Source organism: Nostoc sp. CALU 1950 (genome assembly GCF_051172895.1).
GTDB classification, from domain to species: Bacteria; Cyanobacteriota; Cyanobacteriia; order Cyanobacteriales; family Nostocaceae; genus Nostoc; species Nostoc edaphicum_A.
In genome coordinates, this window is the sequence record NZ_JBDNJQ010000057.1 from 1 (window position 1) to 44795 (window position 44795).

Annotated in this window: 38 protein-coding genes, 1 tRNA gene and 1 riboswitch; of the genes, 24 read left to right on the forward strand and 15 right to left on the reverse strand. The window is 40.2% G+C overall.

Going from position 1 to position 44795, the window contains the following annotated elements; genetic code table 11:
• Positions 1-263 precede the first annotated feature (263 nt).
• The 3 genes from ABF638_RS16900 to ABF638_RS16910 form a co-directional block, all read right to left on the reverse strand.
• Positions 264-2015 carry an ABC transporter ATP-binding protein gene (locus ABF638_RS16900; protein ID WP_435024009.1) on the reverse strand — a complete coding sequence of 584 codons (1752 nt, stop codon included), beginning with the start codon at positions 2013-2015 and terminating at the stop codon, positions 264-266.
• 176 nt (positions 2016-2191) lie between these two features.
• On the reverse strand, positions 2192-2845 hold the full coding sequence (locus tag ABF638_RS16905) for a hypothetical protein (protein ID WP_435024011.1): 654 nt from the start codon (positions 2843-2845) through the stop codon (positions 2192-2194).
• Positions 2846-2848: 3 nt separating this feature from the next.
• Complete coding sequence (locus ABF638_RS16910; protein ID WP_435024013.1) at positions 2849-3112, reverse strand: hypothetical protein; 264 nt, start codon at positions 3110-3112, stop codon at positions 2849-2851.
• Between the two features lie 164 nt (positions 3113-3276).
• Between ABF638_RS16910 and galE the strand changes: the two genes are divergently transcribed.
• Complete coding sequence (gene galE / locus ABF638_RS16915; RefSeq protein ID WP_435024015.1) at positions 3277-4275, forward strand: UDP-glucose 4-epimerase GalE; 999 nt, start codon at positions 3277-3279, stop codon at positions 4273-4275.
• A gap of 133 nt (positions 4276-4408) precedes the next feature.
• Here the strand turns inward: galE and ABF638_RS16920 are convergent, their stop codons facing one another.
• Positions 4409-5107 carry a hypothetical protein gene (locus ABF638_RS16920; RefSeq protein ID WP_435024016.1) on the reverse strand — a complete coding sequence of 233 codons (699 nt, stop codon included), beginning with the start codon at positions 5105-5107 and terminating at the stop codon, positions 4409-4411.
• Positions 5082-6353: an urease accessory protein UreH domain-containing protein gene (locus ABF638_RS16925; RefSeq protein WP_435024018.1), complete on the reverse strand. Its 1272-nt coding sequence runs from the start codon at positions 6351-6353 to the stop codon at positions 5082-5084. Before ABF638_RS16925 ends, ABF638_RS16920 begins: the two co-directional genes overlap by 26 nt.
• 1072 nt (positions 6354-7425) lie before the next feature.
• Between ABF638_RS16925 and ABF638_RS16930 the strand changes: the two genes are divergently transcribed.
• Positions 7426-8379 carry an SGNH/GDSL hydrolase family protein gene (locus ABF638_RS16930; RefSeq protein ID WP_435024019.1) on the forward strand — a complete coding sequence of 318 codons (954 nt, stop codon included), beginning with the start codon at positions 7426-7428 and terminating at the stop codon, positions 8377-8379.
• 203 nt (positions 8380-8582) lie between these two features.
• The gene (locus ABF638_RS16935) at positions 8583-9638 is read left to right on the forward strand and encodes a M28 family peptidase (protein ID WP_435024020.1); all 1056 of its coding nucleotides are present in this window, start codon (positions 8583-8585) and stop codon (positions 9636-9638) included.
• A gap of 112 nt (positions 9639-9750) precedes the next feature.
• On the opposite strand, the gene ABF638_RS16940 is transcribed toward ABF638_RS16935, so the two are convergent.
• Complete coding sequence (locus tag ABF638_RS16940; RefSeq protein WP_435024021.1) at positions 9751-10206, reverse strand: hypothetical protein; 456 nt, start codon at positions 10204-10206, stop codon at positions 9751-9753.
• Between the two features lie 981 nt (positions 10207-11187).
• On the opposite strand from ABF638_RS16940, the gene ABF638_RS16945 reads away from it, so the two are divergent.
• The 3 genes from ABF638_RS16945 (at position 11188) to ABF638_RS16955 (ending at position 14693) form a co-directional block, all read left to right on the forward strand.
• Complete coding sequence (locus ABF638_RS16945; protein WP_435024023.1) at positions 11188-12849, forward strand: alpha/beta hydrolase; 1662 nt, start codon at positions 11188-11190, stop codon at positions 12847-12849.
• A 687-nt stretch (positions 12850-13536) separates the two neighbouring features.
• Positions 13537-14223, forward strand: a complete 687-nt coding sequence (locus tag ABF638_RS16950) for a DUF6875 domain-containing protein (protein ID WP_435024025.1) — start codon at positions 13537-13539, stop codon at positions 14221-14223.
• Between the two features lie 5 nt (positions 14224-14228).
• Positions 14229-14693, forward strand: coding sequence for a CYTH domain-containing protein (locus ABF638_RS16955; protein ID WP_435024027.1), 465 nt, complete (start codon positions 14229-14231; stop codon positions 14691-14693).
• A gap of 325 nt (positions 14694-15018) precedes the next feature.
• Here the strand turns inward: ABF638_RS16955 and ABF638_RS16960 are convergent, their stop codons facing one another.
• Together ABF638_RS16960 and ABF638_RS16965 are read right to left on the reverse strand one after the other, a co-directional pair.
• Positions 15019-15522, reverse strand: coding sequence for a 2TM domain-containing protein (locus ABF638_RS16960; RefSeq protein ID WP_435024028.1), 504 nt, complete (start codon positions 15520-15522; stop codon positions 15019-15021).
• A 154-nt stretch (positions 15523-15676) separates the two neighbouring features.
• The gene (locus ABF638_RS16965) at positions 15677-16486 is read right to left on the reverse strand and encodes a creatininase family protein (protein WP_435024029.1); all 810 of its coding nucleotides are present in this window, start codon (positions 16484-16486) and stop codon (positions 15677-15679) included.
• Between the two features lie 209 nt (positions 16487-16695).
• Here ABF638_RS16965 and ABF638_RS16970 point away from each other — a divergent pair, with 209 nt between their 5' ends.
• Both ABF638_RS16970 and ABF638_RS16975 read left to right on the forward strand, forming a co-directional pair.
• Positions 16696-17412 (forward strand): ROK family protein, encoded by a 717-nt coding sequence (locus ABF638_RS16970; protein WP_069069648.1) that lies wholly within the window; start codon positions 16696-16698, stop codon positions 17410-17412.
• Positions 17413-18206: 794 nt separating this feature from the next.
• Entirely contained in the window at positions 18207-18761 is a 555-nt protein-coding gene (locus tag ABF638_RS16975; protein ID WP_435024031.1) for a peptidoglycan-binding domain-containing protein, read from the forward strand.
• Between the two features lie 53 nt (positions 18762-18814).
• Here the strand turns inward: ABF638_RS16975 and ABF638_RS16980 are convergent, their stop codons facing one another.
• Positions 18815-21235, reverse strand: a complete 2421-nt coding sequence (locus ABF638_RS16980) for a sucrose synthase (RefSeq protein ID WP_435024062.1) — start codon at positions 21233-21235, stop codon at positions 18815-18817.
• A 1396-nt stretch (positions 21236-22631) separates the two neighbouring features.
• Positions 22632-22704: transfer RNA gene (locus ABF638_RS16985), tRNA-His, on the reverse strand.
• 124 nt (positions 22705-22828) lie between these two features.
• Between ABF638_RS16985 and ABF638_RS16990 the strand changes: the two genes are divergently transcribed.
• The 8 genes from ABF638_RS16990 to ABF638_RS17025 all read left to right on the forward strand — a co-directional run bounded on the left by ABF638_RS16990 (position 22829) and on the right by ABF638_RS17025 (position 29464).
• Entirely contained in the window at positions 22829-23212 is a 384-nt protein-coding gene (locus ABF638_RS16990) for a DUF4359 domain-containing protein (RefSeq protein WP_435024033.1), read from the forward strand.
• 138 nt (positions 23213-23350) lie between these two features.
• Complete coding sequence (locus ABF638_RS16995; RefSeq protein ID WP_435024034.1) at positions 23351-24100, forward strand: sirohydrochlorin chelatase; 750 nt, start codon at positions 23351-23353, stop codon at positions 24098-24100.
• Positions 24097-24876: a uroporphyrinogen-III C-methyltransferase gene (gene cobA / locus ABF638_RS17000; protein ID WP_435024036.1), complete on the forward strand. Its 780-nt coding sequence runs from the start codon at positions 24097-24099 to the stop codon at positions 24874-24876. Before ABF638_RS16995 ends, cobA begins: the two co-directional genes overlap by 4 nt.
• 298 nt (positions 24877-25174) lie before the next feature.
• Positions 25175-25332: riboswitch (cobalamin riboswitch) on the forward strand.
• Between the two features lie 22 nt (positions 25333-25354).
• Positions 25355-25771, forward strand: a complete 417-nt coding sequence (locus ABF638_RS17005) for a DUF1636 domain-containing protein (RefSeq protein WP_435024037.1) — start codon at positions 25355-25357, stop codon at positions 25769-25771.
• A 3-nt stretch (positions 25772-25774) separates the two neighbouring features.
• The gene (locus ABF638_RS17010) at positions 25775-26512 is read left to right on the forward strand and encodes a cobalt-precorrin-6A reductase (protein ID WP_435024064.1); all 738 of its coding nucleotides are present in this window, start codon (positions 25775-25777) and stop codon (positions 26510-26512) included.
• A 94-nt stretch (positions 26513-26606) separates the two neighbouring features.
• Positions 26607-27095, forward strand: coding sequence for a PEP-CTERM sorting domain-containing protein (locus tag ABF638_RS17015; protein WP_435024039.1), 489 nt, complete (start codon positions 26607-26609; stop codon positions 27093-27095).
• Positions 27096-27480: 385 nt separating this feature from the next.
• Positions 27481-28359 carry an inositol monophosphatase family protein gene (locus ABF638_RS17020; RefSeq protein WP_435024041.1) on the forward strand — a complete coding sequence of 293 codons (879 nt, stop codon included), beginning with the start codon at positions 27481-27483 and terminating at the stop codon, positions 28357-28359.
• Positions 28360-28396: 37 nt separating this feature from the next.
• Positions 28397-29464 carry a 2-dehydropantoate 2-reductase gene (locus ABF638_RS17025; RefSeq protein WP_435024042.1) on the forward strand — a complete coding sequence of 356 codons (1068 nt, stop codon included), beginning with the start codon at positions 28397-28399 and terminating at the stop codon, positions 29462-29464.
• A 312-nt stretch (positions 29465-29776) separates the two neighbouring features.
• On the opposite strand, the gene ABF638_RS17030 is transcribed toward ABF638_RS17025, so the two are convergent.
• Positions 29777-31858 carry a cation:proton antiporter domain-containing protein gene (locus ABF638_RS17030; protein ID WP_435024044.1) on the reverse strand — a complete coding sequence of 694 codons (2082 nt, stop codon included), beginning with the start codon at positions 31856-31858 and terminating at the stop codon, positions 29777-29779.
• Positions 31859-32732: 874 nt separating this feature from the next.
• On the opposite strand from ABF638_RS17030, the gene bchM reads away from it, so the two are divergent.
• The gene (bchM, locus tag ABF638_RS17035) at positions 32733-33419 is read left to right on the forward strand and encodes a magnesium protoporphyrin IX methyltransferase (RefSeq protein WP_435024045.1); all 687 of its coding nucleotides are present in this window, start codon (positions 32733-32735) and stop codon (positions 33417-33419) included.
• Between the two features lie 171 nt (positions 33420-33590).
• Here the strand turns inward: bchM and ABF638_RS17040 are convergent, their stop codons facing one another.
• Positions 33591-33857 (reverse strand): hypothetical protein, encoded by a 267-nt coding sequence (locus ABF638_RS17040; RefSeq protein ID WP_435024046.1) that lies wholly within the window; start codon positions 33855-33857, stop codon positions 33591-33593.
• Between the two features lie 251 nt (positions 33858-34108).
• On the opposite strand from ABF638_RS17040, the gene ABF638_RS17045 reads away from it, so the two are divergent.
• The 4 genes from ABF638_RS17045 (at position 34109) to ABF638_RS17060 (ending at position 38393) form a co-directional block, all read left to right on the forward strand.
• Entirely contained in the window at positions 34109-34588 is a 480-nt protein-coding gene (locus ABF638_RS17045; RefSeq protein WP_435024047.1) for a hypothetical protein, read from the forward strand.
• A gap of 107 nt (positions 34589-34695) precedes the next feature.
• Positions 34696-35076 (forward strand): DUF423 domain-containing protein, encoded by a 381-nt coding sequence (locus ABF638_RS17050; protein ID WP_435024049.1) that lies wholly within the window; start codon positions 34696-34698, stop codon positions 35074-35076.
• 547 nt (positions 35077-35623) lie between these two features.
• The gene (gene phnD / locus ABF638_RS17055; RefSeq protein WP_435024050.1) at positions 35624-36514 is read left to right on the forward strand and encodes a phosphate/phosphite/phosphonate ABC transporter substrate-binding protein; all 891 of its coding nucleotides are present in this window, start codon (positions 35624-35626) and stop codon (positions 36512-36514) included.
• Positions 36474-38393: an ATP-binding protein gene (locus ABF638_RS17060; protein ID WP_435024051.1), complete on the forward strand. Its 1920-nt coding sequence runs from the start codon at positions 36474-36476 to the stop codon at positions 38391-38393. The genes phnD and ABF638_RS17060 overlap by 41 nt, the downstream gene beginning before the upstream one ends.
• 82 nt (positions 38394-38475) lie before the next feature.
• Here the strand turns inward: ABF638_RS17060 and ABF638_RS17065 are convergent, their stop codons facing one another.
• Both ABF638_RS17065 and ABF638_RS17070 read right to left on the reverse strand, forming a co-directional pair.
• Positions 38476-39237, reverse strand: a complete 762-nt coding sequence (locus ABF638_RS17065; protein WP_435024053.1) for a nucleotidyltransferase domain-containing protein — start codon at positions 39235-39237, stop codon at positions 38476-38478.
• A 39-nt stretch (positions 39238-39276) separates the two neighbouring features.
• Positions 39277-39630, reverse strand: a complete 354-nt coding sequence (locus tag ABF638_RS17070) for a DUF6717 family protein (RefSeq protein WP_435024054.1) — start codon at positions 39628-39630, stop codon at positions 39277-39279.
• 265 nt (positions 39631-39895) lie between these two features.
• On the opposite strand from ABF638_RS17070, the gene egtC reads away from it, so the two are divergent.
• From egtC to egtD, 3 genes are all read left to right on the forward strand, one after another.
• The gene (gene egtC / locus ABF638_RS17075) at positions 39896-40684 is read left to right on the forward strand and encodes an ergothioneine biosynthesis protein EgtC (protein WP_435024055.1); all 789 of its coding nucleotides are present in this window, start codon (positions 39896-39898) and stop codon (positions 40682-40684) included.
• A complete protein-coding gene (gene egtB, locus ABF638_RS17080) occupies positions 40659-41984 on the forward strand; it encodes an ergothioneine biosynthesis protein EgtB (protein ID WP_435024056.1) in 1326 nt (441 codons plus the stop codon). The genes egtC and egtB overlap by 26 nt, the downstream gene beginning before the upstream one ends.
• 306 nt (positions 41985-42290) lie before the next feature.
• Complete coding sequence (egtD, locus tag ABF638_RS17085) at positions 42291-43325, forward strand: L-histidine N(alpha)-methyltransferase (protein ID WP_435024058.1); 1035 nt, start codon at positions 42291-42293, stop codon at positions 43323-43325.
• 559 nt (positions 43326-43884) lie between these two features.
• On the opposite strand, the gene ABF638_RS17090 is transcribed toward egtD, so the two are convergent.
• Positions 43885-44199, reverse strand: coding sequence for a hypothetical protein (locus ABF638_RS17090; RefSeq protein ID WP_435024060.1), 315 nt, complete (start codon positions 44197-44199; stop codon positions 43885-43887).
• Positions 44200-44795: the final 596 nt, after the last annotated feature.

The following is a 44795-nucleotide window of genomic DNA, read 5'->3' on the forward strand; positions in this document are numbered from 1 at the left end:
CGCCGTCTCTACAAAAGACCGATTATTGTAGAGACGGCGATTCATCGCGTCTTTGTGATAAATTATCGAATCTTTGTGATCTAAAGTTTTCATCAAAAAGCCTTAACCAAACCGTATTGAGATATAGGACTCATATTTGATTTTTGAACAAAACTCAGTATACCTTTATTCCTTCTTCCCAGTCCCCAGTCCCCAGTCCCCAGTCCCCAATCCCCAGTCCCTTACCTCTACGAGTGATTCAGAAATCAAATCAGATTGCTATATCACCGCAGTAATTCCTCAACTTGATGTTGGCTCCACAAAGTTCTGTATAAACCCTGTTGTTGTAAAAGTTCTAAATGATTTCCGATCTGAACAATTTTTCCTTTTTCCATCACAAAAATTCGATCAGCCGCCGCCGCCGCGGATAATTGATGGGTAATAAAAATTACTGTTTTGCGCTCTGTACCACTGGAGAGATTGTTGAGGATTTGTGTGGCTGTTTGATTATCCACACTAGAGAGAGCATCATCCAAAATTAACACTGGGGCATTGACCAGCATAGCCCTAGCTAAAGCAGTCCGTTGCCGCTGACCGCCAGAAAGAGTAATACCGCGTTCACCAACAATAGTTTCGTATTGCTGGGGAAAATTGTTAATTTCTGATTCAATTTGAGCAAGTTTAGCAACATATTCTATCTGCTCTTGTTCGCTAACTGGATCGCCATAACGGATATTATTTTTGATTGTGGTGCTAAATAGAAAGCTATCTTGAGGAACGTAGGCGATCGCAGATCGTAAATCTGTCAAAGCTATCTTAGTAATATCCAGCCCATCTAAAAACAACTGTCCTGATTCAATATCCAGCAAGCGCGGCAAAGCATTGGCCAAAGTCGATTTCCCCGAACCAATTGCCCCAACAATCGCTACAGTTTCTCCAGGAGCAATGGTAAAGTTAATATTTGCTAAAGCTGGAGTAGTGGAACCAGGGTAATTGTAGGTAAGATTTTTAGCTGTTAGTTCCCCTTTAAGTTCAGCCATCGGTAGATGTATCGCATCGGCTGCATCTTTAACTTTCGGTGTGACAGAGAGAATAGATTCAAGGCGATCAATACTAACTTCACCCCGTTGGTAGGCAGTAATTGTGAATCCTAAAAGGGCTGTGGGGAAAACCAGACGCTCTACATAAATTAACAGTGCTAAAAAGTCGCCAACCTGAAGTGTTCCAGAAGACATCCGCGCCGCCCCTAGCCAGATAATCACCAGTGAACTGACATTAGCTAGCCCGCCAATTAACGGAAACAGTGTATTTCGGATTTTTGCTAGTTCTAAGTTAGCAGTCAATAGCTGCTGATTTTTCTTAGCAAAAGCTCGACGCTCATTAGCTTCTTGGGCATAGATTTTAATTAAGGCAATGCCACTGATATCCTCCTGAATGAGTTCGCTAATGTCAGAGAGTTGCTCTTGGACTGCTGCTTGTTGTTTGCGTAAGCGATCGCTAAACAGACTCACCAGCAAGAGCATAAAAGGGTACACTGCCAGGGAGGCTAGTGTGAGATCCACACTAATGGCCAGCATTACAGGCAGTGTCAGGGCGTAGGCAAACACAGTATTTGCCAAACTCAAAACTGCAAAACCCAATAAACGCTTGATATTGTCCACATCACTGGTAGCCCGATTAATCAAATCGCCAGCAGTATTACTGGCAAAATAAGCCGGCTCCAGCTTGAGTAAGTGTTCAAAAATCCGTTGTTTCAGGTCAAATTCTACCTGACGCCCCACCCCAAATAGCCAAATGCGGGATGCCATCCGCATTAGCCACATTGCCGAACTAAGTAAGACAATGATCACTACGTAATGTAGTATTTGGTTCCAACTGAAGGTTGTCGAGAGTTTATCGACACCAGCACGAATCAACCAAGGGATATAAACGCCCAGTGCATTAACAGACAACAAAGCCAGAATGCCCAAGGACATTTCCTGCCAATGGGGTCGTAGGTAAGCACTGAGTTTAGCGAGTCGTCGAGATTTTGCCATTCAAGCAATTTTGCAACTTTATCATCATAGATTAACTGCTAGTCCCAGCAGGCAGCTATGCAGAGGGAATGGGGAATGGGGAATGGGGAAGGGTAAAAACCTATTTGGGGACAGTGGGCTAACTAATTCAACCCTTTGCCCTTTACCCTTTACCCTTTACCCCTTTTTTTACTTTATTACCGCTGAACACGCAAGAACCTGTAAACTTCAGCGAGATAACTTTCCCAAGTTCTTGTTGTCAATAGCAACGTTTCTGAATTTGGTACAAAGTCTTCAAGCCGTAACCCGCGTGTGCGAATATCTTGAGGATTTCCTTGTAATAGGTATGGAGGCACTCTCAAATTATAAGAAAGAATGCTATCCCCAGTCACATCAGAGATATTCGCGGCGATGTTTTGTTGCCCTAATGCTACCAGTGTCCCAGATATTGGTGCGGCACTTGCTACATAGGTTTCGCCTGTCATTGCTAGAGGTGCTCTATAAAGGAAATAGGCGACTGCTGGTGTGCTTGCCAACAGCAAAATCGTCAGTGACCAACCTATCAAGTATCCTCCTGGTTTGTCTATTCCACCTCCTTTGATTTTCTGAGCTGCAAGAATCATCAGTAAAACAGAAGCTCCTAGAGGCTTGAGTGGAAAAGATATCATCCTCCACAACGACGCCACAGCTGGTTCGTTGGGGTTAAGAAATGACAGGGCTACGATTACCAAGATAACGACTAAGATTAATCGTCCTACAAAAGTTCCAGAGGGATAAAATCTCTGGAACAGAGAATATACGATAGTGCCAATCAGCAGCCACAGTAGTACCCGGCTTAGCAATAGAAACATAGATTAACTCTCAAATTTTCTGGTGCGGTGAGCCAGTGTGGTGGTGAGGCAGTTCACTTTTTTGATTGGGTTTCCCAAGCCACTGCCTTTTACGGGAGGTAACCCCCGCAACGGAGTGGCTTCCCAGAAGGAACTGCCGTGCATAATTTCCCTGTATAAAACAACTGGCGACTTCCTAGCTTTAGCGACGCTATAAACGTCACCCGTAAGGGCCAACCGAGAGGTTCCGGGAAATGGATTTATTTGATTGTCAAATTGTAATCGCACTGTTTGACTTAAAATACTTCAAACCTCACACCCAAAGACTACTACCGTCGTAGTGATTTTAGTGCAATTTTTTGACACTGCGCCTATTATTTATAATTTTCCAGAAGAGTAATGTAGCACCGGTAAACTAAATTAATTGAGTAATCCACTCAAAAGGAAAAACTATGTCGCCTGGAAAGCCTACCATTTTGGTAACAGGGGGAGCTGGATATATTGGTTCCCATACAGTGCTTGCCTTGAAGCAAGCGGGTTATAACGTTGTCATACTTGATAATCTGGTCTATGGGCATCGTGAACTTGTAGAAAAGGTTTTAGAGGTAGAACTGATTGTTGGGGATACAGGCGATCGCGCTTTGCTAGATGACATATTTAAAACTCACGATATTTCTGCTGTGATGCACTTTTCTGCTTACGCTTACGTAGGAGAATCGGTGACTGACCCAGCCAAATATTACCGGAATAATGTCCTTGGTACTTTTAGCCTGTTAGAAGCGATGCTGGCGGCATCTGTGAAGAAATTTGTCTTTTCTTCTACCTGTGCCACCTATGGGGTACCAGAATTCGTGCCCATTCCAGAAACCCATCCCCAAAATCCGATTAATCCTTATGGCGCTACAAAGCTAATGGTAGAGCGGATTCTCTCTGATTTTGATGTTGCTTACGGTTTCCAATCAGTGCGTTTTCGCTATTTTAATGCTGCTGGTGCTAATCCCAATGGCTTACTCGGCGAGGATCACAACCCAGAAACCCATTTGATTCCCTTGGTGCTAATGACAGCTTTAGGCAAAAGAGAATCCATCTCAATTTTCGGCACCGATTACCCCACACCCGATGGTACTTGTATTCGCGATTATATTCATGTCAACGATTTAGCAGATGCCCATATTTTGGGATTGGAATATTTATTAAAAGGTGGCGATAGCGAAGTTTTTAATTTGGGTAACGGCAGCGGTTTCTCCGTCAGAGAAGTCATTGCCGCAGCCGAAGAAGTGACAGGAATTTCCATACCAGTAGAAGAACGCGATCGCCGTCCTGGCGATCCCCCAATTCTCATCGGTACCAGCGAGAAAGCCAGAACAATCTTAGGCTGGAAACCTCAGTATCCATCCATCCAAGATATTGTCACTCATGCGTGGCAGTGGCATCAAAAGCGACACAAATAGGAGGGGAATGGGGAATGGGGAATGGGGAATGGGGAATGGGGAATGGGGAATGGGGAATAGGAAAGAATAATAATTATTTGCTTCCCCTGCTCCCCCTGCTTCCCCTGCTCCCCCTGCTCCCTCATCTCCCTACTTACTCCCCACTCCGCCTCATATTTTGCAGTACGACAACTAAGATGCCGATAAATCCGAGAATTGGAAGTGCGATCGCCCAAGTTGGTAATTTTTGAGATTCACCCTCTACCAAATCACCATTGACATCTCGTAGGTTTCGTGAATTCTGTGTAGAGCCACCTGCTACAGTAACTTCAAATTTGAAGTTAAAGGGTTTGAATCTTGCCCCGGAGGCTGGTTTTCCATTTAGTTGCAACTCATAAATCCCTGGCTTGGGAAAGACAACTTCTGCTCCTGGGATACCTTTATAGCGTTCAGCTGTCACAGGTTCTAACTGTGGTTCTAGGAGTGGTGGCTCTCCGGTAGCATAAGGTTGGGCATAAACAGCCAACTGACAATTACACTGTGAGAGGGGAATCACCCTTCCACCTCTGCGAGTAAGTGCAAACCAAGCTTGAGAGGGTTCTCCAGCACGGGGATTATCATTTGGTTCAATGTGGAGAGTACCGCCGACATCTCCGGATACTTCCACTTTATGAGCAGATGCAGGGTGCAGATTAGTTATTGATATAACTAAGCAACTCAGGAATAATAAATACTTTATTGTTCCTTGACTCTGCCAAGAAATGTTTTTGAGCGGGTAACGCCTCTGTTTTTGACTCGTTGGCGTGGAGCCAGAAAATAAGGATGATTTACCGCGATTTGGTTGGGGGAACATAAAACTTTTCTACGGCTAACTTTGACCAAAAAAAGCGCGAACGCACCATCAATACACTGAGGGTAATAATTCCCATCAGTACTGCTGCTAATTTATTTCCCCAAGTTGATTGCAAGGAACCCAGGTAATGGGAACCAATCAACACAGCATGAATGGCACTCAAGAGCAAGGCTGGCACACCCAATAGATGAATCTGTCGCCAACGCTTGCCCAAAGATTTTTGCAAAGATTCCCAACTCGTTAAAGCGGCGGGGGACATTAATAACAATGCTACAGCACCCGCAGCCATACCCCACTGAAATTCTGGCGGCAGAAAAGAAAAGGCGGCAAAATTCCATTGCAATGAGTGTTCTATCATGTGGACGGTGTGAACCACAGAAAGCACAAAAGATCCCACCCCCAAGCCCCGGCGATAACGCAGTGGTGAAGCCCACAAGCCACTAATAGGACGCGCAATTAACGCCAAGATTAAGCAAATTAAAGCGGCGTGTCCGGTGTAATCTACCATTGTGTCACCAGTCCGCAACAAGGTGATGACGCCAATGGTGAGCGTCACCCAACCGCCTAATCGAAACAATTGACTGCGCCTGTCTTTACTTACCAATGATGTGGAGACACCTACCCCCAGCATCGTGGGTAGGGTTCCCAAGCCAAAAGCCAGCATAGTAGCTGTACCCATCCATAAATTGCCAGTTTCAGCAGCTTTAATTTGGGCTGCATACAGGAAACCACAGGGCATTAAACCCCAAGTCATCCCCAAAAGCATTGGTGTCCACCATTTGGTTTTTAAGGAAAGCTTAACCATTCCGGTGCTGAGGCGATCGTGTAAACTACCTTGCAATAGGGGATGTAATACGGGAATGCGCGGCAGTAAATCGGGTTTTACTTGTCCTAAGCCAAACCAAATCAGCATTACACCAGTTAGAATTGCCATCCAGCGCCGGAAGTCACTGCCAACACCCGCTAGCTGTCCACCTTGCAACAATACTGAACCCAACGCCCCAATGCCAGCACCGACTAGAGCGTAGCTCAACATTCGCCCCAGGTTTAGCAGAATGTGAAATTTTAATTGCTGTTGCCAAGTGTCAGACTTTTCTAAGGTTGATGTCCGTCCCAAAGAGACTGTTTGCGCTATTTTTGGCTGATGAGACAGGGAAAACGCCACTGTTAAAGGGCCACACATCCCAAAGCAATGTCCAAAACTCCCCAGGAACCCCAGGATTGAAATCAGCAGTAAATCTACCATAAAAAAAGTCCTGAGTTCTGAGTCATGAGTCTTGAGTCTAAAAATAAAGATTTTGAAGAATTAAGAAGAACTTTTTTTCTCTTCTTCTTTGCTCAGTACGGGCTAAACGCCCTGCTACCGCTAACAGTACTCAGCACTCCTCTAGTGCGGCACTGTAACTGAAGTTGCGATCGCTGTCAAAAGACAAAGCGTCAAACTCGATGTTTACTTATGAGGAAAGAAGAAAGCAAATATACCTGGCGATTAGAAATCGTGATAAGTACTTTTCCCTTAGAGCCTATTTATAAAGTAAATATTAAGTAGAGTATATTACGGCTGTGTAGGTATTGGATGGTTTGAGAAAATCTATATTTGTTGCATTTTTATTGACTTGAAAGTTTGAAACTGATATTAAATAATCATTGCTAGTTCGTTCTAATAAAAGGAATTTGTATTGAGGCTTTGAATTAACAATAAACTTATCAACCTAGCAGGAAAATCTTGATTTTACTAAAGTAAACAAAAAACTCATGTAGTAAGATTTAACTAAAACTTTAAACAATTATTTTTTAGTGCATATCATAGTCAAAATCAATGACTTACTTAACTAAAATTAGCAATTTTATTAAAGTTAAATAAATATTAGGCGAATATCTTTAAAAAGATAAAAGCTTTATTTATTAACTTTTGCCTTTTCAAATCAATAGTTAACAACTAAGCCTGAAATAATTTTAATACTTACAGAAAATTGCAAGTAAATGAGGTACACAATGCATGAGTTTAATCAGATATAAACCTTGTCTACTTTGAGAACCGTAGTTTTGTAGGTTGGGTGCAGCGATAGCGTAATCCAACATAAAATTTGGTGGTAATGTTGGGTTGCGTTTCACTCCACCCAACCTACATAAATATATCTTTTAAAAAACTCTAGGTTTCAACATAGATGAGGTTTAAACAATTTTTAACTCTACCTTATGCCTCAAAATACGTAGTTTTGTACTTCCTTTATGCAAAAAAAAACTACTGCAAGAAATCTTTGATTTGCACTTGCCCAGTCATTTGTAAAACTGCTCAAATACATTAAAAACCTATTATGCAAAACACAATTTTAACGGCAGCAATTTTCTTATTTTCATTCATGTTTACACTGAAGGTAGAAGCTGCTGATTTTGAACAGATTTATGTGTTTGGTGACAGTTATTCTGATAATGGGAATTTTTACAAGATCACAAAAAGTGAATTGGGTATAGGTATTCCCCCCCAACCTTACAAAGATGGGCGTTTTTCTAATGGGCCAGTCTGGGTGGAATATCTTGCACAAGATATGGGCTTAAATCCCTCTAACATTACTAACCTTGCTGTTGGTGGTGCTGAATCTGGGTTATATAACGTTACTATACCTCCTATACCTGGTTTATATTTAACAGGAGTCTTATCTCAGATTAAGAAATTTACAGCAGTTAATAAGTCGGTTAACCCAAATGCGCTTTATATCGTGTGGGGCGGTACGAATGATTTCCTTTACTCTCAAAGTGCTGTAAATCCTAGCCAACCAGTTACAAATATATCAACAGCGGTGCGTGCTCTTGCCAATGTTGGGGCTAAAAATATCCTAGTGGCTAATTTATTCAATTTGGGAGACTTACCGGGTACAAGAAATAGTTCAACCTCCACACAACTTAATGATTCGATCACTGAATATAATATCGAGTTGATTAAAAGCCTCGATTCTTTAAGCCAAGAACTAAATAATGTAAACATCATTTTTTTAGATGTTAATTATTTATTTAAACAACTTTTAGCTAATTCTAGACAATATGAGTTTACAAATGTACTCGACTCTTGCATAGGAAACTCAGTTTTAATAACTATACCAGCTTCTACTCCATCATTTGAATGTAAAGCCAACCCAGACAGGTTCTTATTCTGGGACAGCATCCATCCTACAACTGCTGGTCATAAAATTATCGCGGAATATGCAGCTTCAGTGTTAAAGTCTCAACCTATCTTGAAGTCTTTTAAGAAATTAGGAAAATCTAGAAAATAGAACTATTCCTTGAAGGAGGCAGAAGCAGTAAATCAGGATTTATTCGGACTGGCTGGAAGTAAAGGAACAATTTCAGCGCACACAGAACAACAAAAAACTACTGAGACTTCATGAGAAAATTTTGATGTTGATCTAGACGATGATTAATTCATTCTGACTGGGGATTTGCGCTACCTTAAGTCAGGAAGCCAAGGATAAATTACATGAAAAAATGGATTTGGCTGATGCTGTTGGTGCTGATGGCAGTTGCTGTGGTGGGTAGCAGAGGGAGCACATTTTTTGAACAGCGTCCCTCACCAGCAATTGTTGAGCGCACTCCAGTGGAAACATCCCAACCACAGCCAGAGTTACAGGAAGTTGACAATACCCTACAAGTGTCTGCTGACAAGCTGTTAAACCATATCCAAAAGTTAAATTTTCAGCGCTACACAACACAAGAGCGATCGCTTACTCGCACTTATATCACAACTGAACTCACAAAATTAGGCTGGAAACCTAAATTAGAAAAGTTCTCTGACGGTGTGAATATTTTTGCTGAACGCCCAGGAACTAACAAAGCCGCTAAAGCAATTCTTGTGGGAGCGCATTACGACACTGTTGCTTCATCGCCCGGTGCCGATGATAATGCCAGCGGTATAGCCGTATTGCTGGAAGTAGCTCGGTTACTCGGTTCTCGTCCCACGCCACGGACGTTACAGCTAGCTTTTTTTGACCAGGAGGAAATAGGACTTTTGGGTAGTCAGGCTTTTGTGAGCAAGACAGCACGCTTGCAAAATTTAGGCGGAGCGATCGTCATGGATATGGTAGGTTATGCATGTTACACTCCTGGGTGTCAAAAATACCCTGCTGGATTGCCTGTTACCCCACCTAGCGACAAGGGCGACTTTTTGGCAGTAGTCGGTGATACAGAACATTTGCCTTTACTGAATGCCTTTCAAAACTCGCAGAACGTCCCCTCAATCGCCCTGAATAAAGAAGAATCAAATCTGCCAGCAGTCTTGACACTGCCGATTCCTTTTAAAGGTTTACTGACACCCGATACCCTACGCAGCGACCATGCACCATTTTGGTATCAAGGTGTGGGTGCTGTGCTGGTCACAGATACCGCAAATTTACGCACTCCCCACTATCATCAACCTAGCGATGTTCCAGCGACTATCGAGCGATCGTTCTTCACAGGAGCAGCACAGATTGTAGTCAATGCGACTACTGCCTTGTTAGAGAAGACCGAAGTTTTGGAAACTCAACCACCAAACTGATTCATAAATTATGAATTATCTTGACTAGTACAGCACGGCGGAAATAAACCACCCATTCCCAATCAACAAAACCCTTACGCTGTCTTCATTTTTAATTTTTAATTTTTAATTTTTAATTCCGCCTTGCGGTACTAGTGTTTGGTTCAGGGAAAGTTAACGTCCAGTTATCTTTATTGTTGATCTGGAAGTACAAACCTCGGAGAATAAGCCGCAGAGCTGTTCGAGTTCTAATAAATTTCCTCACCAGATAAGTGCCTGGTTCAGCCAAGATATCATTAAAGTTTTTTCTATAACCAAATTGTTTTGAACAGTAACTGCCAGCACCTTGGACTGTTAACACAAAAAATGGAGATTGTTTGTATTCATCAGGAATCATAAAGATGCCATATACATGGTGACGACCACGCCACGGCTGAACAATAACTTTAGTAGCGCGTACTTGGAATTTTGTAGTTTTTGATGTGAGAAAAGTCTCGAAATTGCAATCAGAGTTATTCACAGGCCACCACAGTGTAATAATACTCAGGGAGAGCAGCAAGATTAAAATATAGCGGAGTCTGTGACGCATAAATCTAAGAAAAAGTTTTGAGGCGGCTGGTAGAATTTGATGAGTAATGATAATGCAGCTACAGCGGTAAGACTATCCACCTGCAACACCTCTGCAACACGTTCTACAAGTCATTTTCATTGTTAATTAGTCATTAGTACTAATGACCAATTACTAATTACTAAGAGGATGTTTGAAAAGTCCTCTTATCGGGATATAAAATTTTAGATCCCCCTAAATTCCCCTTAAAAAGGGGGACTTTAAGAAGTTTCCCCCCTTTTTTAACTACGGTGTACACACAAATCCTAAAAACCTAGCTTGATAAGACTTTCCTCGTTCCCAGTCTCCGACTGGGAATGCATTCATTGAGTCAGAGACTCAATGCCAGATTGGAGGCAGAGCCTCCACTAGGAGCATTCCCATGTAGAACATGGGAACGAGATCAAAACGAGGTAAACGAGATAAACGAGAGAAGAATGGAAAATCAAGCTTTTTTCGACTTGTGTGTACACCGTAGCCCTTTTTTAAGGGGGGCTAGGGGGGATCGAAAAGTGCCTTAAATCACAGCAAAACACTTTTAAAATAACCTCTAAATCGGCAGGTGGCTATTCCTTCCATTCCTGTTGTTGGGATGGGATTAACACTGATTTTTTGACCCCATATATAAATCTAGTTACTCTGAATAAATAATTTTTGATTGTCGCTGTTACAGTATTAAACCTAGCTGAGAAACAATCGAGCTTTTGTGGCTGTTAACACTGATTTATGCTCAATTTTTTAGCTGTGATAAATTCTACAATTTGTTGCTTTTGTTATGCTTTTGATGTGGCTCTGTTTGGATCAGCAGTTACTTTGAGGAGATCAGAGCGTAGGCGTAGCCCGTCGTAGACATCGCAATCAAGTTCAGGAAAAAATCTACTTTTATTTTTAGGCAATTAATGGGGTAGTCAAATACACAAATATCCGTTATATTCCCGTAAGTAACACTTGGTATAAATATTTATGGGAATAAGTTGGAGAAGTCTTAAGACAGTTGCGGGTTTCTTTGGTGCGATTATACTTACATCGTTCGGGACAAATGCTTCGGCCATTGCGGCTGACACAGTTGTGGTGCGTTTGGGTTTATTTACAGAATCCATCTCTCTTGCTGAGTTACAAAAGGCTGCAAAAACTGGAAAATTACCTGGAAGTTTGCAGCCTTACGCTAAAGGATTATCTGAAGAACAACGCCGCTTTTTCTTAGGGGCGCTAGGTATGAATATACCGATGAATGTTGTCACCATTAATCGGTTAGTTAATACCCAGATTGGCACAACTATTCTCAATGACTTTGCTACAGCTTTAGCCCGAAAAGACAAAGCTGGGGTACAAGCACTGAGAGCAGGATTAGTATTAGGCTCTACTGCACCGCAGGGTCTTTCTATACTGAGTTTTATCGCCGCTTATCCCAGTAAACGCCTAGAAATTGATTTGCCACAGGCTTTTGTGGTTGCAGGGAGTTTGAATACAGCTTTTTGGCGTACTCAACAATTTATGCTAGCGATCGCTCCCCAACTCGACCCCATAACACCACAGCCTAGAACACCACAGGTTGCTTTCCCTTTTGATCCGAGTCAAGCAGGAAGCGCTCAAGTAAAAATACTCAACTTAAGCCTAAATGACCAAAAGCGCGATCGCAAAATCCCAGTTGATGTTTACTGGTCAACTGCTGCAACTCCCGACAAACCTGTAATTGTCTTTTCTCACGGCTTCGGTTCAGTCCGCACGGACTTGCGTTACCTAGCAGAACATTTTGCATCCCACGGTTATGTAGTAGCAGCTTTAGAACATCCCGGTAGTAATGAGGCAAATACTAACTTGGCATTACAAGGTAAAACCAGAATTGTAAAGCCTCAAGAGTTTTTGGATCGTCCTCAAGATATTAGTTTTGTTCTCGACGAATTAGAAAAGCTCAACCAAACGGCTAATAATCCCCTTGTTGGGAAACTTGCAACTACGAACGCGATGGTTGTTGGCTATTCTTTTGGTGGTGGTACAGCTTTAACAATTGCTGGAGCCGAGTTACAACTGGAACATCTCAAACAACGCTGCAAAAAGAACTTGACTAGCTTAAGTCTGGCAGAAGGTATGCAGTGCATCGCTGAAGAATTGCCAGAAAATAGCTATCAACTACGGGATACTAGAATCAAACAGGCGATCGCTCTTAATCCAACAACTTCTCTGATTTTTGGCAAAACTGGGTTAACTAAGGTGCAAGTTCCTACCCTAGTATTAGCAGGTTCCGCAGATAAAACTACCCCAGCTTTAACTGAACAAATTGTGGGATTTGACAAAATTCCATCCCCCAAATGGCTAGCTGGTATACTTGGGGGTACTCATCTAAGTGTAAAAGATCCCAGTACCACTTTGGATCAGGCAGGACAACCGAATACACCGATTAGTGGCGGTGAAGTGGTGGGTGAACAAGCCGCTGATGTACGTAAGTACGTTAAAGCTATAGCTTTGGCCTTTGCTGCACAGATGACTCCAGAAGCTAAAAACTACGCTGTGTTTCTGACATCAGATTATGCCCAGTTTGCTTCAACTCCCGCATTCCCATTTCGCTTAATTACCCAGATTCCTCCTGATGCTATGGCAGTGGTGAAAGAATTTGTTGATAAATAAGGGCCTTCCAATTCAAAAAATATCCAATTTTTTTGTAAGGGAACCAGTGCGTTGCCAAGGGTTGTCTGAGGGTCGTTTTCCCCCAATAGCACAGCCTCTCATGGAGTAGAGGCTGTGCCAACAAGTCTGCATACCACTACGAAGAAGGAAGCTTTAACAGTAGGGATACGGGGAACACTAGAAGCAGCAGATCATCCAGCCTCCCCATCCCCTTGTCCTTTCAATAAAATTGGACTTAATTTTTGAGATTTTACTTAAATAAAATTATACAAACTTGATATTAACTTTATAGTTGCTGCTAAGTCAATTTTAAAATTTTACAGTAAAAATAAGTATTTATATATAAACTTTATAATTGTTTTGTTAAAAATAATAGAAGCTTAAGAGTGTAAAAAAAATCGGAGTATCTGCTGGATAATACATATGTATTCTGACTACAATGCCAAAAATTAATGAACACAAGTAGTTTCTTGGTACAAAAATATGTTTGTGTATTGATTGGCGTAAATTTGTTTAAATTCACAAAAATGGTAGAAAATTTTTATCTGCAACAAGCCACAAATAAACCAAAAATAAAAAAATCAAGGCTTTTTTGTTGATTTAGATAATAATTAGTTCCCGATACATAATATTATAAAACTGATTTTGGATTCAGAATTAAACAATTAGTCCATTTCACTCAAGCTCATGCAACTCTATACAACTCGTGAAATCGAACAACTCCAGCAACATGAAGACCTTCCTTACTTAATTGAAATTATGGAGTGGGTGAAAAATTTTTTAGGAAGGCCTCATCCTAACTTAGGAAGAACTGGTGCAGTTTGCCCTTTTGTACCTTTATCTCTCAAGTCAAATACTATTCGTCTGGCAGTTATTCGCACAAAAGATTTGTATTCAGAACAATTAGAAGATGTTGTTGGACGCTACCGAGATATCTTTCTTGAAATGGATATTAAAGAGCAGGAATTAGCAATCAATAAAGCTTTTTTACTTATCTTTCCTGACGTTCATATAGAAGACGCTACTAAACTAATAGATAGTGTCCAACAAAAACTTAAACCTTTGTTTGTTGAATCAGGACTGATGATAGGAGAATTTCATAAACGTAATGACAGTCCTGGTTTGCACAACCCAAACTTTCGTCCACTTCGTAGCCCTATTCCCTTGTTGGCTATCCGGTTTATGGTTGAAGCTGACCTTCCATTTCTTCAGAGTCCGACTGATCCACGCTTACGTATTCGGTATCTGGAAGCTTATTTAAAGCGTTTTGGTAATAAATTTATAGATGAAACAAAGTTTAAAAATGCTCATCAAGCATTGGCTTTAGCGAAAGAACAACTTCAAAAAGAAAATTTACTGAGTTATTGCACATAAATAAAATGGCCAAAGAAATAGAGCGGAAATATTTAGTGAGAGGAAATAGCTGGAGAGGATTAGCTGAGGGTATTGTTTATCGTCAAGGATACATTGCCACACAAGACAAAGGGACTGTACGTATACGTATAGTAGGAGAAAAAAGTTATTTGACAATTAAAGGCCCTAATATTAAATATTCCAGATTAGAGTTTGAGTATCCTATTCCTCTTGAAGATGCTCAAGAAATGCTTGAGACATTGTGTGAACGTCCCTTTATAGAAAAAATCAGATATAAAATAGAGTTGGGCGGTTTAATTTGGGAAATAGATGAGTTTGATGGTGTTAATAAAGGACTAATTTTAGCAGAAGTTGAACTCAGTGATGAAAACCAACAATTTGAACTACCAACCTGGATTGGAGAAGAAGTTTCTGATGACTTCAGATATTTCAACAGTAATCTAGTAAAACACCCTTTTTCACAATGGTAATGGCCGAAATATTGGTGATAAGCACACCCTTATGGGGAAGCAAGCTACACGCACCCTCTCCCACATATAGCCAGCCATTTTCAATCCGGTGAGGTAAAGGTGTGCAAATAGACCTAACCCCCTAACCGCCTTCGGGAAGGCGGTTAGGGGGTTAGGTCAAAATTGTACTTCACGCTTGTCGAGAAACGCTATAGCGTCATTACGAATTACGATTCACAAAATTAAAAAGGGGGATTTTGGGGATCTAAAATTTTTGATACCGACAAGAGGACTTTTCAAACATCCTTTACGAGACACTACACAGACGCTTACGCCAGAAAATCTCCTAAGCTTGCAATGCTTTAAACCACTTATTCAAAACGGTGCTGATGGTTTTCTTAATTTGATGGTTACGACTCCACTTTTGGAATGCCATTTCATACTCTTCACCTTTAATTTGAAAGGTATTCCAGACATCCAGTCCTACAGGTAATCCGCAGAATAGTAAAATATACAGCGACCAAGAAATTCCGCCACCAGCAATTAAATCAACCAGTATCAAAAAGCCATTGAAAATTGCATAATTGCCTACACGCTTCTGAAATCTTCTGATACGGTAAGCGTCAAAAGCTTTTCGTTGTTGGACTTGTCCCTGTTGGACTACCCAATCACGCTCTGCTAATTTTAAAGATTCAGGTGAAATTTCTAACTCAGCAGCAATTTCTAATATCTGTTCATAAGAAAATTCTGTGTCTTTGTCATCAGCTTGACGAGCGATCGCTAAGTGCAGAATTTGCTGAACATCTTCTTGGCTATAAGAGCGGAGGCTCTTGGGTTCAAATGTCGTCATAATTCTTTCTCTTAATATTACTTTCAATAGAAATTTGCTACCCGATAGATTTTCAGCAGCGACGCTAGTACTATTTCCATTATTCTTACATTAGCAAATCTAGATGCTGTCCTGCATTGAATGTATTGGATTTTTAACTTTGAGTAAAAAGCGTCTATCTCTCGTCTATTTTTGGTTGTCGATAGGCATAAATATCTTGAATAACTTGTACCCAACCGTTAGAGACAGATTCGAGGATGCGATCGCCTTTTTCTTTTGTTGCGGTAGTCGCATCGCCAATTACTCCGCTTTTACTGATATCTCGCGTCACCCAAGCCACAGGTAACTTACCCTCCAAACTCAGTAAACTACTTTCTGACTGTTCTGGTGGATATTCTGCAACAGCTTTCTCTAGCTTCACTTGTTCTGGCAAAATCGATAACATAATGCTAGTTTCAGCGTCTCCAGCGTGCATTCCTCGCGCTGCCTCTTTCGGAGTCAATAAATCTTTAGTTATATGAGGCACGCGCCAAGTAAACAAGGGGAATACCAAAAAGTCATCATATTTAACGTGCAAATCTCGCGCCGCCATTTGCATAACTTGGGGTTGTCCGCCGTGGGAGTTCATTAACACCAGTTTTCTAAAGCCAGCCCGGTAAATACTTTCTCCCACTTCCATAATGATTGCCGTGAGAGTTGCCGTACTTAGGGTAATCGTACCGGGAAAGTGCCAGTGTTCGTTAGATTTGCCATAATAAAGGTTTGGTAAAGCATAAGCGGGAATACTGGCATCCAGCTTTTCCATTGCTTTTCCCAGCACCCCCACACCGATCGCAGCATCTACAATCAAAGGCAAATGAGGGCCATGTTGCTCAATTGCCCCTACTGGCTGGATGATTACCACGTTTTCCTTATCTGGCATTGCCTGAATATCAGTCCAGGTAAGGTAGGGAAAAAAGCGTTCTGGTGGAATGAAGCTATGCATATTAGTTAAATTTATATTTTAGGGCATTGGGAAAAAGGAGGCAGGAGGCAGGAGGCAGAAGGCAGAAGTTCTTTAATTTTGAATTTTGAATTGATTTCTCCCCTATCTCCGCACTCCCCCCAATATAAAGACTCTCCAAACATCCAGATATTATCAAATTCAACAGAGCATAATAACGAAATAACAAGCATTAACAAGGATGTAACTCAATGGTTGAAGAAAATGGATCGATTCGTACCCTATCAGTTGATATTGGCGGTAGTGGCGTTAAGGCAATGGTTTTGGATATTACGGGGCATCCTGTAACTGAAAGAGTGCGTTTAGATACACCCCAACCTGCTACACCGGAGGTTGTAATTAATGCAATTGTTGTGTTGGCGGCGGCTCAAGGTGAATTTCATCGCGTTTCGGTCGGTTTTCCTGGTGTGGTGCGGTGTGGAGTCACAGAAACAGCGGTAAACTTACATCCAGATTGGATCGGATTTGATTTGGAAACAGCATTATTAAAACATTTAAACAAGCCTGTGCGGGTGATTAATGATGCAGATATGCAGGGGTTTGGTGCGATCGCAGGTAAAGGTCTAGAAATGGTGATTACTCTGGGTACAGGGTTTGGTTCGGCTTTATTTATAGATGGTAAGCTAGTGCCGAATATGGAAATGGGGCATCATCCGTTTCGCAAAGGAGAGACTTTTGAGCAGCAGTTGGGGCGTGCAGAGTTAGAAAAAATTGGTGATAAAAGATGGAATAGGCGTTTAGAAAAAGCGATCGCATCCTTGCAACATCTGTTCAATTATGATTACCTTTACATTGGCGGTGGTGAAGCTGTAAGAGTGAATTTACAGCTACCGTTAAATGTCAAACTCATCCCCAATATCACTGGTTTATTAGGTGGTATTGCTTTATGGCGAGATGAGAAAAGGTAAAGTATTCAGAATTCTGATTTCTGATTTCTGATTCCTGTTTTATTAAGGTGCTTCTTTTCTCAAGATTTAAAAATGTTATAAAAATTAACATAAGCTAGGCAAGAGAATTGTATAGACATTTTTTCCGTGCCCCCGTGTAACTTTGTCATGCAGTAATCTAAACTCTAGTTAAAATTTAAGACCGTGCAACAACGTTGTGCGGTTTCATTATTTTGAAGCTAAAGTATGCACTTTCCGAGAAAAATTTCCTAAAAAAGTAGATATTTAGGAATTATGGCTGAAGACTTCCAGAGTTTATGAATTCTGATTTCTGAATCCTGGCTTCTTCTTCCAAATAACCTCTGAGAGAGGACATTTTTTTTGTAATTAACAATTGATTTTGTTGTCAAATGTTGCATTGATGAATGCTTAAAAACCTGACTCAGTGAATATAGCAGTATTTTTTGTAGCAGTATAAATATGATAAAAGTAGCATCAGCATACCAAGCACCAGCCGAAGACAATTAGACAAATTGGTTTCATGACATTCCCAGATGATCATATAGTATGTTATTGTCTAAACCGTTGATTTAAATATCATATTTGACAAATTGATGCCTGGATGAAAGATAAAAAAAGCACAAAGCTAATAATATTAGTCTGATTAAACGGAATGGGAGGTGAGTAAATATGAGCCTGACAATATTATCTGAAAAAATTAGTACATGATTTTTTATTTGGTCAGTATGAACTATCCCGGACAACAGCAATGTTGTTAGTTAAAAGAAATATTGCTTGAAGTAAAATGAACTACAATGAGTGAAATTGGCCTGATGATGACGGGCGTGTTAACAATAAGACAAGCATCTGGGGCCAATTTGCCACAGCAGCAATTATTTCAGATGGAAAATGACGTAAACCAGTCAAAACAGAGTCAGTTAGAGATGACTGCTCAAGTCACACCACCTGAATTTATGCAGACAGATGAGGTTTCCCAGGCTTCTCCCTCAGCGATCGCACTAACAAAAGAACACATACTTAAGAAAATCGGCAAAAATAATCAGTTCCTAGCTTCTTCCAACTTAGGTCAGCCTAAGAAATATGCTCAGGCTGGAGTTAGAATCCGTGTAAAGGCTACAGGACGGTTCCAGAAGTTTAGTAGCCAACCTATGCCGACTCTTTATTTCGGTAGCTCTGGTGTTGCTGTAAGAGTCTTACAACGGCTGTTAGTGTCTAATGGTTATACCGTTAGAGTGGATGGGATTTATGGCGCACTGACAGAGACGGCTGTCAAAGCCTTTCAAAATCAACAGAATTTAGCAACAGATGGAGTAGTTGGTCAACGAACCTGGCGGGCATTAACAATTTAGTCATTTGTCCTTAGCCCTTAGTCCTTGGCTAATGACAAATGACAAATGACAAACTAACGATACTGATGTTGCTCTAATAGCTGTTGCGCTCTTGGCTTGTAAATTAAATAGAACAAAGCCTCAATGTAGCGCAACAAATCTTCCCGATTTTCCTTCGATGTAAAGTTCCAGAAGCCATAAATCCGTGCTAATGATAACAGCTTGGTAGTGTGAATTTTCCAAGTATAAGTGCTGTAAACCCGGTCAATTGCTCGCAGGGAAATTTCATTCCAATAGTTAGGATTTTGTTCGCATTTAGTGATAAAATCCACTATTTTTGTGGCTGTCTCTTCTAAATTCGTTGGGTTAATGTAGAAACCATTAACCTTATCTTGAATAATCTCCAATGGGCCACCAAATTGTGTAGCAAAAGTAGGTAAGCCTGAAACCATCGCCTCTAAAATTGTCAAACCAAAAGCTTCAAATAAAGCTGGTTGGACAAAAATTCCCTGATGATCTGCAATAACTCGGTAAATTTCACCAGAATCATTTTTAGTCAGGCGCACACCCAGCCAACGAATCTTTCCGTGGAGATTGTACTGATCAATTGTTTGGTAGAGTTTGATAATTTCGTCACGTTCTTCGTTGTCGCCTGATTCTTCAACGCGCAATTTACCCGCCACCAAAATTAAGTTGCAATGCTCTTGTAATTCTTTACTTTGACCAAAGCATTCAGCTAAACCTGTGAGGTTTTTGATGTGGTCAAGACGCGCCATTGAAAATAGAGGGCGCTTGTTAGGATCATCGAGTTTGCCAAAGATTTGAGTGGGATCTTCCAGAGTAAAGAGTATTTCTGCAAGGCGTTGGCGATCGCTCTCCACCCGATCTTTAGTCCTAGTGTAGGGGAAGTAATTATTTTCGTTTACTCCAGGCGGCACGACATTAAATTTGGGACTAAATAATTCAATGCCATTGGTTACGTGGTACAACTCCGGCATGGTGAAACACTTATAAGACTCGTACTGTCCCACACTATCCGGTGTGCCGACAATTTCTTGGTAGGTGCTGCTGATTACAAAATTGGCAGCATTCATGGCAATCAAGTCAGCTGTGAATTGCAAAGAAAAATGATATTTCTCCTCCAAATCTTGCCAGTAGAGGTTACTGAACAAGTATTTAGATTTTTCCAAAGCATGGGCAACATTGCATTGGGTAACTTTCAATCGTCGCGCCAGCAAAAATGCCACTAAATTTCCATCAGTATAGTTTCCAACTATTAAGTCAGGTGTGCCGTGAAATTCTGCGCGTAGTTCTCTTTCTGAGTCAATGGCGAAAGTTTCTAGATAAGGCCAAAACTCAAACCGAGAAATCCAGTTTTGAGTCATGTTGGGATTAAATTCCCGTAAAGGTACTCGCAAAATCCAAGCGTTTTCAGTACCATAAACTTTTTCCAGTCGTTGATTGCACAAAGTACCATCACTGTTGGGAATTAAGCGGGTGAGAATAATCACCTTTGGCTCAACATTCAATCCCTCTAAACCAGCTAGCAAGACATCTTCTTGTAGCTGCTTCTCTAGACTCTTTGCCTGGTCAAGGACGTAAACCACCTGACCACCGGTATCGGGACGCCCCAAAACGCCCTCTTGCCCAAACCAACCGTGGGCTGACACTAAGACGATTCTAAAAATCATCGGGATGCGAGAAATGAAAGCTTCTAGGGTTTGAGGATCGGCAGAATCAATCAATTCATCGAGAATATTTAGGGTTTCCCGCACTCGCCCTGCGGTATTACCCCAACCTGGCTCAAAACCCATTGACTGCAATTGGAATCGGAATTGTTCGTAGGGTTCTTCTTCGGGGCGATTATTAACAAAACCGATAGCTTTTTTTACTTGCTCGGAAAGTTGCTGTTGTGATTGAATGCGATCGTTGACCAGCAGTTGAACACCGTTGTATTGGTGCAGGCGCAAAAAATTCAATAAGCTGTCCAGCAATTGTTTGGAGTCTTGAAATATTTTGCTGGATAGATAGCGGTTGAGAAATTGTACCCCCTTACCAATATTTTTGGGGTCGCGGATGACTGGGGTGTAGTCATAAAACGGGCCGAAATCCAATTCTAGCAAGCCGCCGTCGTTAGGATGAGATTTGTCCACTAAGCGATCGCGCAAATCCAGCAAATCTTGCACCGTCATCGGCTCAATGCTCAAGTCTGATGTCAACCAATAAACTTCTTGGCTAGCAATCTTAGAACGGATGATGAAACAGAAGTTTGAGTCCTCCTGAATTATTTCCTGAGTATAGTAAATAAGTTTGCCTAACTCCGAGGAAGTATAAAAAGCTTCAGGTTTTTGGGACTTAGAGCAATACTCACTATATACATTGAGTATGTCGTTCCGCAGCAAGTATTTCTTATCTTGCTGGCGTAATTCACTAATAAAGGAACGTAAATCACTTCTTTCTTCACTATCTAAGACTGCTTGAAGCAATTCAGACATGGCAACTCCACTAAATGACGATGTTTGCATTCTTAACTTTCAAGGCAAGACAAATAAGCCTCTACCTTTTCTTCAACCACATATAAACATGAAATAACACAGATAAATTATATTTATCTGTGTACCTACAAGTCTCAACTTTTCAGCAGGCACTTAAATCATGTTCTACTTTACTTAAAGTATCTATGACTCAGTATTTTTGGATCTAACTAAAGGAATACAATTTTTATTTCTTTTGATAGATGTTAGTAAATAACTGCATAATAATATTTTGGGCGCAATCTATTATGCCCTCAAATTCTTGATTAAACTTGATTATATCAACAATTTACATCTATCAGATTATCAGCACACCGATAAGGTCAATATTTATCTCTCAAGCTCAGTAAGACTTGTAAATCAATACTTTTTTTATTATTTTAGAATGTTGACATTTCTGTACTTGTAGGACTAATCTTTGATTTTTGAAATGCACGTAGGGTATGTTAGCGCAGAAAATATAGCATCAAAAGCTTAGAATGGTTCGTTAAGCTCCACGAATTAAAATCAATTTTTGTTCAGCGATAGACTAATCTTGATTTGCCCTAGTTATAATTTCAGCAAGGTTGTTTAAATCTGGTTGATTTATATGGCTACCAATACACATAAGTTAACAACTTCCGACCACAGTATAGGCAACATTCTGATTATCTCTTTGCTTGCTTTCTGTGGGCTGACCGTTATCATTCTTCTAGGCATTTTCTAACAGTTAAATGTGTGTTCAAAAACTTCTGATGCTCAAATTCCCGACTTTTCCAAAAAGTCGGGAATCTTGATATAAAAAGGGCAATAAATAATTAAAGATTTGTAGTAGATGGCTCTAGCCCTAGTTTAAAGCCTGGGGCTGTTCACCTTAACTAGATTTATTCTTGCCGATTTAACTAATCAAATTTTTGAGTCAAAGCTTTTTGTATATAAACTTACTCTTAAAAAGAAGCAATCTACGCAGAAGGTCGCTTAGAGGATGTTTGAAAAGTTTTCCTCTGTAACTTTAGGCACTTTAGATCCCCCCTAACCCCCCTTAAAAAGGGGGGAACTGGAGTCAAAGTCCCCCTTAAAAAGGGGGATTTAGGGGGATCTAAAAGTTTTGATACCGACAAGAGGACTTTTCAAACAACCTCTTAGAGAAGTGGCTGATGCTAAGACACCGCACACCTAATTTTCATTTAGAAAGTAGATTTGCTTATATACATCAACTTCTCGATAATATAAGCTAATTAATCATCGTGGATTTGTAACTATTCCCAGTCTATAAACTTATAGACGACAGATTCTTGCTAAAGTGATGGTTATGAAGGTTCAGAACCATCAACCCACCTTTATATAGGAATATATGGATCATTATGGAATTATATAGGGCGAACGATGGGAATTGAACCCACGAATGGTGGTACCACAAACCACTGCCTTAACCACTTGGCTACGCTCGCCATTCAACAATTTGAATTATAGCAATAATTTGGCTAGCGATCAAGAGTTTTTATTCAAGGAACGGACTTAGTTGATTTAGAGTCTCTGAAATCTAACGATTACAATGAATTTAACTTGGCAAACATGAAACCATTGACCATCATTGCATATACTGGAGCAGCAGCAGGATTCGCCGCCTTGGGTGTGACAATGGCGAAGACCAATCCCAGTCAGGTTGAATATGAAAAATATGCAGTACAAAGGTTGTCAGAATATTTAAAAACCGATGTATGCAAAAATACTACGAATATTATAGAAAATTTAATCCGTTTTAATTGTGATAAGTTGGTTGACTCGGCTAACCCGCAAATCCAAGAAATTATTGCCAGGACTACAGAAAGACAAAATTACATGATTTTTAGCGTTTACCGTACAGATTTAAAAATAAGTTCTTGGATACCTTCTTATAAATTTGAAACAGTGGGAGCTTTTGATCAATTTTATACTTACACTGCTGAAGAACAATAAGTCAAGCAGAAGGGGGAGAATTTGAAGAACAAGTCAGAATCCAAAATTCAGTATTCTTCTTCAATCATTACCAGGGTATCTATTACCCCCCAACTGAATATTAAGTAAGAATAGTAACTGAAAGTTCAATTTTTGCCGATGTCATCTGCCTATCTCTTAGTATCTCACGGAAGCCGCGATCGCCGCCCAGAAATTGCTATGCAGCAACTAGCAGGGCTGGTATGTAATCAATTGCCAAAAAACTTCAACCCATTAAATAGCGAACATTTGGTTGGTATAGCTGCTTTAGAAATGAGTCCTCAGCCTTTACACGAGCAGATTCAACAATTTGCTAAGAGCGCTTTTGGCGATGATCGCAAACTACCTCAAAACGATAAGCGCCTAAAAATTGTACCGCTCTTTCTACTGCCGGGAGTGCATGTGATGACAGATATTCCCGCCGAAGTAGCACTAGCACAACAGGCTATTGGTCAAGATATCATCATTGAGTTGCAACCACATTTAGGCTCTCATCCCAATTTAGAGAAATTACTGGCAAAGCAAATAGCTGCGACAAAAGCAGAAGCATGGATTCTCTTAGCTCATGGTAGCCGTCGTCCAGGTTCTCAAGAAACTGTGGAAGCAATGGCGGCGAGTTTGGGAGTAGTGGCTGCTTATTGGGCTGGGCCTCCTAGTTTAGAATCACGGGTGAAAGAGTTAGTAGCTGCTGGTTATAGAGAAATTGCAATTTTGCCATACTTTTTATTCGCTGGTGGAATAACTGATGCGATCGCGGCCTCAATAGAGGAGCTAAAATTACAATTTTCTGCGGTGAATTTCCAATTGGCACAGCCACTGGGAGCAAGTGCAGAATTAGCCGAGCTAATTTGGGATTTAACAGATAAATGAACCGCACAGAGAAACAGGAGAACAAGTATTTGGGAAAGGTTTATTTAGTAGGTGCGGGGCCAGGTGATCCAGGTTTAATTACCCTGAAGGCCAAAGGTTTGTTGGAATGTGCAGATGTAGTTATCTATGACGCCTTAGTGAGTCCGGCAATTCTGGCAATGATTAATCCCCAAGCCGAGCAAATTAATGCTGGTAAGCGCAGGGGAAAGCATTCGCTGTTCCAGGAAGAAACAACTCAATTGCTGATTGATAAAGCGCAGGATCATGCAATTGTAGTACGGCTAAAAGGTGGCGATCCGTTTATTTTTGGTCGCGGTGGCGAAGAGATGGCAGAATTAGTCAAAGCTGGAATATCAACGGAAGTAGTGCCAGGTATCACATCGGGAATTGCAGCAGCGGCTTATGCAGGTATACCTTTGACGCATCGGCTGTATAGTTCGTCAGTGATATTTGTAACTGGTCATGAAGCGGCGGGTAAGTATAGACCGATAGTAAATTGGAGTGCGATCGCTCACGGTTCCGAAACCATTGTAATTTATATGGGAATTCACAATCTGCCTTATATTGTCGAACAACTAAGTACCGCTGGGTTGAATTTAGAAACGCCCATTGCTTTAGTACGCTGGGGTACGCGACCAGAACAAGAAGAATTGATTGGTACTTTGCAGACAATTGTAGAGCAGGTAGAGCAAACTGGATTTGGTGCGCCTGCGATCGCAGTTATTGGACAAGTAGTGAATATGCACAGTATTTTGTCTGGTTGTCGTCCAGTTTGATGGTTGGTGCAAAGCTTGTTATTTCGTATTGTTTAGATGACCCTAGTAGTCTGCCAACCCAAAAATGCTAAGTGAGGACTGGGGAAAGGGAAAAGGGGACTGGTTTTGGGATTTAAACCCTTTCCCCCTTCCCCCTTACCCTTTACCCCGCCAAGTCACGAAAGCGAACTACTAGTGGTTTATCGCATTAAATATTATGAGTTTGTAGTAAGCACTTCAGTGCTTAAAAATCCAGGACTAAAGTCCTTACTACGAACTTATTCATCCCTCGTAACTAATGCGATAGACCACTAGTGTATGATCGATAAGGTTATTCGGTTCTGGTGGGAGTCAGCTACCAGAGGTAACGGGGAAAGTTCGGTGCAAATCCGGCGCTGTCCCGCAACTGTGAACCAATTTGAGATTAAGGAACCAAATTGAGTGAGTCAGGATGCCCGCCGAAATAGATTTATCATTTCCACATCTCTGCGAGGTACAGATGACTACGACTGTAAATATTTCCCCAACCAATCCCTTGGCTGTTGCTGATCATACTTTATTTGTTTGTAAAACCTGTGCCAGTGTTTGGCAAAATGGAAATCGCTTAGGTGAAAGTGGTGGTGAAAAACTTCTGCATCAACTTCAGCAGCTTGCCCAAGATTGGGACTTACGAGATAAATTCCCAATTCAGGAAGTTGAATGCATGAGTGCTTGTAATCGTTCTTGTGTAGTCGCATTTACTGCCAAAGGCAAATTAACATATTTATTTGGTGACTTAGCAGTTGATGGTAGTGCTTCTGCGGTGCTGCAATGTGCTAGTCAATACTATACCAAAGCAGACGGTTTACTGCCTTGGTCAGAGCGTCCAGAAGCACTGAAAAAAGGTATTTTGGCAAAAATTCCCCCTTTATCTTAAATGATGCGCGTTTTGATTCTAGGTGGCACGGGAGATGCGGCAGAACTAGCTGCCAAGGTTGCGACTATCCAAGGGTTAGAAGCAATCACATCTCTAGCTGGCCGCACCCGTGAACCGTCAATACCGTTGGGGGATTTACGGGTTGGAGGTTTCGGTGGCGTGGCGGGGTTGGTTAGCTATCTGCGAATCATGCAAATTGACTTATTAATTGATGCAACCCATCCCTTTGCGACTCAGATTTCCTTCAATGCAGCAGATGCCGCAAAGGAAGTCGGAGTATCGCGTCTGATGTTAATTCGTCCGCCTTGGGAAAAAGAAAGTGGCGATCGCTGGATTGAAGTTGACAGCGTTGAAGCCGCAGCAGCATCTCTGCAAAACCAGGCACAGCGGGTATTTTTGACAGTTGGTAGGCAAGAACTCGCCGCCTTTGCTTATCTAGAGAAAATTTGGTTTCTAATGCGGATGATTGACCCACCTACCGATGATGCTTTAGTGCCGTTGGGAATGGTATTGTGCGATCGCGGGCCATTTACCCTCAATAATGAAAGACAAATCCTGATTAATAACAAGATTGATACCATCGTGAGCAAAAATAGCGGTGGCGATGCAACAAAGGCCAAGATTATTGCAGCGCGAGAACTGGGTGTAAAGGTTGTGATGGTAAATCGTCCAGCCATCCCGCCAGGAGAACAGGTTAGTAATGTTGATGCTGCTTTGACGTGGTTATTTGATCGCTGCTAAGTAAATAGGCAAGATTGATAATACTATCTTTACTTAATTTCCGTATAATACACGGGAACCTTCTACAAAATCCGCGATCGCACTAACGACTTCCATGAAAAATCTAGCTCTATATGTCATAACCCTCGCCACCACTTTTGGATTAGTTTTCGGGACAATGCCAGCCGCCTCTGCTTTAAGTTGGAACTGGAGTTATTCTGGTACTGGCATAGCGGCAAACGGTACTTTCACCACTAATGACACCCCTAACGATTTAGGTTTTTACCTGATTACTGGAATTACTGGTACACGAAATGGTGAAATAATTACTGGTTTGCAAGCGCCTGGAACTCCAATGCCAGGAAACGAACCTTTTGATGTTGATGATTTAATTAGTCTTAATACTCAGCAGTTAACGGGTAAGGGTTTTGCATATTCCACTTCGGAAGGAAATTATTCTAGTCCATTTTTCGCTAGTTTTTTGTCCAAACCAGGTTATCTAGAGATGTTTTCTGCACCAACTAAACCAGGTTTGAAAAATTTAGGATCAGAAGATAGTGAATTACCCATTAGTTTTTCTGCGACCATAATCACCATCCCTTAACCCACTTCTATTTTTAGCTTACACGTAACAAGCTATCCAAATTCACTCAGAAAAAGCTCGAAAAAGTTTCCTAAAACCATCAATAACAATTCAAAATTCTACCCTTACAGGGAAGCAAGCTACGCGTATGATTTTGTAGAGAAGAGATTTTCAGATGGGGATTTAAAGCTTGACTGAAACTTTAGCTAGGTATTAACGTTCGGTCTTAAACCCTTAATTTGACGATAAAAATTGCGATCCTCTCTATAGGTTATTTGAGACAAACAGATTAAAGTAATATAGCAACGGTGGTATCATTGCATCCACATGATACCGTAATTTTGTCTAGATATAGAATTCTATCGCCCCGTCAACGGTAGATTATTTCTGAAAGGAGTTTGCTGCAATGTCCACAAAACCAACTACTCGATTAATTTTGGAGACTTTACTCCCCCATCTCAAAGTAGCAGCAGCCTATGCCCATTTTCTTCAACCAAAAATTGCTGCACTTCCCGCCAAAGAACAAGCAAAAAACTTTTTTGCTGCTGCACTTACTGATGCGGATGTGGCTATTCAAAACCTGGTAGAAGTAGTATTGCTGGGCACTTTCCCAGATATTCGCTTTTATGGCGAAGAATATGAAAGTTCTAACAACACCAAATATTTTCGCGCTATCGAACTCGGTTCAGAAGGTGATTACTTAGTCACGCTTGACCCGATTGATGGCACGAAGTTTTATATGGATGGACATTCTAATTATCAAATTATTCTCAGTATTTTAAATTCGGATGACTTTGAAGCAGTAATTGCCATTTCTCCTGCCCAAAACATTTATTTTTACGCCCTTCGAGGCGAAGGTGCTTTTAAAGGGACGCTGGAGATGAACTTAGAAGCCTGTGCCCCGTTACATATAACATCCGCCAAACCTTCTATTTTGTTGGGATGGGGAATGAATGCGATCGCACCTTTACTAAAAGATCAATATAAAGTCATCGATATAGCGACTGATTACTCTAGTGATATAGAAATTCCCAGTCTTAATGGTATTCTCAGTGGCGATTTAAGTGGAGCAGTCATCAAATCGGGCAAATTTCTTGATAGTGCTGCACTCGCTTTTATTGCGAAAGAGGCTGGCTGGATTTTAACTACTCTAGACGGTTCGCCTTTACCGCCATTGCATACTTGTAAAAACTATAGCCTACCTGGATTGATAGTAGCTGCTTCAAAATCTGTTCATCAAGACTTACTGTCAGCGATGCAAAGCCTAGCGGCTAGTGAGTGCTGAGTGCTGAGTTAGAAGTAATGAGTTAGAAGTAGTAGTTGTGAATCTTCCCCACTTTAAGGTGGGAAACTCACTAGTTGGAACTGAACTGGATACCGTCTTCCACGACCCATATTTTTTCGACAAAATGAAAATCTGTATTGTTGGTGCGGGTGCGATTGGTGGATATTTAGGGGCAAAACTGGCACTGGCAGGTGAAACAGTGACCGTGATTGCGCGTGGTTCTCATTTAGAGGCAATTCAAAAAAAAGGACTAAAGTTGGTCATGGCAGACGGTTCCAGCCAAATTGCTACTCCATCTTTGGCCACTAGTGATATCCAGTCAGCAGGGCCACAAGATGTAGTAATTCTAACTGTCAAGGCTCACAGTGTACCTGCGATCGCACCTTTTCTCCCTGCACTCTACAATTCTCACACGATGGTAGTAACAGCCCAAAATGGCGTTCCTTGGTGGTACTTTCGTCAACATGGCGGTGAGTATGAAGGTACGCGGATTCAATCTGTTGACCCAGATGGGATTATTGAAGCAAGTATTGGTGCTGACCGCGCCATTGGTTGTGTGGTTTACCCGGCAACTGAGATAATTGAACCAGGTGTAATTAAGCATATTGAAGGCGATCGCTTTACTCTCGGTGAAATCGACGGCACTAAAACCGAACGCATTCAATTATTGGCACAGACTTTAAAACAGGCAGGATTCAAAGCACCAATCCGTAATCAAATTCGCACGGAAATTTGGATCAAATTGTGGGGTAATGTGGCATTTAATCCCATCAGTGCCCTGACTGGTGCTACTTTAGAGGATATTTGTCGCTATCCCCTCACTCGTGAACTAGCGCGGCAGATGATGATTGAAACTCAAGCGATCGCAGAAAATTTGGGTATAAAGTTTGGTATTACCTTGGAACAGCGAATTAATGGGGCAGAAAATGTTGGTGCCCACAAAACCTCAATGCTACAAGATATTGAAGCCGGACGCCCCACTGAGATAGACGCTATTGTTGGCGCAGTGGCAGAATTGGGAAAACTCACTCAAATCCCCACACCTTATATTGATGCTATTTATGCCAGCGTCAAGTTGTTGGAGGCGACCAAAGTGAGAATTTGACCAATGCACGCATCATCAAGATAAGGGACTTATACCAATTCACAATGACGCTCCTGCGTCGCTAACGCAATGGGCTAACGCCCATCAGTGAGAGGCTTAAATAGCCAAAACTTTGCCCTTGTATGTCCACTTAAAAAGTGCCTATTATATTGACAACAGGGATACACGTCTGAAGCTACGAAAGCTGTGGTAGATTGGGCGTTATCTCAACCTAATGTGCAAAGCGTGACTGCTGGATGCGATCGCTCTTGTCGATTCCCATCACTGAGCCAAAAGCGATGGCAACTGTTTTTACTTACGTTGACTTCAATATTACGAATGAGGCTCTCCCAACACCACAATTGAGCACTTCAATTCTTGAATCATCTGTGTTGTCACTTCGCTAACGGCTAATCCCCCGGCTGTGCGATAACGCACGGAACGTAATACTGCTAAATCAAATGCCTCAGCTTCCCTAATTACTACTCTAGCAACATCATCACCCCTGATTGTTTGGATATTTGTATTCACCTGTAACTGGCTTTTAGAAGCTATTTCAGACAATTGAGACACAAATTTTTCGACCCGCATCGGGGGTGATTTGCGATCGCATACGTGTAATAGCACAACTTCCGCCTGATTAACATCAGCTAAAATTTGAGCAAACCTTAAAGCACCGATGGTTTGGCGCGTTAAATCTCCAACTGGTACAAGAATTCTTTTGATAGTCTTGGGACTGCTCAATAGGCGGGTGACTGCTACCGGACAGTGAGAAGACCAAAACACGCTATCAATGACATTACCAAATAAGCGGGCACGTAAACCTGTTGTCTGCGACCAACCCATGACTATTAAACTAGCATTTTGTTCTCGACTGGTGCGGCTAATTGCCAAAGCTATATCATCATCAATCCGATTTGCAGGTGAAACTTCTACATCAAATTCTTGACTGATTTCTCTAGCTAAACTTAATCTTTGCTGACTGTGATCAAGTGCTGTTACTAATTGCGGATTGTCCATCTGAATATGTGCTCTGGTAATCGCTAATGGCACAATTCTTCCAGATTCATGACTAGCCAGCAGTGCTGCCATTTCTATTAGATAGCGCTGGGTTTGGGGGTTGTAAATTGGCACTACAACAGTAAATGGATATTGCTTTTGTTCTACTAGTTGAGTTTCACTACTCTCCCACCAAGTTGTCAAACTATCTGTTTCAAAATCTGTCTGAGAAAGCTGTAACGCAGAAGCAAATCGTGCTGTTATTATGGGCCCCATAATTGCTGTCACCAGCATAAGGACAATCACACTGTTTAAAACACCTTCATTGATTAAGCGTTCACCAGCAGGATTTACCGTTTGATATGCAACTAAGGCTGCTGCTAGTGTGGCTGCTACCTGTGGAAGTGACAATGACCACATCGTTAGCAATTCTGCCGTATTGTAGCGGTATAACAGTTTGGCTAAGAATGCTGCAATAAACTTGCTGCCAATCAAAGCTACTACAATTACCACAGTCAGCCAAACTGAACTGAGAGTTCTTATAAATGCAGGAATATCAATCAACAATCCCATGTCCACAAAGAAACATGGAATAAATAAAACACTGCCAATAAACTCAATTTTTTCTTTGACAGGGCTACGTCCTAGAACATCATTAACTGCTAAACCTGCTAAAAATGCACCAACAATTTTCTCAATTCCAATTACCTGTGCTCCGACAGATGCCAAAAACAATGCTAGTAATATAAACAAAAACTGGTTACTTTGTTCATCCCCAGAGCGGCGAAAAAACTCTTTTCCTGCCCAGTCAAAGCCAAACAGAACAACAGCAGAATAGATTGCTAATCCACCTAACAAAGTAGCTAAACTTAAAGCCGAGAATTGCCCCCCATGAATTCCAACACAAATTGCTAACACTAGCAAAGCACCTGTGTCAGTAAAAATCGTTGCACCAATTGTGACGGTTACAGCTTCATTTGTGACCACTCCCAAACGACTTACAATTGGATATGCCAAAAGAGTATGAGAGGCTAGCAAAGAACCAATTAGGACAGCAGTATTCCAGCTAAAATTGAATAAACGTCCAACAGCAATGCCAGCAATTAGTGGCACTAAGAATGTCAGTATACCAAAGCCAATTGAGCGATTCTTAGTTTTACGGAACTGCTCTAAGTCAATTTCTAAACCCGCCACAAACATCAAATAAATCTTGCCGATATCCGAGAGCAAATTGATAGTTTCAGAATCAGAATTTAACAGTTTTAATCCATTCTGTCCTAGTACTACGCCTGCTACTAACAAACCCACTAATCCAGGTAGTCGCAGTCGCTCAAAGATAGGAGGTATAGTAAAGATTACTGTTAGGAGAATTGTAAATGCAACGATAGGACTGTCTGTAAGCGAGTTCAGTGTCATATGTAATCAATCAGCCTAAATGGTAGATGTACAATAAGCATACGAAATCTTACTTAAAATTTTTGTATACTCGGTTTCATTAGTGACAGATCATTAAATCTTTAACAGGATAAATGTTGCGATCGCAATGTCAATTCTATCTTAAGGAGGGATTTTTTACATCCATAGATATAAATATCGATGGAATTTTAACTTACAAAATTTATGGATATTTGAATGAATATAGATAGTATTGAGCGATCATCAATCGTAAAACCATAGAAAAATAGAAGTTTTGGTTTAAATAAATAGAATACTAGCTTAACAAGGATTAAAACGGAAAAATAATGCTAATAGCTAGTGAAATTAAAACATAAAATTTGGTAATCTAGAGTAACAAAGAGCATTCTAATAAGTCTCGCCATCTACTCATTTATTTGGCAGTAATTTGCTGTTATATGCAAAGGGTATAGCTAAAATCGATGAAACCCAAGTTGAAGAAGAATACAGAATTCAGAATCAATATAGTTGGGGATATCCTACCGGAAGCAAACTACAGACACGCCACTAGTACCGCAAGGCGGAATTAAAAATTAAAAATTAAAAATGAAGACAGCGTAAGGGTTTTGTTGATTGGGAATGGGTGGTTTATTTCCGCCGTGCTGTACTAGTTGTAGAACACTAAATTTTATTGTTTTGTGTCGAACTTCAAATCCGTTGATTATACAGCTTGATTTTTGCTCGTCTGGCTAGAATTCAGCATTCTAACTCCTCTGTGTACGTAAGTATCTTTGCCTATGGGCGAACTATCATCTGGAAAAATCTGGAAGAGCGCTCTTATGGGTTCCTATCAATGATAATTTTAAGCATTGGGAACCCCTAAAAATCAAAGTTTATGAACGCAGCCGACGACAAAACGATTGTTCGCGAGTATTTCAATTCCACAGGGTTTGACCGTTGGAAGCGAATTTACGGCGATGGCGAAGTCAATAAAGTCCAATTAGACATCCGCAATGGACACCAGCAAACCGTGGATACAGTTCTCGGCTGGCTGAAGGCTGATAACAATTTACCAGAGCTATCAATCTGTGATGCTGGATGTGGTGTTGGTAGTCTCAGCATTCCTCTGGCGGTAGATGGTGCCAAAGTCTATGCCACCGATATTTCGGAAAAAATGGTGGAAGAAGGCAAGGACAGAGCAAAGGAAACTTTGGGAAATGGTGAAAATCCCACTTTTGCTGTGCAAGATTTGGAATCGTTGAGTGGTAGTTACCATACCGTTATTTGCTTGGATGTTCTCATCCACTATCCCCAAGAAAAAGCGGATGAGATGATATCTCACCTCTGTTCTTTAGCACAGTCGCGGATAATTCTCAGTTTTGCACCGAAGACCTGCGCTCTAAGTATACTCAAGAAAATTGGCAGTTTCTTTCCTGGGCCAAGTAAAGCGACTCGTGCATATTTGCATCGTGAGGCTGATGTGGTGAAAATTTTGGAAAGTAATGGCTTTTCTTTGCAACGACAGGCGATGACAAAGACTCGCTTCTATTTTTCCCGCCTACTAGAAGCTACACGTAACTGATGTGAAAATCGCAGCAAGAAAAATACTATAGGAATCCGCTTTGATTTCTGAACTGATTTGCGTAGGCAGGGAATAGGCAATAGGCAACAGTCAAGAAGGCTTCTTGGTTGTACTGAGTTTTTTCAGAAATCAAATATGAGTCCTATATATCTTTGCTGCGATTTAAGCATCTCAAGGGTTAACACTGGGAGATGTCGCATTTTGTGGCGAGTTTTGATTTTGGCGCTCGCTCTGATTGTGAGCATAAATAATTATCATAAAGGAAGCGATCGCAGCTGCTCCTAAGAAAATGATCCCAGGAATTAACCAGATTTCCCCTCTATTCCGATAAATTTTATTTTTAGAAGCTTTAACAGAAATTTGTATATTGACGAGATGATATTGATGGTTTATGTAGTATGGACATCTACCCCATCCTGTCATTGTTAAATCAGGCACAATCCTCGCCCCACAATCATCCTGAGTTGGTGTAAGGTCGAATCTTTACATAAAATTAAGTATATTTAAAATATTACATGATTACTAGTGTAATCTGTACGCGCTTAATTATGCTTGCTTTTTCAAGCTAGGTACGCCAAGAAGTCCGGTGCAATTACTAAAAAACTGTCCAGGGGAGTAGATTGATATATTGGAACCTCTGCAAAAGTAAGGTTAGAATCTCTAGCAAAGTTCAAATCTGAAGTAGAACTATGAAAACTGCTGAAAAATTGGCTGCCGGTTGGCTACTGACACTAGGATTCATGTTTTTAACGCTCTCAGCATCAGCAGCACTAGAAAAATTTGCTACACGTAAAGTGTATATACCAGTAAAAGAACCGTATGATTTTACCGCACCAAATCCTACTTCTGAAGATGATAATACTGCTGTCGGTGGTTTAATTTTTGGTGTACCTAGCCTCACACTGGGGGCATGGTTAGCGTTGGGATTGTATCGTCAAAGTCGGCAGGAGAAAAAGGCACTTAATCAACAACGTAGCGATCGCTTGCAATCGATTTTTTATGAGATGCTACAAGAAAATCATGGGCGCGTAACTGTTTTAGGCTTTGCCATACAGTCACAAATACCCGCAGCTAACGCCAGACAATATTTAGATGAAAAAGCTAAAGAATTCAATGCAAACTTTAAGGTGAATGAAGAAGGGGCTGTATCATATCATTTTGATGTCTAATTGTCATTAGTCATTTGTCCTTTGTTATTTGTCCCTTGTTATTAACTAATGACCAATGAATAATGACTAATGACTAATGACTAATAATAAACTTACGGCTAAGTGTAATGACGCAGATTTTTTTGAGCGTAGCTGCCATTTTAGGCGGTTTGTCAGTTGCTGCTGGTGCTTTTGCTTCCCATGCTTTGCGGGAAAAAATTAGTGAGCGATCGCTAGAAATTTTTGAAACTGGTGCTCGTTACCAAATGTATCATGCTCTGGCACTTTTCTTAGTAGCAATCCTAATTAGTCGTACCGAGTCCCCTCAACCCACTCTCATTGCCAGTGGTTGGCTGTTTCTCATTGGAATTGCTATTTTCTCAGGTAGCTTGTATGCCCTTAGCTTAACCGGTATTAAATCCTTGGGAGCGATCGCACCACTAGGCGGTGTAGCCTTTCTTAGTGGTTGGGGTGCTTTAGCTTTCGCTGCTTGGAATTTGAAGTTGTAAACAAGTTAGGAGTGGTAGAAACGCGATTAATCGCGTTTCTACTGAATTAGGAGTTAGGAGTTGGGAGTTTCTAACTCCTATCCCCATTTATTAGAGGCTAAATTTCCTCCTTTTCATAACAGATTTTATATTAAAAGAACATATATATAGCCATTTTCAATCCGGCGAAATACAAGTATGCAAATAAACCTAACCCCTTTCCCGAAGCAAGAAGGAGGAATAATTCAAAGTCTTTCTCCTTTTAAAAGAGAGGAATGGAAGTCAGGTCAAAATTGCATCTCACGCTTGTTGAGAACTGCTATAAGCTTTCATGAAACCCGTGCAAGTAAATTTTATTTATCTGCAAAATGATGAACAGCGATTTCTAGTAATTAAATATTTTCAAAAGTGAGACGCACCTAATATTTTTCAACAGACAGGATTACCTATTCATAAAAGTTATTTCCGTAATATTACAGAAGTCATGAATACAAAAAAGCAATAAACTGCACAAGTATATTACTAAATAGCAGTTAAGAATTTTACATTTGTAATATTATTTAGACCTATGAAACGGCGCAACCTGCTTTGGTATTCACTACTATTTGCTGCTGGCTGCACAACAGGAGTAAATTCTACTAATAATAGCTCAGATCAAATAGCAATAACTGCACCAAAAAATCTTAAATTTGCAGTTACAGATGTCACTGGGATTGAAGATTTACAACGAGATTTTGGAATTTTTCGCACTACATTAGAAGGAATATTAGGCATAAAAGTTGAGTTTTTTCCTGTGGAAAATCCCACAGCAGCAGCACCAGCATTGTTATCGAGAGAGGTGGATATTGTATTTGCAGGGCCTTCAGAATACTTGATTTTAAATGCCAGGGCAAAGGCTATTCCTATAATTGCCATTGAGCGCACAAACTACCATTGCATTATTGTAGTTCGTGCAGATAGCAAAATTAAATTATTATCTCAATTGAAAGGCAAAACAATTGCCATGCGAACAGTTGGCTCAACTTCTGGACATATTGCTCCCACAAAGCTACTAATAGACGCTGGATTAGATCCAAAAACTGACTTCAAAACTGTCATGTTGGATGATAGAGGAGTACAAGCATTAAAAAAAGGTGAAGTAGATGCCTGGGCGACTGCATCTGACAGATACGAAAACATTTTGGAATCTGAGGGCTTAATTGAAAAAGATTTTTCTGTAATATTTAAAGGGCCATTACTTCCCAATGATGTATTTGTTGCTAGTAACCATTTTGCATCTAGCTTTATAGAAGATATGCAATCCCGTATGATTAAGCATCAAGATAAACTAATTCAAAGTTTGGTGACAGCTAAAGCGAACAAAAAGTATAAAGGAAGCAAGTTAATTCTAGCAAACGATGCTGATTATAATATAATTCGTGAAGTTTATCAAAAAATCGGGCAAGGAAACTTTTTATAATAAAATAGTTGATAAATTAATGATAATTAATACGAAAAAATACTTGGAACTGATTTTTAGATATCCTCGTTACTTAAACGATAACTGGAGCATTTATAAAAAAATTATTTATGGCTATACTGTAGCAATTAGTATTGCTTTTATAGGGACAACAAGTGGTTTTTTAATTGCATACCGCTATGAAACACTTGCCCAAGAACAGTTGAATTTATCTTACCAACAACAATCTCTATTAAAAAATTTAGAAAATACAATAACTAGAGTAAGGCTCCATCCACAAAGGTTAGTTACTGTTTTAGAAAATACTATTTGGTTAGAATTTGAAAAAAATAAATTCATTGACGAAATTAATCAGGTTAATCAGCAGTTGGCTGAATTACGGATGTTTATAAATACACATCCCCATGATTTGACAATAAATAATATGGACTTGTTGAATTTATTGAACAATTATCAAAAAAATAGCCAAATATATACTCAGAAAGTCAAAGCTTTTTGGCAGCAGATTGAACTAAATCAGTTATCCGTAAACAAATCAAAAGCTAACCAGGAACAGTTATTATTTTTTTTTAATCAAGAAGCTAATCTTTCGGTTGAGTTTGAGAAGCTTTCAGACGAATTAATTCGGATTATAGGATATGCTGAAATTCAAAAAAAGCAAGCAAATGTTAGTTTTGGTGATGCCCAAAAATTGCGAATTAAAGTTATTGTTGGAAGTTTGCTGTTATCAGCTGCGATCGCAGCTATACTAGCAGTATATACCAGTCAGTTAATTGCACGTCCCCTACAAATAGTTACTAGCGTTGCCAGAAAAATTACGCAAGAGTCGAATTTTACACTGAGAGCTAATATTACAAGCAATGATGAAGTAGGAACATTAGCTACTTCTCTTAATCAATTAGTGGAATGGGTAGGAGATTACACCCAAGAACTAAAGCTAGCTCACCAAAGTTTAGAGCAACGCGTAGAAGAACGAACCCAAGAACTAGAACTAGCTCGCCAAACTTTAGAGCAACGTGTAGAAGAACGAACCCAAGAACTTCAAAGAACTCTGCAAGACTTAAAAGAAGCTCAGGGGCAATTAATTCAAACAGAAAAAATGTCTTCTCTTGGGCAGATGGTAGCAGGTATAGCTCATGAAATTAATAATCCTGTTAACTTTATCTATGGGAATATTGAATGCGCTAGTGACTATACTCAAGATTTGCTGAATCTAGTGACTTTATACCAGAAACAATACCCAAATCCTATTCATTTAATAGAAGAAAATATTGAGAAAATTGATTTAAATTTTATTCATAAAGATTTGCCTAGCCTACTTTGTTCTATGAAAATTGGTGCTCAACGTATTCGAGAAATTGTGTTATCTTTGCGGAATTTTTCTCGATTAGATGAAGCTGAAATGAAAGAGGTAGATATTCATGAAGGTATTGAAAATACTCTGTTAATTCTGAATCACAGACTTCAACAAGAAATTGAAGTAATTAAAAAATATGGAAATTTACCCTTGATTGAGTGTTATCCATCACAACTAAATCAGGTGTTTATGAATATTTTGAGTAATGCTATAGATGCTCTGCTAGATCAAAAATCTCATTCAGTTAAAAGTAAAAAAATTATTATAAATACATTAAATATAGATAATATTTATATCAAAGTAGGGATCAGAGATAACGGCTCTGGAATTCCACCAGAGATTAAAAATAAACTGTTTGATCCTTTTTTCACAACTAAGCCAGTGGGTAAAGGTACTGGATTAGGCTTAAGTATTTGTTATCAGATAATTGATAAACACAAAGGTAAAATAGAAGTAATTTCAGAATTAGAGGAAGGAACAGAATTTGCAATCATTTTACCTATTAAAACACAAACAAACTAGTACCATTATCTACAAGTAATACATAATTTAAATTTACTAAAATTCTGTTTTTTAAAACACTTATGAACGAGAAGTGATGAACTCATGATTCATAGCTTTTTGTTCTCAAATTTATCAACAAATTATGCAAAGCCACATTTGCTGAAGGTACTTCAGGTAATGGGCTAGATTCATACGCCTCCTGCAACTTATTACGCAGACGCTCATATTCTCTTTGATGAAAATCTATATTAAAATCTGACAAAACAGACCTTTCTGTACCTGCTAACTTTTGGGCGATTAAATCAGGAATATATGGTAAATTAAAAACCTCATTGAGATTAATTAAATTAGCTTCGACTATCCCTGTTTGCATCAGATAAATCCCAGCTAACAGGACTCGATAAACATAAAGTAATGGCTTAATCCTATACGTATGTTCTTTCTGAAAAAGTTTCCATTGTGTCGTAGCAAAACCAATATAATGGTAGCTATGATGACGGGTAATACAATTTTTGGCAATAATTTTCAATTCATCATGTTCCGGTGAAGTTGTTAATATTAAGGGTGAGTACAGTTGTTCTAACACATAGCCATTCTTTTTAAGTAGCATCAAAAATAATTTTTTGACATCATGAGTCACTAAATCAATTTCCAAAGATTCACGAACTTCTGAAACTTCAATAGTTTCATTTCCCGTCTCTAATCCCACCACTTCTGTAACTGGTAAAATATGCACACCACGCAAGTCATAATCAGAATCAGCTGACGGAAAGCCATATAAGTGGGAACCACTGATAGTTGCAAATAAAAGCGGGTAAGGCTGTTGTCCAATAATTGTTATAATAGAGTTTGGAATCTTCATAATGTTTTTTATGTTAAATTAGAACTTTTGAGATATTCTCTACAAATAAAGGCTTTCAGCTTTACAATATATTTTATTTGGCGGTTCACTGAAGTATTTGAACAAAGCTGGACATAGCCGCCAACCTTCCAATTTATTTTTATCCCAGTAATACCAATGACCGTTATATTCTGCTCTTAACCAAATTAGTTCAGCTTGATAACCAGGAAAAGGATTTGCAGAAAATAACAATTTAAAGCCTTCATCAACATTAGCAATACCATCAACCAAAATATCAATCATTTCGGGTATATCACTGACAAATGGTTCTTGGATTAGTTCCATTCGCTCATCATCAAATACCCATGTTTGATTATGTCTATATGGGAAAATTACCATTATTGAGTTAGGCATCAGTCATTGGTTTTTGATTATTGGTAATTAATCTTTATTATTTGTCTATTTTGTTGAACATTACTCCTGAAGTTCAAAATTACGCCAAAATAATACAAGTTTGTATAAAACATTAGTAAGCTAAATGTTTTGTGTAGTGAGGAGGTCAATAGGGTGATATGAGGTAGCACTCGTTAACAAGGATAGTGCAAATTTATCCAAAAGTCAGCTAATTCTCAGTGAGAAAGCTTACTCTATACAGCTATTGGGAGCAAATACTTTAATCATGTGCCGTTTACTTGCTTACCTCGGTTCGCCTGTTTCTTTAGAATATCTTCTGTATAAACCAGAACACTCACTGATAGTCCAGAGTTATCAACCCCGCGAAATGACCTCTGGGGTAGTAAATGCAGATGGCTTTGGTGTGGGTTGGTATCATAGTCAAAAAGATACTGACCCTTTTATCTACAAAAATACCCTGCCTATTTGGAATGATATAAACTTACCCAGTCTCAGCCGTTACGTTGAATCTAAATGTGTACTTGCTTATGTCCGTAGTGCTACACCAGGTCAAGCTGTAGATTTTGCTAATTGTCAGCCCTTTAACCATCAACAACAACTCTTTATTCACAATGGACGAATTGAAAATTTCCACAAAACATTACACAGAAAAATCCGCAGCACTTTAACCCAAGATTTTTACGAAAAAATTAATGGTAGTACTGACTCTGAACACATTTTTGCCTTATTACTTTCACAAAGTCAAATCAATAAACATCGACCTCCAGAATATGCTTTACGCAACACATTATTAACGCTTTTAGAGATGGCAAAACGCTATCAAGTAGAAGCCTCACTCAACGTAGTTTTTAGTGATGGAAATCGCCTGACAGCTTCTCGCTTTGCTACCAATTCACCAGTTCCATCTCTTTACTGGATAAGAGATGATCCGACTTTTCCAAAATCTGTAATTATTGCATCCGAACCTCTATTTATAGGTAATTGGATTGCTTGCCCAGAAAATAGCATTATTAGTGTGGGAGCAGACTGTGAGATCCAAATTGAGCAAATCTAGTGTGAAAGAGGTTATTTTTCAAGCCTTTTATGAATGTCGTCTGCAAACTTTTGCACTGTTCCAGGATATGGATGAAGCCACATTCTGTAGTCAGCCTCATCCTGACTTTAGCCCTGTTGGCTGGCACTTGGGGCATATTGCCTATATCGAGTCTTTATGGTTGCTAGAGCGCAGTGCAGGTAGCCCTTGTTTGTTTCCGCAATACCGTAAGCTATTTGCGGCTGATGGTTTACCCAAATCAGAACGTGTTCATTTACCAAACTTAGAGGAAATTCGTTATTACCTAGACACAGTTAGAGAAAAAGTTCTCGAATACCTAGAAGTAGCTGACATTGAGCAGCAAGAACGTCTATGGCACTTTTTGATTCAGCACGAAAGTCAGCACTGTGAAATTATTAGTTTTGTCTTGGAATTAAACAAGAGGCAGGAGGCAGAAGTTGTTACCCTCCACATCCCCACATCCTCCACTCCTTTTACCGAAATGATTCAAATCCCAGCAGGTGAATTTGAACAGGGAAGCGACTCAATTGATGCACTAGATAACGAGCGCCCTGCCCATCGAGTGTATTTGGATACATATCTGATTGACCGCTACCCTGTGACTTGTGGACAGTATCGTGAATTCATTGAGGCGGGAGGCTACCAAAATTCTCAATGGTGGTCAGAAGACGGATGGCAATGGTTACAAGTTGAGTCAGTGATTCAACCACTTTACTGGTGCAGCGATGCCTACAGCAGCAAGCTACGGAGTTATGATAGTCACCCGGTTTGCGGTGTTAGCTGGTATGAGGCCGAGGCTTACTCCCGATTTGTGGGTAAGCGGCTACCCACAGAAGCCGAATGGGAAAAAGCAGTCAGTTGGGATGCACAGACTAATAGTCACCGCACCTATCCTTGGGGAGATGAAAAACCAACCGCCCAACAGTGTAATTGTGTAGGCGTAGCCCGTCGTAGAGATCGCTTAATTGGTAAGACAACAGCAGTAAATGCCCACCCTGCTGGGCAAAGTACCTATGGTTTGTACGATACTCTCGGCAATGTCTGGGAGTGGACAGATTCCTGGTTTGATGGCTACAACGGTTTCCAAAGTTACCCTTACACAGGTTACTCGCAAGTTTATTTTGACCACCAGCACCGTGTTTTAAAAGGCGGTAGTTGGGCAACTCGTTCTTGGGTACTGCGTTCTAGTTTTCGCAATTGGTATCATCCCGGTGTACGCCAACTTTTCGCAGGGTTTCGCTGTGCTGCTGATGAAAAACTCCACCCACATGGGAATGGAGTTTTTGGGCATGGGGAATAGGGCATGGGACATGGGGAAGAGTCACCAATGCCCAATGCCCAATGCCCCAAGTTGGCGGGTGGCTATCCCTCTCCACGCCACTTGCGGGATGGAGTTTCCCGCCGACTTTCGATGAAGTAATGGGTTAGTAATAGCACTTAAACGCTTACTTGCTGTCATTTTAATGGGAAAATCGCTACAAATAGCACTAATGCTTGAGCAATATTGCTCAAGCATGATTTTATTAGCTATGACAATGTGTTTCACTGATTGGGGTAAAGGTCTGCCATAAAAGGTCACTTATTACGCCAAGCATACGGAGGTTTAATGTCGATATCTAAAGCTGTTAACAGCAAGGTTACTTCTCAAAGCAGCGTTGAAAAACGCTTGCAGATAGAACGTTTGGTAGGAGCAACTCAAATAGTTGCACCTAGTGCTGGGAGTGATGTGGTTAAGGGATTAACTCAAACACCTAAATCTCTACCCCCCTGTTACTTTTATGACGACCGTGGTTCTGATCTGTTTGAGCAAATCTGTTATTTGCCAGAATATTATCTTACACGCACAGAAACAACGATCTTACAGCATTTTGCTAGTGAAATTGCCCAGATAACAGGCCCTTGTGAATTGGTAGAACTTGGCAGTGGCAGTTCTAACAAAACCCGCATTTTACTAGATGCCTACCAACAGCTAGGCTATCCCCTGCACTACCTACCAATTGATGTGTGTGCAGGTATGTTGGAAAGTAGCGCCAAGCAGTTATTAGGAGATTATCCCTTACTGCAAGTTTGTGCACTGGCGGGAACCTATGAATTAGCCCTTGCAAAACTCCTACCGACGCAATTACCCAGTCGGATGATTTGTTTTATTGGTAGCACTTTAGGTAATCTGACACCTGATGAGTGTGATGTGTTCTTCTCTCAAATTACAAATGCTCTACAAGTAGGTGAGTATTTATTATTGGGGATAGATTTACGAAAGCCGAAACAGATTTTGGAACCAGCTTATAACGACAGCCAAGGAGTAACGGCAGCTTTTAACCTTAATATGCTGGAGCATTTAAATCAGCGGTTTGAGGGTAATTTCGATACCACGCAGTTTGAACACTGGGCATTTTACAATGAAAGGGAGCATCAAATAGAAATGCATTTACGCAGCTTGCGATCGCAAATTGTAGAATTACGCACTCTTAACCTCAAGGTTAATTTTGCCCTAGATGAGACTATCCTCACCGAAATTTCTCGCAAATTTGACCTTAATACTATCAAACAGCAACTCACCGCAGAGGGTTTATTACCTCTTCATGTGTGGACAGATCCAAATCAATGGTTTGGTTTACTGCTCTGTCAACTGCAAGCATAAAGCAAATCAGGTATGTCTCACATAATATAGCGATTCCCAATTGAGTCCAATATAAGTAAGTGAGCGTAAATAATTAAAGGTTTGTAGTGGGGACTTTAGTCCTCTCTTAAGGGCTAAAGCCCTTACTACGAGCTAATTCAATTGAATTTTACATTACTTAATGTAGTTTGATTTATTCTTGCCCACTTACTTAGACCAATACGGTTCGGTAAAAGGGGAAAAGGTTTTAAATACATCCTTTACCCCTTCCTTAACCTTTTCCCAGACCACAAGAAAAGTGAAGAGGGCATAGACCTAACAAAAACAGCCCTAACCCTTGTAGCGTTGGGGAGTAATACTCAAAGCCTCTCTCCTTTTCGGCTACAGTGTACACCTTAGCTCCTTTTAGGAGAGAGGCAAATATATTGGATACAAAAGAAGATGATATTTATCCTACTCAACAAGAGAGAGCAATTAAAATATCTCTCACTGGGGTAGTATTTTCACCAGGTAATGTTATACATCATGTATGAATGCAGAACCCTATCAGCGCAAAGGAAACTAAATGTTTAGCCGCTAATTATTGCTGCATTGAAGGTGTGCGAAAGATTCTGCTGAATATAGGAACCCTTGGTTCAGGCTTAGTTGCAGTTATATTTGCATTAGCAGTAGAAGAATTATCAGCTGCCTCAGAGAGGATAGGTGGTTTGCTATTAGTAGAATTAGCAAAATCACTCAATTGAATAGCTGAAGATGAATTTGAAGATACGGAAGTAGTATTATCAGTATTTTGACTGTTGGGCTTGACCGGAGTTTGAGCTTGAGATGGAGTAACGATGAAAGTCGAACTTGTTCCTAATACCAGTATGAGCAAATGAGAAATATATTGTTTCATGGAGATTGGTAAAATGGGTTGATAAATATTCAAATCTTGAAGAAGTTGTGTTTGTTATTAGTTGGACATAAAATCGCAATTTTCCAATATAAGTCATGACGCTGTTGTACAATCAAGCTTGATCGCAGCGATTGATAAACCAATAGACTACTAGCGCTTAGTACATTAATTCCCTAACAACAACCGAACCTCCCTAAATTACCTTTACTACAAAGAAAGGGGAAGGTAAACTTCTCTTGAGTAAAAAGAGAGCGGTTATATTAAGACTATGAATCAGTCTGATAGAGAGTTGGCAAATAGATACACCTGGAATAATTGACGCTTTTTAATCAACTAAGCCAGCACAACCATTAATATCTTAGTTATATTTAACCTATTAATAGAAGAGGGATGTTACGGAAATTTTTAAAAAGGCAGATTTATATAGATCAACTCTTAATTAGCATATTTAACTAACTCAAGCAAAAAGTATATGAACTTTTAACAAAACCTGAGTTTGATGAAGTAGATTTAGTTAATAAATATATTGTACGTTTAGCAATATAGGAATCCGCTTTGATTTCTGAACTAATTTGCGTGGTGCGCGTTCGCGGAGC

What these genes read in the sequence shown, in the direction of transcription:
- ABF638_RS17090 (WP_435024060.1), bottom strand. Translation starts at nt 44,199, where the DNA reads ATGAAACAATATATTTCTCATTTGCTCATACTGGTATTAGGAACAAGT.
- ABF638_RS16980 (WP_435024062.1), bottom strand. Translation starts at nt 21,235, where the DNA reads ATGTCTGAATTGCTTCAAGCAGTCTTAGATAGTGAAGAAAGAAGTGAT.
- ABF638_RS16920 (WP_435024016.1), bottom strand. Translation starts at nt 5,107, where the DNA reads ATGTTCCCCCAACCAAATCGCGGTAAATCATCCTTATTTTCTGGCTCC.
- ABF638_RS16970 (WP_069069648.1), top strand. Translation starts at nt 16,696, where the DNA reads ATGGTTGAAGAAAATGGATCGATTCGTACCCTATCAGTTGATATTGGC.
- egtC (WP_435024055.1), top strand. Translation starts at nt 39,896, where the DNA reads ATGTGCCGTTTACTTGCTTACCTCGGTTCGCCTGTTTCTTTAGAATAT.
- bchM (WP_435024045.1), top strand. Translation starts at nt 32,733, where the DNA reads ATGAACGCAGCCGACGACAAAACGATTGTTCGCGAGTATTTCAATTCC.
- ABF638_RS16990 (WP_435024033.1), top strand. Translation starts at nt 22,829, where the DNA reads ATGAAACCATTGACCATCATTGCATATACTGGAGCAGCAGCAGGATTC.
- ABF638_RS16925 (WP_435024018.1), bottom strand. Translation starts at nt 6,353, where the DNA reads ATGGTAGATTTACTGCTGATTTCAATCCTGGGGTTCCTGGGGAGTTTT.
- ABF638_RS17045 (WP_435024047.1), top strand. Translation starts at nt 34,109, where the DNA reads ATGAAAACTGCTGAAAAATTGGCTGCCGGTTGGCTACTGACACTAGGA.
- ABF638_RS17065 (WP_435024053.1), bottom strand. Translation starts at nt 39,237, where the DNA reads ATGAAGATTCCAAACTCTATTATAACAATTATTGGACAACAGCCTTAC.
- ABF638_RS16945 (WP_435024023.1), top strand. Translation starts at nt 11,188, where the DNA reads ATGGGAATAAGTTGGAGAAGTCTTAAGACAGTTGCGGGTTTCTTTGGT.
- ABF638_RS16935 (WP_435024020.1), top strand. Translation starts at nt 8,583, where the DNA reads ATGAAAAAATGGATTTGGCTGATGCTGTTGGTGCTGATGGCAGTTGCT.
- ABF638_RS17070 (WP_435024054.1), bottom strand. Translation starts at nt 39,630, where the DNA reads ATGCCTAACTCAATAATGGTAATTTTCCCATATAGACATAATCAAACA.
- ABF638_RS16975 (WP_435024031.1), top strand. Translation starts at nt 18,207, where the DNA reads ATGAGTGAAATTGGCCTGATGATGACGGGCGTGTTAACAATAAGACAA.
- ABF638_RS17030 (WP_435024044.1), bottom strand. Translation starts at nt 31,858, where the DNA reads ATGACACTGAACTCGCTTACAGACAGTCCTATCGTTGCATTTACAATT.
- cobA (WP_435024036.1), top strand. Translation starts at nt 24,097, where the DNA reads ATGAACCGCACAGAGAAACAGGAGAACAAGTATTTGGGAAAGGTTTAT.
- ABF638_RS17020 (WP_435024041.1), top strand. Translation starts at nt 27,481, where the DNA reads ATGTCCACAAAACCAACTACTCGATTAATTTTGGAGACTTTACTCCCC.
- ABF638_RS16905 (WP_435024011.1), bottom strand. Translation starts at nt 2,845, where the DNA reads ATGTTTCTATTGCTAAGCCGGGTACTACTGTGGCTGCTGATTGGCACT.
- egtD (WP_435024058.1), top strand. Translation starts at nt 42,291, where the DNA reads ATGTCGATATCTAAAGCTGTTAACAGCAAGGTTACTTCTCAAAGCAGC.
- ABF638_RS16900 (WP_435024009.1), bottom strand. Translation starts at nt 2,015, where the DNA reads ATGGCAAAATCTCGACGACTCGCTAAACTCAGTGCTTACCTACGACCC.
- ABF638_RS17050 (WP_435024049.1), top strand. Translation starts at nt 34,696, where the DNA reads ATGACGCAGATTTTTTTGAGCGTAGCTGCCATTTTAGGCGGTTTGTCA.
- ABF638_RS16940 (WP_435024021.1), bottom strand. Translation starts at nt 10,206, where the DNA reads ATGCGTCACAGACTCCGCTATATTTTAATCTTGCTGCTCTCCCTGAGT.
- ABF638_RS16965 (WP_435024029.1), bottom strand. Translation starts at nt 16,486, where the DNA reads ATGCATAGCTTCATTCCACCAGAACGCTTTTTTCCCTACCTTACCTGG.
- ABF638_RS16950 (WP_435024025.1), top strand. Translation starts at nt 13,537, where the DNA reads ATGCAACTCTATACAACTCGTGAAATCGAACAACTCCAGCAACATGAA.
- ABF638_RS16995 (WP_435024034.1), top strand. Translation starts at nt 23,351, where the DNA reads ATGTCATCTGCCTATCTCTTAGTATCTCACGGAAGCCGCGATCGCCGC.
- phnD (WP_435024050.1), top strand. Translation starts at nt 35,624, where the DNA reads ATGAAACGGCGCAACCTGCTTTGGTATTCACTACTATTTGCTGCTGGC.
- ABF638_RS16930 (WP_435024019.1), top strand. Translation starts at nt 7,426, where the DNA reads ATGCAAAACACAATTTTAACGGCAGCAATTTTCTTATTTTCATTCATG.
- ABF638_RS17015 (WP_435024039.1), top strand. Translation starts at nt 26,607, where the DNA reads ATGAAAAATCTAGCTCTATATGTCATAACCCTCGCCACCACTTTTGGA.
- ABF638_RS17010 (WP_435024064.1), top strand. Translation starts at nt 25,775, where the DNA reads ATGCGCGTTTTGATTCTAGGTGGCACGGGAGATGCGGCAGAACTAGCT.
- ABF638_RS16955 (WP_435024027.1), top strand. Translation starts at nt 14,229, where the DNA reads ATGGCCAAAGAAATAGAGCGGAAATATTTAGTGAGAGGAAATAGCTGG.
- ABF638_RS16960 (WP_435024028.1), bottom strand. Translation starts at nt 15,522, where the DNA reads ATGACGACATTTGAACCCAAGAGCCTCCGCTCTTATAGCCAAGAAGAT.
- ABF638_RS17005 (WP_435024037.1), top strand. Translation starts at nt 25,355, where the DNA reads ATGACTACGACTGTAAATATTTCCCCAACCAATCCCTTGGCTGTTGCT.
- galE (WP_435024015.1), top strand. Translation starts at nt 3,277, where the DNA reads ATGTCGCCTGGAAAGCCTACCATTTTGGTAACAGGGGGAGCTGGATAT.